The 57,671-nt window shown below is 69.0% G+C and carries 45 protein-coding genes (1 of these 45 running past the window's edge); 22 read left to right on the top strand and 23 right to left on the bottom strand.

The annotated features are described in order from the left end of the window. From ACSVC7_RS21905 to ACSVC7_RS21880, 6 genes are all read right to left on the bottom strand, one after another. A protein-coding gene (locus tag ACSVC7_RS21905) for an ABC transporter ATP-binding protein (RefSeq protein ID WP_448206692.1) crosses the window boundary here: on the bottom strand, positions 1 to 179 show its beginning. It extends 652 nt beyond the left edge of the window; only the first 179 of its 831 coding nucleotides appear in the window; it begins with the start codon at positions 177 to 179; the stop codon falls past the left edge of the window. A gap of 21 nt (positions 180 to 200) precedes the next feature. Then, the gene (locus ACSVC7_RS21900; protein ID WP_448206693.1) at positions 201 to 1,211 is read right to left on the bottom strand and encodes an ABC transporter substrate-binding protein; all 1,011 of its coding nucleotides are present in this window, start codon (positions 1,209 to 1,211) and stop codon (positions 201 to 203) included. Between the two features lie 40 nt (positions 1,212 to 1,251). After that, a complete protein-coding gene (locus ACSVC7_RS21895) occupies positions 1,252 to 2,085 on the bottom strand; it encodes an ABC transporter permease (protein ID WP_448206694.1) in 834 nt (277 codons plus the stop codon). A gap of 249 nt (positions 2,086 to 2,334) precedes the next feature. After that, the gene (locus ACSVC7_RS21890) at positions 2,335 to 3,006 is read right to left on the bottom strand and encodes a TetR/AcrR family transcriptional regulator (RefSeq protein ID WP_448206695.1); all 672 of its coding nucleotides are present in this window, start codon (positions 3,004 to 3,006) and stop codon (positions 2,335 to 2,337) included. 165 nt (positions 3,007 to 3,171) lie between these two features. Then, complete coding sequence (locus ACSVC7_RS21885; RefSeq protein ID WP_448206696.1) at positions 3,172 to 3,768, bottom strand: hypothetical protein; 597 nt, start codon at positions 3,766 to 3,768, stop codon at positions 3,172 to 3,174. 117 nt (positions 3,769 to 3,885) lie between these two features. After that, a complete protein-coding gene (locus ACSVC7_RS21880; RefSeq protein ID WP_448206697.1) occupies positions 3,886 to 4,194 on the bottom strand; it encodes a hypothetical protein in 309 nt (102 codons plus the stop codon). 359 nt (positions 4,195 to 4,553) lie between these two features. On the opposite strand from ACSVC7_RS21880, the gene ACSVC7_RS21875 reads away from it, so the two are divergent. The 3 genes from ACSVC7_RS21875 to ACSVC7_RS21865 all read left to right on the top strand — a co-directional run bounded on the left by ACSVC7_RS21875 (position 4,554) and on the right by ACSVC7_RS21865 (position 7,442). Further along, positions 4,554 to 5,066, top strand: a complete 513-nt coding sequence (locus ACSVC7_RS21875) for a hypothetical protein (RefSeq protein WP_448206698.1) — start codon at positions 4,554 to 4,556, stop codon at positions 5,064 to 5,066. 39 nt (positions 5,067 to 5,105) lie between these two features. Continuing rightward, a complete protein-coding gene (locus tag ACSVC7_RS21870; RefSeq protein ID WP_448206699.1) occupies positions 5,106 to 6,803 on the top strand; it encodes a pyrroloquinoline quinone-dependent dehydrogenase in 1,698 nt (565 codons plus the stop codon). Positions 6,804 to 6,890: 87 nt separating this feature from the next. After that, positions 6,891 to 7,442: a sulfocyanin-like copper-binding protein gene (locus tag ACSVC7_RS21865; protein ID WP_448206700.1), complete on the top strand. Its 552-nt coding sequence runs from the start codon at positions 6,891 to 6,893 to the stop codon at positions 7,440 to 7,442. 128 nt (positions 7,443 to 7,570) lie between these two features. Here the strand turns inward: ACSVC7_RS21865 and ACSVC7_RS21860 are convergent, their stop codons facing one another. Both ACSVC7_RS21860 and ACSVC7_RS21855 read right to left on the bottom strand, forming a co-directional pair. Then, positions 7,571 to 9,829, bottom strand: a complete 2,259-nt coding sequence (locus ACSVC7_RS21860; protein WP_448206701.1) for an SH3 domain-containing protein — start codon at positions 9,827 to 9,829, stop codon at positions 7,571 to 7,573. Between the two features lie 274 nt (positions 9,830 to 10,103). Next, a complete protein-coding gene (locus ACSVC7_RS21855) occupies positions 10,104 to 12,884 on the bottom strand; it encodes an SUMF1/EgtB/PvdO family nonheme iron enzyme (RefSeq protein ID WP_483508621.1) in 2,781 nt (926 codons plus the stop codon). A 365-nt stretch (positions 12,885 to 13,249) separates the two neighbouring features. On the opposite strand from ACSVC7_RS21855, the gene ACSVC7_RS21850 reads away from it, so the two are divergent. After that, positions 13,250 to 13,510, top strand: a complete 261-nt coding sequence (locus tag ACSVC7_RS21850) for a DUF3126 family protein (protein ID WP_448206703.1) — start codon at positions 13,250 to 13,252, stop codon at positions 13,508 to 13,510. Here the strand turns inward: ACSVC7_RS21850 and ACSVC7_RS21845 are convergent. Next, entirely contained in the window at positions 13,464 to 14,159 is a 696-nt protein-coding gene (locus ACSVC7_RS21845; protein WP_448206704.1) for a hypothetical protein, read from the bottom strand. The two genes, ACSVC7_RS21850 and ACSVC7_RS21845, sit on opposite strands and share 47 nt — an antisense overlap. 235 nt (positions 14,160 to 14,394) lie before the next feature. On the opposite strand from ACSVC7_RS21845, the gene ACSVC7_RS21840 reads away from it, so the two are divergent. From ACSVC7_RS21840 to ACSVC7_RS21820, 5 genes are all read left to right on the top strand, one after another. After that, positions 14,395 to 14,967: a hypothetical protein gene (locus tag ACSVC7_RS21840; protein ID WP_448206705.1), complete on the top strand. Its 573-nt coding sequence runs from the start codon at positions 14,395 to 14,397 to the stop codon at positions 14,965 to 14,967. 393 nt (positions 14,968 to 15,360) lie between these two features. After that, the gene (locus ACSVC7_RS21835; RefSeq protein ID WP_448206706.1) at positions 15,361 to 20,733 is read left to right on the top strand and encodes an AMP-binding protein; all 5,373 of its coding nucleotides are present in this window, start codon (positions 15,361 to 15,363) and stop codon (positions 20,731 to 20,733) included. Next, on the top strand, positions 20,730 to 21,503 hold the full coding sequence (locus ACSVC7_RS21830; RefSeq protein WP_448206707.1) for an ABC transporter ATP-binding protein: 774 nt from the start codon (positions 20,730 to 20,732) through the stop codon (positions 21,501 to 21,503). Before ACSVC7_RS21835 ends, ACSVC7_RS21830 begins: the two co-directional genes overlap by 4 nt. Beyond that, entirely contained in the window at positions 21,496 to 22,320 is an 825-nt protein-coding gene (locus ACSVC7_RS21825; protein WP_448206708.1) for an ABC transporter permease, read from the top strand. The genes ACSVC7_RS21830 and ACSVC7_RS21825 overlap by 8 nt, the downstream gene beginning before the upstream one ends. 237 nt (positions 22,321 to 22,557) lie before the next feature. Next, a complete protein-coding gene (locus ACSVC7_RS21820) occupies positions 22,558 to 23,532 on the top strand; it encodes an ABC transporter substrate-binding protein (protein ID WP_448206709.1) in 975 nt (324 codons plus the stop codon). A gap of 7 nt (positions 23,533 to 23,539) precedes the next feature. On the opposite strand, the gene ACSVC7_RS21815 is transcribed toward ACSVC7_RS21820, so the two are convergent. Beyond that, on the bottom strand, positions 23,540 to 23,845 hold the full coding sequence (locus ACSVC7_RS21815) for a peptidoglycan-binding domain-containing protein (protein ID WP_448206710.1): 306 nt from the start codon (positions 23,843 to 23,845) through the stop codon (positions 23,540 to 23,542). A 248-nt stretch (positions 23,846 to 24,093) separates the two neighbouring features. Continuing rightward, positions 24,094 to 25,216, bottom strand: a protein-coding gene (gene prfB, locus ACSVC7_RS21810) for a peptide chain release factor 2 (protein ID WP_448206711.1) whose coding sequence is annotated in 2 segments (ribosomal slippage) — positions 24,094 to 25,146 and positions 25,148 to 25,216 — 1,122 coding nt in all. Because the reading frame shifts where the segments join, the coding sequence is not laid out codon by codon here. 357 nt (positions 25,217 to 25,573) lie between these two features. On the opposite strand from prfB, the gene ACSVC7_RS21805 reads away from it, so the two are divergent. Both ACSVC7_RS21805 and ACSVC7_RS21800 read left to right on the top strand, forming a co-directional pair. Beyond that, entirely contained in the window at positions 25,574 to 27,013 is a 1,440-nt protein-coding gene (locus ACSVC7_RS21805; RefSeq protein ID WP_448206712.1) for an MBOAT family O-acyltransferase, read from the top strand. Between the two features lie 13 nt (positions 27,014 to 27,026). Continuing rightward, a complete protein-coding gene (locus ACSVC7_RS21800) occupies positions 27,027 to 27,956 on the top strand; it encodes an SGNH/GDSL hydrolase family protein (protein WP_448206713.1) in 930 nt (309 codons plus the stop codon). Positions 27,957 to 28,004: 48 nt separating this feature from the next. Here ACSVC7_RS21800 and ACSVC7_RS21795 read toward each other — a convergent pair whose 3' ends face one another. The 5 genes from ACSVC7_RS21795 to ACSVC7_RS21775 form a co-directional block, all read right to left on the bottom strand. Beyond that, positions 28,005 to 29,234, bottom strand: a complete 1,230-nt coding sequence (locus tag ACSVC7_RS21795) for a YsnF/AvaK domain-containing protein (protein ID WP_448206714.1) — start codon at positions 29,232 to 29,234, stop codon at positions 28,005 to 28,007. 329 nt (positions 29,235 to 29,563) lie between these two features. Further along, positions 29,564 to 32,080: a penicillin-binding protein 1A gene (locus ACSVC7_RS21790; protein WP_448206715.1), complete on the bottom strand. Its 2,517-nt coding sequence runs from the start codon at positions 32,078 to 32,080 to the stop codon at positions 29,564 to 29,566. A gap of 183 nt (positions 32,081 to 32,263) precedes the next feature. After that, positions 32,264 to 32,656 carry a HEPN domain-containing protein gene (locus ACSVC7_RS21785; protein WP_448206716.1) on the bottom strand — a complete coding sequence of 131 codons (393 nt, stop codon included), beginning with the start codon at positions 32,654 to 32,656 and terminating at the stop codon, positions 32,264 to 32,266. After that, complete coding sequence (locus tag ACSVC7_RS21780; RefSeq protein WP_448206717.1) at positions 32,653 to 33,000, bottom strand: nucleotidyltransferase domain-containing protein; 348 nt, start codon at positions 32,998 to 33,000, stop codon at positions 32,653 to 32,655. The genes ACSVC7_RS21785 and ACSVC7_RS21780 overlap by 4 nt, the downstream gene beginning before the upstream one ends. A 75-nt stretch (positions 33,001 to 33,075) precedes the next feature. Further along, positions 33,076 to 34,503 (bottom strand): N-acetylmuramoyl-L-alanine amidase family protein, encoded by a 1,428-nt coding sequence (locus ACSVC7_RS21775; RefSeq protein WP_448206718.1) that lies wholly within the window; start codon positions 34,501 to 34,503, stop codon positions 33,076 to 33,078. 627 nt (positions 34,504 to 35,130) lie between these two features. On the opposite strand from ACSVC7_RS21775, the gene ACSVC7_RS21770 reads away from it, so the two are divergent. Both ACSVC7_RS21770 and greB read left to right on the top strand, forming a co-directional pair. Then, the gene (locus ACSVC7_RS21770) at positions 35,131 to 38,172 is read left to right on the top strand and encodes an Rne/Rng family ribonuclease (protein WP_448206719.1); all 3,042 of its coding nucleotides are present in this window, start codon (positions 35,131 to 35,133) and stop codon (positions 38,170 to 38,172) included. A 192-nt stretch (positions 38,173 to 38,364) separates the two neighbouring features. After that, a complete protein-coding gene (greB, locus tag ACSVC7_RS21765) occupies positions 38,365 to 38,931 on the top strand; it encodes a transcription elongation factor GreB (RefSeq protein WP_448206720.1) in 567 nt (188 codons plus the stop codon). A gap of 130 nt (positions 38,932 to 39,061) precedes the next feature. Here greB and ACSVC7_RS21760 read toward each other — a convergent pair whose 3' ends face one another. From ACSVC7_RS21760 to ACSVC7_RS21750, 3 genes are all read right to left on the bottom strand, one after another. Beyond that, positions 39,062 to 39,688, bottom strand: coding sequence for an HAD family hydrolase (locus ACSVC7_RS21760; protein WP_448206721.1), 627 nt, complete (start codon positions 39,686 to 39,688; stop codon positions 39,062 to 39,064). A gap of 2 nt (positions 39,689 to 39,690) precedes the next feature. Beyond that, complete coding sequence (locus tag ACSVC7_RS21755) at positions 39,691 to 40,452, bottom strand: DsbA family protein (RefSeq protein WP_448206722.1); 762 nt, start codon at positions 40,450 to 40,452, stop codon at positions 39,691 to 39,693. A gap of 72 nt (positions 40,453 to 40,524) precedes the next feature. After that, positions 40,525 to 41,883 carry a M48 family metalloprotease gene (locus ACSVC7_RS21750; RefSeq protein WP_448206723.1) on the bottom strand — a complete coding sequence of 453 codons (1,359 nt, stop codon included), beginning with the start codon at positions 41,881 to 41,883 and terminating at the stop codon, positions 40,525 to 40,527. Here ACSVC7_RS21750 and ACSVC7_RS21745 point away from each other — a divergent pair. Both ACSVC7_RS21745 and ACSVC7_RS21740 read left to right on the top strand, forming a co-directional pair. Beyond that, complete coding sequence (locus ACSVC7_RS21745; protein WP_483508615.1) at positions 41,852 to 43,219, top strand: gamma-glutamyltransferase; 1,368 nt, start codon at positions 41,852 to 41,854, stop codon at positions 43,217 to 43,219. The two genes, ACSVC7_RS21750 and ACSVC7_RS21745, sit on opposite strands and share 32 nt — an antisense overlap. A gap of 156 nt (positions 43,220 to 43,375) precedes the next feature. Continuing rightward, on the top strand, positions 43,376 to 44,530 hold the full coding sequence (locus ACSVC7_RS21740) for a pyridoxal phosphate-dependent aminotransferase (protein WP_448206725.1): 1,155 nt from the start codon (positions 43,376 to 43,378) through the stop codon (positions 44,528 to 44,530). Between the two features lie 847 nt (positions 44,531 to 45,377). Here ACSVC7_RS21740 and ACSVC7_RS21735 read toward each other — a convergent pair. The 3 genes from ACSVC7_RS21735 to ACSVC7_RS21725 are packed head-to-tail and all read right to left on the bottom strand — an operon-like array spanning position 45,378 to position 48,548. Continuing rightward, positions 45,378 to 46,373 carry a DUF4424 family protein gene (locus ACSVC7_RS21735; protein WP_448206726.1) on the bottom strand — a complete coding sequence of 332 codons (996 nt, stop codon included), beginning with the start codon at positions 46,371 to 46,373 and terminating at the stop codon, positions 45,378 to 45,380. Further along, entirely contained in the window at positions 46,373 to 47,737 is a 1,365-nt protein-coding gene (locus ACSVC7_RS21730; RefSeq protein ID WP_448206727.1) for a glutamate--cysteine ligase, read from the bottom strand. Before ACSVC7_RS21730 ends, ACSVC7_RS21735 begins: the two co-directional genes overlap by 1 nt. A 22-nt stretch (positions 47,738 to 47,759) precedes the next feature. After that, positions 47,760 to 48,548 (bottom strand): 16S rRNA (uracil(1498)-N(3))-methyltransferase, encoded by a 789-nt coding sequence (locus ACSVC7_RS21725; protein WP_448206728.1) that lies wholly within the window; start codon positions 48,546 to 48,548, stop codon positions 47,760 to 47,762. Positions 48,549 to 48,673: 125 nt separating this feature from the next. On the opposite strand from ACSVC7_RS21725, the gene ubiA reads away from it, so the two are divergent. Then, positions 48,674 to 49,615 carry a 4-hydroxybenzoate octaprenyltransferase gene (gene ubiA, locus ACSVC7_RS21720; RefSeq protein WP_448206729.1) on the top strand — a complete coding sequence of 314 codons (942 nt, stop codon included), beginning with the start codon at positions 48,674 to 48,676 and terminating at the stop codon, positions 49,613 to 49,615. 116 nt (positions 49,616 to 49,731) lie between these two features. Here ubiA and ACSVC7_RS21715 read toward each other — a convergent pair whose 3' ends face one another. After that, positions 49,732 to 50,532: a CHAP domain-containing protein gene (locus tag ACSVC7_RS21715; RefSeq protein ID WP_448206730.1), complete on the bottom strand. Its 801-nt coding sequence runs from the start codon at positions 50,530 to 50,532 to the stop codon at positions 49,732 to 49,734. 173 nt (positions 50,533 to 50,705) lie between these two features. Here ACSVC7_RS21715 and ACSVC7_RS21710 point away from each other — a divergent pair, with 173 nt between their 5' ends. The 6 genes from ACSVC7_RS21710 (at position 50,706) to ACSVC7_RS21685 (ending at position 57,229) form a co-directional block, all read left to right on the top strand. After that, entirely contained in the window at positions 50,706 to 51,365 is a 660-nt protein-coding gene (locus tag ACSVC7_RS21710) for a class I SAM-dependent methyltransferase (RefSeq protein WP_448206731.1), read from the top strand. A gap of 3 nt (positions 51,366 to 51,368) precedes the next feature. After that, complete coding sequence (locus tag ACSVC7_RS21705; RefSeq protein ID WP_448206732.1) at positions 51,369 to 52,154, top strand: HEAT repeat domain-containing protein; 786 nt, start codon at positions 51,369 to 51,371, stop codon at positions 52,152 to 52,154. 335 nt (positions 52,155 to 52,489) lie between these two features. Further along, positions 52,490 to 54,001: a UbiD family decarboxylase gene (locus tag ACSVC7_RS21700; protein ID WP_448206733.1), complete on the top strand. Its 1,512-nt coding sequence runs from the start codon at positions 52,490 to 52,492 to the stop codon at positions 53,999 to 54,001. A 23-nt stretch (positions 54,002 to 54,024) separates the two neighbouring features. Beyond that, positions 54,025 to 55,146 carry a DUF3616 domain-containing protein gene (locus ACSVC7_RS21695; protein ID WP_448206734.1) on the top strand — a complete coding sequence of 374 codons (1,122 nt, stop codon included), beginning with the start codon at positions 54,025 to 54,027 and terminating at the stop codon, positions 55,144 to 55,146. 132 nt (positions 55,147 to 55,278) lie between these two features. Further along, complete coding sequence (locus ACSVC7_RS21690; RefSeq protein ID WP_448206735.1) at positions 55,279 to 55,722, top strand: DoxX family protein; 444 nt, start codon at positions 55,279 to 55,281, stop codon at positions 55,720 to 55,722. A 151-nt stretch (positions 55,723 to 55,873) separates the two neighbouring features. Beyond that, positions 55,874 to 57,229 carry a TldD/PmbA family protein gene (locus tag ACSVC7_RS21685; RefSeq protein ID WP_483508614.1) on the top strand — a complete coding sequence of 452 codons (1,356 nt, stop codon included), beginning with the start codon at positions 55,874 to 55,876 and terminating at the stop codon, positions 57,227 to 57,229. Positions 57,230 to 57,671 lie beyond the last annotated feature (442 nt).

The following is a 57,671-nucleotide window of genomic DNA, read 5'->3' as shown; positions in this document are numbered from 1 at the left end:
ACGACGACCAGGAACTCCCCGTCCCGCACGTCGAAGGTGATGGGACGCAGGGACGGCACCTCCCCGTCGCGGGTGCGGTAGGTCTTCGTCACGCCGTCGATCTGGATCAGGGTCTTCTGCGACAGGCGCGCCGTTTCCGCCTCGGCCGACCCGACGACTTTCAAATGAGGCTGTGCCATCCCGGCTCTCCCGCTTTGCGCTTACTGGCTGCTGCCGGTCAACGCCGGGGTGGCGTCGGGCAGGAAGTCGCGGGTGTAGAAGGCCTTCGGGCCCTTTTTGGCCGAGGCGTCCACGCCGCCATACTCGACCAGCAGGTTGACCGTTTCGGTCATGTTTTCATCCGTCACGCGGAAGGGCCGCTGGTCGCGCGTCTCCGCCGTGCGGTAGAGCGGCGTGGTCAGCTCGAAGCCCTCCAGCAGGGTGGCTTCCTGGCCGGCCTTGGGGTTGGCCTTCAGGATGGCGGCGACGGCCTCCTTCGGGGCCTTCTCCGCCCCCTCGACCGCCTTGGTGGTGGCGGCCATGAAGCGCTTCACGAGGTCGGGGTTGTCCTTCAGCGTGTCCTTGTGGGCGATGATGCCGCTGGAGACCATGTTGACGCCGTAGTCGGCGAAGCGGATCGGCGTCACCGACTTGCCGGTGGCGTCCTTGATCTTCATGCTCTGGTCCATGACGTAGCCGAGCAGCAGGTCCGCCTGCCCGTTGATCACGGCGTTCAGCTTGGTCTGCGCGTCGCCGGACACGACGCGGAAGTCGCTGTCCTTCAGCCCGGTCTTCTTCAGGAACAGCGGCCAGATCTGGGACATGCTGTCGCCCGGCGTCATGGCGACGGTCTTGCCCTTGATGTCCTCCGGCTTGCGGATGTTCTTCTCGGAAAAGCCCATGGCCGACATCGGGTTGACCTGCAGCAGCACGCCCGGCGAGGTCACCGGCGCGCCCTTCACGGCGGCCTTGATCATGGTCGGCACGTCGACATAGCCGAAGGTCGCCGTCTTCGCGGCCACGGCCTGGGTCGTCACGGCGGAGCCGCGGCCTTCCTGGATCTCCAGGTCGATGCCCTCGGCCTCGTACAGGCCCTTGTCCTTGCCGTAGTAGAAGGGCGCGTGCTCCCCATAGACGTACCAGTTCAGCATCAGCGTGACCTTGTCGGCGGCCTGCGCCGGCAGCGTCGCGGACGTCAGCGCGCACAGCGCCGCGAAGAGCGTCTTCCTCATGTCGTCTCGTCTCCTCCCGTTGATTCCGGCTTTTTTGCCGCTACGAGGTCGCCGTGAAGTTGTGGCGCTGGCTCGCGTGCCAGGGGATGGCGAGCCGCTCGATCACGTCGATGATCCAGAAAAGCACCACCCCGATCAGCGCCAGCACGACCAGCGCGGCGAACATCAGGGGAAGCTCGAAATTGCCGATGGAGCGTTGCAGGACGAAGCCGATGCCGGAGTTCGCACCCACGAACTCGCCCACCACCGCGCCGACGACGGCCAGCGTGATGGAGACCTTCAGCCCGGCGAAGATGGCCGGCATCGCGTGCGGCAGGCTGACCATGCGGAAGGTCTGAAGGCGCGAGGCCTTCATCGACTTCGCCAGATCCATCATGTCGTGGTCCACCGACTTGAAGCCCTGCACCGCCGACACGACGACGGGGAAGAAGGCCAGCAGGAAGGCGGAGATCACCTTGGGCACGAGCCCGAAGCCGAACCACACCACGAACAGCGGCGCGATGGCCACCTTCGGGATCGACTGCGAGAAGACCAGCAGCGGGTAGACGTAGGCCTCCACCGTCCGCGAACCGGCGATCAGCATCGCGACCGGGATGCCGAACAGCACCGACAGGGCGAAGCCGCCCAGCGTCGCCAGCGTGGTCGGCACCGAGGCCGCCAGCAACTGGTCCCAATCGGCGATCAGCGCCAGGGCCACGTCGCCCGGCTTGGGGATCAGATAGGCGGGGATCGCGAAGATCCGCACCGACAGGTCCCACAGGACCGTCAGCACCACCAGGAACAGGAACGGCCGGAACCAGCCGGAATTCGCAAGGCGCACCAGCGCATGCACCGGGGCACCCGCACCGTTTTCACGGGCCATTGCACGAGCCATCGCACTCCCTCCCGCCGGCCTCTCCGGCGCCATCGCGAGCGCTCTTTTAACCGGCTGGTTAAAAGTACGACCGGGCGCGGGAATAGGTCAACCACGCCAAAGGGGGATGCTGATGGTCAGATGTACGGAAGGTTGCGCGTGCAATTGCTTTCGTAGGTTGGGTTGAGCGCAAGCGAAACCCAACACGCCCGGCACGGCGACGATGTTGGGTTTCGCACGCTCAACCCAACCTACGGATATCCCGAAATCTCACGCCCGCAACGAGGACAGCACCAGTTCCACCATGTGGTTGAGGCGGGCGGCCTTCGCGTCTTCCGCCAACAGGTCGCGGCCGAAGACGACGGACAGGGTGTGCACGTTGGACAGGTAGAAGTACGCCAGCCCGGCGATGGAGATGTAGAGCTGTACCGGGTCCACCCCCGGCCGGAACACGCCCGTCGCCACCCCGCGCTTCAGCACGTCGGCGATCATCTGCACGAAAGGCGAATGCATCGCGTGGATCTTCTGCGAGGTCTTCAGGAGATCCGCCTTGTGCAGGTTCTCGATGTTCAGCAGGGCCATGAACTCGGGATGGTCGAGGAAATACTGCCAGGTGAAGCCGATCAGCCGCGCGATGGCCTCCGGCGGGGCGAGCGTTTCCAGGCTCAGGGTCCGTTCGGCGACGCGGATGCGTTCGTAGGCGCCCTCCAGCACGGCCAGATACAGGCTCTCCTTGTTGCCGACATGGTAGTAGAGCATCCGCTTGTTGGTGCCGGCGACCTCGGCGATGCGCTCCACCCGGGCGCCGCCCAGACCATGGCGCGCGAACTCCTCCGTCGCGGCGGCGAGGATGCGCGCCCGCGTCCCCTCCGGATCGCGCGTCGCCTTCGGCACGTCGGCCTTCCCCGCCCGCGCCTTCTTCCGGTCGATCAGCGTGTCCATCCAGGCCCGTCCTCGCTCAAGGGTCCCCCAGCAATTTCAATGTGGAACAAATCGACGACGCCTGGAAGACACGAAGACGAGAAGGCACAACGATGGGAACGCACGACGAAAGGCCGCGGCGCCCCTCCCCGCCGCGGCCCGACCCTGTGCTGGCGTGAAACCCCGCTACTTCGTCGTGGTGGGCGCTGACGTGGTGCCCGACGGCGTGCCCGTGGAGCCGCCCGGTCCGGTGCCGGTGGTGGCACCGCCCGCCGAACCGCCCCCTTGGCCGGTCGCGTTCGAGCCGCCCATCATGGACCCCATATTACCGCCCATATTACCGCCCATGTTGCCGCCCATGCCTCCGCCCATCATGCCGCCGTTCATCATACTGCCGCCGGACATGCTGCTGCCGGACGCGGTGGAGCCGGAGCTGTCGATCATCATCGTCACGGTTTCGCCGTTGGCGCCCCGCGCCTGGACCAGGTAGGCGGAGTCTAGGACGCGGACGTTGGTGAAGCCCGCCTGCTCCAGCGATTTGCGGATCTGCTCCTGGCTCGCCGTGTTGCCCATCATGCCGCCGGGCGGGCTGGCCGGGTTGGCCTGATGCATACGGCTGCCGACCGTGCCGGCGCTGTTCTGGTCCATCGGCCCCGGTGCCGTGACGGAGCCCGTGTTGCCCGCGCTGGACCCGGCAGAGGGGGGCGTTGTGGTCGATTGCGCCATCGCGCCGACGGGCAGGGCCAGCGCCAGGGCGGTCGCGGATGCCACGAGAACTCGCATGACTCATCCTCCCAATCATGGGTCCGTGCGATCCGGACCCTATACCGGAAGAACAGCCCACCGACCCGCTCGTCCCCTTCAACGGCGCCTCACGGATGCCCCGTCACTGGCGCCCCGTCACTGGCGCACATCGAACAGCTTGCCGTTCCGGAACACGCAGGTCCCCTGGATCAGCCGTCCCTCGCCGGAGGTCAGCGACAGCTTCACCCGCACCGTGGTCTCGTTCGGCCGCTCCATCTCGGTCGAGGTGACGGTCATCGCATGCCCCCCGCCCTGCCGTTCGCCCAGCTCGTGCGCGCAAGCATCGACCAGCGCCTTGTCGGCCTCCGCCGCCGGCTGCTGCGCCAAGGCCGGCGATGCCGCCATTCCAAGACCCAGCAGGCCAAGCAGCAGGACCAGGGCGACACGCGGACGGTGCTGACTCATGAACGCTCCTCCTTGCGCGGCGGGCGCACCAGTTCTGGTTAGCCCTATTGGACAATATACTGATTGTTTGACTTCCTAACATATCAGTTACATCATGAACATGACGGTAAAGTCCACAGCGGCGAAATCCCAGCCGATGCCGGACCACCAAGTCGAAAGCAAGAAGACCGGCCCACAGGACCGGCGGTTCAGGGAGTGAAACGACCATGCCAGACATGCGAACTGGCCGCTCCGATGGGGGAGCGGCCAGAGGGATGGGCTTTGCTCTATTCCTCACCCTGCTGCCTCCCACCCTGCTGTCTCCGCTGGCCGCACAAGCGGCAGAACCCTTAAAAGACTGGCCTTGCCGCGAACCTCTGGTGGAAACGCTGACGGCCGCCATGGTGTGGCCCGACCGGCACCCGGAGATCCTCTCTGCCCTGCCCGCCGACCGCGCGTGGGAGGCGAACGCCGAGGTCCGCGATCTGGTCGAATTCGTCGCAAACCCGGAAAACCCGCCCGCCCTCGGCGCCGAGGCCATCGCCCGCTTCGCCGCCCGGCATGCCGCCTGGCATCCCGATGACCGTCAGGCCACCCTGACGCTGGCGTTCTCCGGCGTGGTGGACCTGACCAACCGGCTGCGCGGCATCATGGTGGACGGCATCGGCCTGAACGTCGTCCGCTCCCGCATCATCGCGGAGGAGGTGAACGCCAACAACGCGGCGCTCACCAAGGCCAGCGCGAACGGCGCCGACATTCGGCAGGCGCGCTTCTGGAACCTGCGCCGGCTCGACAAGACGGAAGACGACGCGGCGATGATCTGCCGCAAGCTGGCCTACACCGAACGCAAGCTGCGCGCGCTCGCCCAGGCGGTCTCGCAAGCGATGGACTGAACGACATTCGAACGGCACCAAATACGGGGGGAGGCAACCATGCGTGTGAGGTTGGCGACCGCAACGGCCGTCCTGCTGCTCGGCACCGGAGCGGCCATCGGCACCGGCGTCCAGGCGGCGACCTGGGATGAACTCGTCGCCGCCGGTCAGCAGAGCAAGAACTGGCTGAACTACGGCGGCGACCTCGGCCAGCTGCGCTACTGGCCCAGCAAGGCCATCACCCCCGACACGGTGAAGAACCTCAAGGTCAAGTACATCTTCCAGACCAGCGTGGTCGGCTCCTTCCAGACGACGCCCATCGTCGAGAACGGGATCATGTACCTGACCACGCCCTACAACCACGTCTTCGCCATCGAGGCGGCGACCGGCAAGGAGCTGTGGCACTTCCAGCACAAGCTGGCGACCAACTATCTCTGCTGCGGCCCGAACAACCGCGGCGTCGCCGTGCTGGGCGACCTTGTGTTCATGGGCACGCTGGACGCCCACCTGATCGCGCTGAACAAGAAGACCGGCGAGAAGGAATGGGACGTCGAGGTGGCCGACAGCGAGATGGGCTATTCCGAAACCCACGCGCCGGTCATCTACAAGGACAAGGTCATCATCGGCATTTCCGGCGCCGAATACGGCATCCGGGGCTTCATCAGCGCCTACAACGCGAAGGACGGCTCGCTGGCGTGGCGCTGGCACACCATCCCCGGCCCCGACGAAGCCGGCCCCGACGGCATCAAGGGCTGGGAAGGCGCCTATGTGGAGAAGGCCGACGGCCAGAACACGCTGAACCGCGACATCGCGGGCGAGAAGGCCGCGGCCCAGTCCGGCAAGTTCAACGATGCGTGGCGGCGCGGCGGCGGGTCGAACTGGATGACCAGCTCCATCGACGTGCAGCGCGGCATGGTCTTCGCCACCACCGGCAACCCGTCGCCGGACCTCGACGGCTCCGGCCGGCCGGGCGACAACCGCTGGTCCGACAGCCTCGTGGCGCTGGACGCGGAGACGGGCAAGGTCAAATGGGCCTACCAGTATCTGCCGCACGACGTGTGGGACCTGGATTCCACCTCGCCGCCGGTGCTGGCCGACGTGCGCGACGACAGCGGCAAGATGGTCCCGGCGGTGCTGCACGGCGGCAAGACCGGCTGGGTCTACGCCAACGACCGCGAGACCGGAAAGCTGATCCGCCGGTCGGAGCCGATGATCCCGCACGAGAACCTGTTCGCGCTGCCGACCCCCGGCCAGGGCACGCGCATGCTGCCCGGCGCCAACGGTGGCGTGGAGTGGAGCCCCTGCGCCTTCAGCCCCGACACGCGGCTGTTCTACTGCGTGAACCTGCACCAGCCCATGCACTACATCGTCAAGAACGAGCCGTGGGAGAAGGGCAAGCTGTGGCTGGGCGGCGCCTTCGTCGCCATCCCCGGCGAGAAGCAGTGGGGCAACGTCGCGGCCGTCAGCCCCGACACCGGCAAGATGATGTGGGAGGCCCGCACCGAGCAGCCGATGATCGGCGGCACCCTGACGACGGCCGGCGGCGTGGTCTTCGCGGGCGAGGCGAACGGCGCCTTCAACGCCTATGACGCCAAGACGGGCGCCAAGGTCTGGACCTTCCAGGCGGGCGCCGGCGTGAACTCCGCCCCCATGGCCTTCGAGGTGGACGGCAAGCCCTACGTCGCGGTGGCGGCGGGCGGCAACTTCCAGATCAACGCGAAATACGGCGACGCCCTGGTGGTCTTCGGCGTCGAGTGAGTCGGCGAACTGCGCCGATGGTCCTGGCGAAGGGCGCCGCCCCCAACCCGGCGCCCTTTCTTTTTTGTCGTGAAGGAAGGAAGCTGCATGACACGATTGGTGGCGGCGCTGGCGTTCGCCGGGACGCTGACGGCGGTGTTCTCGGGCGTGGTCGCCGACGAGAAGCTGACGCCAAGCTGGATCACGGCCAATCCCGACCGCAAGCAGGTCCGCATGGACGTGGTCGCCGGCTGGAACCCCAACAACGGCGCACTGAACTTCAACGGCTACTACAAGGGCGGCATGACGGTGGTGGTGCCGGTCGGCTGGACCGTCTCCATCAAGTTCACCAACCACGACGGCATGCTGCCGCACAGCCTGCTGGTCACCAAGGCCTACGCCCCGAACGAGATGCCGGACGTCGCCGGCGTCAATCAGGTCGCCATCCCGCGCGCCTACACCAACAGCCCCGAACAGGGCCTGCCGCCCAACGGCGGCGACACGCTGGACTTCAAGACCAGCACGGCCGGCGACTTCGACTTTATCTGCGGCGTCGCCGCCCACGCCACCGGCGGCATGTGGACCAAGTTCCGCGTCGACGATCAGGCGACCGAGCCCTACATGATCATCGCCTCGGGCGTGGAGGAAGGGCGGAAGTAGCAACCGGTGCCCCCTCCCCAACCCTCCCCCGCTTTCGCGGGAGAGGGGGTCTGTGCAAAGCGGCGGCAGTCCCCTCTCCCGCGCGAGCGGGGGAGGGTTAGGGTGGGGGCAAACGCCGCTTGTCGCCACTACTCCCGCAACAGCGTCGCCCCCCGCCACACGCCCGGCCTCAACGCGCCGCCTTCGGTCACCGCCGTGCCCGGCCCGTCCTGGATGCCGTCCCGGAACAGCCCGACGTGACGGCCGCCGCCGCGCATGATCAGCTCGCCGTGGCCGCTCGGCTGGCGGTCCACCACCATGCCGACGTAGCGGTCGCCGTTGGTGAAGGCCAGTTCGCCGTGGCCCTCCACCCGCCCCTGCCGGACCTCGCCCGTGTAGACGTCGCCGTTGGCGAAGCGGTAGACGCCCGGCCCGTTCGGCATGTTGTTGAAGAAGCTGCCCACATAGCGGTCACCGGACGGGAAGGTCAGCACCCCGACGCCGGACATGGCGTCGCCCTTCCACTCGCCCTCGTAAAGCTGCCCGTTGGCGAAATGGTAGACGCCCACCCCCTCCTTGTTCGCCTGGCCCTGGATCGGCAGGATCCCGGCGCCGCGCGCCCAGCTGCCCTCATAGAGGTCGCCGTTGGGGAAGCGGTAGGTGGTCGACCCGGCGCGGGCCTTTTCCGCCGCCTGGCGCGCGCCGGCCTGGGCCTGGAGCGCCCGCCCTTCCGCGGCTCGGGCCGCACCGGCGGCGCTGGCGGCGCGGGAGGCGGCATTGCGCCCGGCCTCGAAGGAGTCGCGGTAGGGCGCGGCCAGCCCCAGCGCCGCCGGCTCCCGCACGGAGAGGGACCGCCCCGTCGGCTCCCCGGCGGGCAGCGCGGCGATCTCGGCCGAGCCGGAGTTCCCGGACAGCGTGCCGGCCAGCGGATCGACATCGCCGCGCGTGACGGTCGCCGGGCGGGAAGCGCTCGGCGGAGGCGCGGCGGCCGTCTCGCCCCCGCGCCCCGACAGGGCGGCGACGGAGACGTAGCCCTCCTGCCCCTCGCGGTCGCGCACCCGGACCCAGTTCGAGTCCGGCACCGATTCGACCAGCGTCACCGGCTGCCCCGGCTCCAGCTCGCTCAGGCTGCGCGCGCCCAGCGTGGGCCGCGTGAACAGGTTGGTGGCGCGCAGCACCGTGTAGACGCCCGGTGCCAGCGCCGTCGCGCCCGAAGCCGTCGCCGGACCTGACGGCGCCTCCGCAACCACCGGGGCCTGCGGCGCGGCCTCGTCGGGCTTCGTCAGGTTGGCGGCGTAGGCGTAGCCGGACTTGCCCTCATGCTCGATGCGCAGCCAGCCGGCGTTGCGCTTCGGCCGGCCGGTCACCTTGACCTCGCTGTCGTGGCGCAGACCCCCGATCACGGCAGACCGGTTGTCCGGGCCGGCGCGCAGCTTGGTGTCGCGGGTGACGACGCGCTTTTCGTCGAGCGGATCGACCTCCACCTCCGCGACCGCTGCCGGCTTCGCCTCATGCGGCGGCTCGGGCTTCGCGGGGGCGTTGGGGGGGGCGTTGGCGGGCGGCAGCGCGGCCACCTTGGCGGACCCGCCGGGCACCAGCACCAGATCGCCGCCCAGCCGGTCCTGAAGCCAGGGATGCTGCGCCCCGCGCGTGCGCCCGACGACGGTCCGCGCGACCTCCGCCAGGGCGTCGCGCAGCGGCACGCCGGGCTTGATCATCTCCTGGGCCAGCGCCAGCGTGAAGGCGCTGGGGCCGGCGCTGGGGAACGGGGCCGGCGCGGTGCCCGGCCGGTGTGCGTAGACCACGAACAGGTTGTCGAGCGCGGAGGGTGCCGCCAGCACCGGCTTTACGGACTTCCCGGCCTCGCCCATGGACGCCGCCAGCGTGTCGGCCAGCGGGTGGGCGGGCACCGGGTCGAACACGGCCACCGCCTTGCGCCCGGCGCGCTGGATTTCCTTCAGCGCGTAGTCCAGTTCGATGGTGTCGAAGATCACGTCGTATTCGGAGGCGAGCCGGGCGTCCACCGGCACCAGGAACCCCTTGGCCGACAGGCTCAGCGCCACGCCGGAATAGTAGAAGAAGCCCAGGTCGGCCTCGCCCAGCGCTTCCCCGAAGCGGGTCAGCGCCGCGACCATGCCCCGGTGGTCCAGGTTGTCGGCCATGGTGACCGCGAAGCCGGCGCGGCGCAGGGCGTCGGCGATGGTCCCGGCGTTGGCCGCCACGCCCGGCGCGGCGCCGCCGCTGTGGTACTGCGCGTTGCCCACCACCAGCGCGACGCGCTTCTCCGGACCATCAGCGGAGGCGTCGGCGGCTTCGGCGGTGACGGCGCCCGCCACCAGGATCAGCGCAACGCCCACGGCAACGCGCGTGGTGGTCTTGCGGCACCAGCCAAGCAGCTTTCCCAACACGCCCATACCCTCCACAAGAAGTACCATCCGATAACACTTCCGGATATCGCCGAGATTCAATTGTCTTAAAAACTCAGACCGAATTGGCCGTTGGCCGACGACCTTTCGAACAGGGATATTACCGCACCCATTCCGGGGCTATTCTTGCAATTTCGGAGCATTCCCGTCGCTTTCGCGGTCGCGTGGCGGAACGACAACACCGTCACGACGGACGAGGCGGCTCATTCTTTGTGATATCTTTTCGCGCCGCTGTGACCCGCTTCACAAGAGCGGGTCAATTCATGTCCCGCGCCACGCGGAATCCGTCCGCCGGATAGCGCACGTCGGCGTCGTAGCCGATGCGGGCGGTCACGGTGATCGCGTCCGGCTCGTCCCGCCAGGAGCCGCCGCGCAGCACCCGCTTGTGGCAGTCGCCGGCGGTCCAGGCGCTGCCGTCGGCGGGGGCGCCCTTGTAGCCGGTGTTCCAGCAGTCGGCGACCCACTCCGCCACGCCGCCGCTGGTGTCGTAGAGTCCAAAGGCGTTCGGCTGGAAGCTGCCGACCGAGGCCGGCCGCATCCGGTCGAAGGACCCGCCGCAGTCGCGGCAGTTCGCCAAATGCGCGCCCGGCGTCAGGCTGTCGCCCCACGGGAAGCGGCCGGTGCCGCCGCCGCGCGCGGCGTATTCCCATTCCGCCTCCGACGGCAGGCGGTAGCGCTGGCCGGTCTTGCGGCTGAGCCACGCCACGTAGGCTTGCGCGTCGTCGATGTTGATGTTGTAAACCGGCGTGTCGTCGGACACGTTGCTCATGCGCGGCATAGACGGACAGCCGCCCCCCTCCATGCAGGCGCGCCACTGGCCGACGGTGACCTCGTAGACGCCGATAGCGAAGGGCCGTGCGAAGGTGACGCGGTGGGCCGGACGCTGGCTGGGGTCGCCCTTGTCGTTGCCCATGCTGAAGCTGCCGGCGGGGATGCGCACCATCGGCGGGCATTCCGGGCAATCCTGGAAGCTGTTGCCGTTCCCCTGCGCCCGGCCCTGGGATTGGCCTTGGGGCTGGCCCTGTGAGGACGGCTCGGCCTGCGCCGGGGCGGCCATGGCGAGCCGCTGGCGGTCCTCCGGCCCGGCGGGGCGCAGCGAGGGGCCGGCGACGAAGCCCTGCGCCCCGTCGTCCAGCGCCACGCGGTACCAGTCGGCGTCGGCCACCCGGCCAAGCACCCGGACATAGCCGCCCTTCGCCACCCCGCCGACCGGTTCGGAGCGCGTGTCCGGCCCCGCCCGCAGCACGGAGTCGGACACCGCCACATACATCCCCTCGCCCGCCGGCTCGACCCGCAGTTCCGCCGGGGCCGGAGCCTTGTCGGGAGTCGTCCGGTCAGCCGGCGGGGGCGCTGCTGCCGCCTTCGGCCGCGCGCCGCCCCCAGATCCACTGCCCGAAGACCCGCTGCCAGCCGCCGACGCGCCCCCGCTCGTCCCCGCCGCCGCGACCCGCGCGCCCTCCGCCCGCAGGACGTTCAGCCGCTCGCGCGCCGGGCCGGTGAAGGGGCCGTTGTCGAACAGGCGTAGGAAGGTCTCGACGTCCGCCGGGTTGCGGCTGTCGCGCACGCGGCGCCACAGCGCCTCCTCCAGGTCTGCGGCGGGTGGGGAGGCGCCGGCCTCCTCCACCTCCAGCACGGCGCTCAGCGTGGTCCGGCCGCCGCGCCCGTCCTCGACCAGCACGCTGAACACGCCGGCCCGGCCGGCGGGGGCGCGTTCAGGGTCGTAGTTCAGGGAGGTCAGCTGCTCCGCGCTCAGCCGGTCGCCGGGCTTCAGCGCGGTCGTGCCGTCGCGGACCTTGCCGCGCTCCGGCACGGCGCTGACGATGAAGCTCAGCGGGTCGCCGTCGGGGTCGGTCGGCAGGTCCAGGCGCAGCGCGTTCGCCACCGTGCGGATGGTGCGCTCGGCCACCGCGACGGGCGGCCGGTTGCTCGGCTTGACAAGGATCGGCACGGTCCCGCGCGCCACGCCGCCGCGCCCGTCCATCACCGCGAACTCGAAGGTGCCGGCCTCGCCCAGATGCGTGGCGTCCGGCTTGAAGGTCGTGGCGGCCAGCTGCTCCACCGTCAGATAGTCGCCGATCAGCACCACCCGGTCGCCGATGCGCACGCTGCCGCCGCGCGGCAGGCCGGTCACCTGGGCGAACAGCTGGTCGTTGTCGGGATCGGTCGGCCGCCCGATGCCCAACGGCTCCGCCCCGCCGCGGTCGAAGACCTCCAGCGGCTTTATCTCGGCCAGCTTCGGCGGGCGGTTCTCCGGCAGCGGGTTGAAGTAGAAGGGTGCGGCCCCCAGCGAGCCATAGAGGAACGGTTCCTGCCTCCCCTGGGTCAGCTGCATCACGTCGTCGCGCACGCGGCGGAAGAACAGGCTCAGCTCCAGCCCCGGCACCTCGAAGTTCTTCAGCAGCGACATGGTGTAGGGGCTGTGGTCGCCCTGCCCGTCCTCGGCCACGGCGTCGGCGCGGGTGGCCATGGCGACCAGCGTGTCGGTCGGCGTGTCGTCCACGCGGGCGAAGCCCGAATGCACCTCGGTCTTCTTCGTCCCCGACCGGACCAGCCGGTCGGCGAAGGGGTTGTTGCGGCAGGCGTCCAGGATCAGGATGCCCAGCTTGCGGGCCTGCGCCAGCTCGCCCATCGGCAGGTTCAGCGGCAGTGCTTCGTAGACGAGGTCGCGCTCGCGCTCCAGCCGGGCGTCGGCGGGGATCAGGAAATTGGTGCCGGCCACCTGCATGCCGTGCCCGGCGAAATACAGCAGCGCCACGTCCGCCTGCCCGGCCTTGATGCCGAATCCGCGCAACGCCTCGGCCAGCCCGCGGTTGTCGAGGTCGTATTTCTCCTCCACCGTGAAGCCCAGCTTGCGCAGGGCGCCGGCCATGGCGCGGGCGTCGTTGCGCGGGTTGGGCAGTTCCGGCGCGTGCAGATAGGCGCCGATCCCGACGACCAGCGCGATGCGCTGCTCCGCCGCCGCCCAAGCGCCCGCCGGGGACGCCACGGCCAGCAGCACGGCGGCCGCCATCGCCAGAAAGAGACGATACAGGCGCAAGCCCATCGTGACTCCTTCGCCTTTGCGCGGAACGTGGTAATCCCCGCTCCTGATCGTTCAGTAGTGGCCCGCGCCCCTCGGAACAAGCTGGCAAATCAGGGTAACGCGTCTCACCAGCGTGGTTCATACCCACCCGCACTAACGACTTGGCCTCGACTACCCCCTCTTTGGGGTATTCCTGGCCGATTCCTTGCGCCGCCGCGCGGGCCGGGGCCTCCTTCGCGGCGGGTCTTTACCCATTCGTGCCGAAATCCGCTGTGAAGCGCGCAACACGAAGGGGCCGCGCGCCATTCATGGCGAGGTAGTGCTTTCCCTTTGCCCGAAAGCTTTCTATATGACCCCTTCGACAACACAGGGAAACCGCCATGCCGCCCGCAAAGCCGACCGCCGCGAAGATGACCGAAACCGAAATCGCCCGCGTGCAGGCCTACCTGCGCAAGACGCTCGGCAACGACAAGATCGTCATCGAGCCGCCCGAGAAGGCCGGGCAGTCCGCGGAAGTCATGCTGGGCGACGAGTTCGTCGGCACGCTGCACCGCGACGTGGACGAGGGCGAGGTCTCCTACGCCCTGCACGTCGTCATCCTTGAGGAGGACCTGCCTCCGGCGCCGACGGCGCGGCGGTAGCCTCGTCCTGCTTCAAGAGCGCTGCCGGGGGCGGCGGCGTCGGGCTGTGCTTGCGCAGTTCCGCCGCCAGCCCCGCGAACAGCGTTTCTCCGCCCGACAGCGTCAGCCCGTGCACCAGGATCACGGGCGGGCGCTGGCCGTGCCGGTGCAGGACCAGCCGGAAGCCGTGCAGGTTGCGCTGGCTTCGGCTGCGCTTGCCGCCCGCCCCCTCGACCGCGACGTTGCCGGTCACCAGATCCAGCTCCGCCTGATGCTGGCGTGAGTTGGCGCGGTCGATTCGCGACACGAACAGCGGACGCCGCTGCCCCGGCGGATAGAGGGCGATGTCGCGGATGGTCTTGTGCGGGTAGATGTGCCCGTAGGCGCGCAGCCCCTCGGGCTCCACGGTCAGCCGCACCGCCCCGCGCCGCGCCGCGCGCAGCAGCGACACCAGCCACAGCAGGATCAGCGGAACCGCGCACAGGAACGCCAGCCAGCGCAGCATGGTCCCGGCCGGCTCCATCATCAGCTCCGACACCCCGATCAGGCCGGCTTCCAGCAGGGCCGCATACATCAGAGGCAGATAGCGCATCGGCGGCGTGGTGGACGGGAACGCCTCGAACACCGTGACCTGACCGACATCCTCTCGGGAAACCTCAACCTCGGGCATCGCGTCCGCCTCTCCACTCCTGGCCCGTCGCGCTATAGCGCCGCAATCGCCAAAGCGCCATGCGGGCGAATCGCGCACCGCCCGCTCCTTGGGCAGGGCGCCGGGAACCAAGCCTCCCGAAAATCCAGAAAACCCGCCGTTTTCAACCACGAACCGTCAAGCGGGAAACTGGTGCCATTGTTGCCACGGTGATAGCGTAGCCGGTCGATACCCAACGCCCATCCCCGCCGAGTCCATGCCCGCAGAGCCGCCCACAAACCCGCCCACAAACCCAAATGCGCCGACCCCAAATGCTCCGACCGGCGACCAGTACCGCACCTCCCTGCGCACGGCGGCCGACTGGGGCCTCGTGGCGCTGGCCGTCATCGCGGTGGCCGCGCTTACCCAGCCGCTGGGCAGCCGCGACGGCATGGCCCTGACCTGGACCGGGGAGCCGCTGGCCTTCATGTTCCTGCTGGGCTCGGCGCTTGCCGTGGTCGCCGGGCGCACCGCGCCGTCGCGCGTCAAGGGCGCTTGGGCGGAGTTGGGCGGGGCCGCGCTGGCGTGGCTGCTGCCATTTCACCTGCTGAGCAGCGGGGCCGACCTGTCGCAGGGCTGGGGCCTGTGGCTCTACCTGCTCGCCGCGGCGCTGATGCAGTGGCGGGTGCTGCGGATCCTGGCGGGAGTCCCCGGCACGCTCCGCCGCGTCGTCGTGCCCGGCCTGTCCGTCCTCGGCCTTCTGCTGGGGTGGGAGGTTCTGGTGCGCGGCTTCGGCGTGCCCTCCACCCTGTTGCCACCGCCCAGCGCCATCGCGGCGTCGCTCTTATAGAGCCCCCTCCCTAACCCTCCCCCGCTTCGCGGGAGAGGGGAGAATTTGCAATGCGGCGGCAGTCCCCTCTCCCGCGACAGCGGGGGAGGGTTAGGGAGGGGGCAACCGTCCGCCCCGCCGGTCACCTGTCCGGATCCCCGGACACCGCCGCACCCCTCCCCCTTCTCCCGAACGTCGCAAAGCTGCCGTTTGCGTCACCAACTTTCACTGGCACGGCGATTGCTACTATAGCCGCGAACCGTCCCATGACCGCGTCGTTCCCTGCGGCCTTGGTGTACGATTCCTCCAAAGCATCTCGCCGGCCGCCTCGCGCGGCCGGTCTTTTTTGTATAGTGCTCAACGCCGCGCAACGACGCGGCCACGAACCAAGACAGCTTCCTGGGGAGGAAGACCATGGACAAGGCCGTCGCCGGGTCCGCGTTCCAGCCGCCGTTGCCGCGGGACGTGACCGTCAACCCGATCCGGTCCGCCGCCGACTGGCAGGCCCAGCGCACCGCTTGCGAGGCCGACCCCGGCGCCTTCCACGGCGCCATCGCGGCGGAGACGATCCACTGGTTCGACGGCGCCAACTGGCTGACCCGCGAAGCGGACGGAGTCTGGCGCGGCTGGAACGCCGCGACGGGCGAGCCCGCGAGCCGTCCCGGCTGGACTCCCTGGACGACCGCCTTCGACGCCTCCGACGCGCCCTTCTACCGCTGGTTCGCCGGCGGCCTGACCAACGCCGCCTTCAACGAGGTGGACCGCCACGTCCTCTCCGGCCATGGCTCCGAAGTCGCCTACTGGTACGAGGGCGACCGCTGGGACGCTGCGGCCAACAATGGGCGCGGCGGCCCCGTCCACCACGTCACGCTGACCCGCCGCGAACTGCTGATCCGCTCGGCCCTGGCCGCCCAGGCGCTGCGCGACCTCGGCCTGCGCAGGGGCGACCGCATCGCATTGAACATGCCCAACATCCTCGACCAGATCGTCTGGACCGAGGGGGCGAAGCGGCTGGGCATCATCTACACCGCCGTGTTCGGCGGATTCTCCGACAAGACGCTGTCCGACCGCATCGAGAACGCCGGCGCCCGCGTCGTCATCACCGCCGACGGCGCCAGCCGCAACGCCGAGGTCGCCGCCTTCAAGGAGGCCTACACCGACCCGGCGCTCGACCGCTTCGTCGCCCTGCCCGCAGCACTCCGCATCACCGAGGACGTGCTGCGCGCCAAGCTCGGCGACACCGCCCTGATGGGACCCGTCCGCCAGGGCCTGGAGGGCGAAATCACCGTCGCCCCCGCCGACGTGATGCGCGAACTGGGCAAGGCGCTGGACCGCGCCGGCACCCTCGACGCCGCGACCGTCGCCGACCTGCGCGCCAGCGTGGCGGAGGCGCTGACCGCCGCCCCGCCGCGCGTGCAAACGGTGATCGTCGTCCGCCACGTCGGCCTGCCCGACATCGCCTGGACGCCGGGCCGCGACGTCTGGGCGCACGACCTGCTGGCGAAGGCCGAACAGGCCCTCTGCCGCGCCGCCGGTGTCCCCGACATGGCGGCCTTGCGCGCGCTGGACGACCGCGCGCTCTACGCCGCCATCGCCAGGGCCGTCCCCTGCGTTCCCGTGGACGCCGACTACCCCCTCTTCATCATCTACACCTCGGGCTCGACCGGGAAGCCGAAGGGCGTGGTGCATGTCCATGGCGGCTATGTCGCCGGCCTCGCCCACACCATGAAGGTCAGTTTCGACGCGCTGCCCGGCCGCGACGTGATCTATGTGGTCGCCGATCCCGGCTGGATCACCGGCCAGAGCTACCTGATCACCGCCAGCCTCGCCGCCCGCATCCCCGGCATCGTGACGGAGGGCGCGCCCGTCTTCCCCAACGCCGGCCGTTTCGCCTCGATCATCGAGCGGCACCGGGTCACCATCTTCAAGGCGGGCGTGACCTTCCTGAAGACGGTCATGACCCACCCGGAGAACCGCGCGGACGTGGAGCGCTACGACCGCTCCAGCTTGCGCGTCGCCACCTTCTGCGCGGAGCCGACCAGCCCCGCCGTGCAGGCCTTCGGCATGGAGGTGATGACCCCGCAATACATCAACTCCTACTGGGCGACGGAGCACGGCGGCATCGTCTGGACCCACCCCTACGGCAACCCCGACCAGCCCTTGCGCGCCGACGCCCACACCTACCCGCTGCCCTGGGTTCTGGGCGACGTGTGGGTGCCGGAAGCCGGGCCCGACGCCACCGGCCGCGTCCCCTACCGCCCCGCCGAGCCGGAGGAAAAGGGCGAGATCGTCGTCACCGCCCCCTACCCCTACCTGACCCGCACCATCTGGGGCGACGCCGACAACGTCGGCCAGCCCGGCTGGAAAGGCGACATCGACCGCTTCACCAAAACCTACTTCGGCCGCTTCCGCGACGGCGCCGGGAACCCCGTCTGGGCCTACCTGCAAGGCGACTTCGCGCGCAAATACGCCGACGGCAGCTTCAGCCTGCACGGCCGTTCCGACGACGTGATCAACGTCTCCGGCCACCGCATGGGGACGGAGGAGATCGAGGGCGCCATCCTCCGCGACAAGCAGATCAACCCCGACAGCCCCGTCGGCAACGTGATCGTCGTCGGCGCCCCCCACCGCGAAAAGGGCCTGACCCCGGTCGCCTTCGTCCTGCCCGCCAAAGGCCGCGACCTGACGGCTGACGACGAGCGCCGCCTGAAGGACCTCGTCCGGCAGGAGAAGGGCACGGTCGCCGTCCCCTCCGACATCCTCGTCGTCCCCGCCTTCCCCGAGACCCGCTCCGGCAAATACATGCGCCGCTTCCTGACGGCCATGATGAACGACGAGCCGCTGGGCGACACCTCCACCCTGCGCAATCCGGAGTGCCTGACCGACCTCGCCGCCCGCATCGCCGCCTGGAAGCGCGGCCAGCAGCGCGCCGAGGAGCAGACGCTGATCGAGCGCCAGCGTTTCCTGTCCGTCCAGTACGACCGCCTTGCGGACGGCATCCGTATGGCGACCATCGCCATCGACAACCCGCCCGTCAACGCGCTGTCCGACCGCCTCCTGGACGAGCTGGACACGACCGTCGCCCACCTCGCCCGCCGTCCGGACGTGCGCGCGGTGGTCATCACCGGCACGGGCCGCAACTTCGTGGCCGGCGCCGACATCCGCCAGCTTCTCGACGAGGTGCAGGACGAGGACGAGGCCCGCGCCCTCCCCGCCAAGGCCCACGCCGTCTTCCGCGCCATCGAGACCATGGACAAGCCGGTGATCGCCGCCATTCGCGGCGTCGCGCTCGGCGGCGGCTGCGAGCTGGCGATGGCCTGCCACACGCGCATCGCCGACCCGCGCGCCCGCCTCGGCCAGCCCGAAATCAACCTGTTCCTGCCCCCCGGCTACGGCGGCACCCAACGCCTGCCCCGCCTGCTGATGCGCAAGGACGCGGAGCGCGGCTACGAACGCGCCCTGGACATCCTCCTGTCCGGCCGTCAGGTGGACGCGGAAACCGCGCTGGAGATCGGCCTCGTCGACGTGGTGGCGCGCGGCGCGGATGATGCGCTGACTTTGGCGAAGGCGATGGCGCGTTCCCACGCACTCAAAACCCTCTCCCCTCTGGGGAGAGGGGAGGGTGAGGGGGTTGCGCTTTCGCCGAACGCACCACAACGCGCAACCCCCTCACCCCAACCCTCTCCCCAGAGGGGAGAGGGAGTGAACCGCCTCCTCTCCCAAGCCCATTCCGTCGGCCGCGGCCCCGTCGCGGACACCATCGTCACCCTCGTGGACACCGGCCTGCGCGACGGCTTCGACGCCGGTTCCGCCGCCGAGATCGACGCCTTCGCGCGCTACCTGCTCGACCCCGACCACGGCGCCAAGAAGGGCATCGCCCTGTTCCTGGAGAAGAAGTCCCCGCCCCTCCCCGCGCGCCCGCGCCGGGAGTCCCGCGACGGCGTGCTGCCCATCGGCAGCCCCTTCGTCCCCGGCGCCACGCCCCTGCCCCAATGGCAGTTGGCGCAGGCCGTCGTCCGCGACCTGCAAACCGGCGCCGCCTCCCACGGCGATCCCGCCGACGCCGAAACCGAGGTCGTCGTCCCGGTCCCCGAGCCCGCCCCCAACCAGGCGCTTGTCTACGTCCTCGCCTCCGAAGTGAACTACAACGACGTCTGGGCGCTGACTGGCATTCCCATTTCCCTGTTCGACGAGCATGACGAGGACGTTCACATCACCGGCTCCGGCGGCGTCGGCATGGTGGTGCGCCTCGGCGAGGCGCTTCAGGCACAGGGGCGGCTCTCCGTCGGCGACCTCGTCGCCATCTACTCCGGCGTCTCCGACATCCTGGACCCGGAGGCCGGGGCCGACCCTATGTTCACCGACTTCCACATCCAGGGCTACCAGTCGCCGGACGGCAGCCACCAGCAGTTCATGCTGGCCGATGGCCCGCAGCTCTTCCACCTGCCGCCCGACCTCGCGCTGGAGGAGGCCGGCAGCTACATGCTCGCCGCCGGCACCGCCTACCGCGCGCTGTTCACCGCACTGGACGTGCAGCCCGGCAAGCGCCTGCTGGTGGAGGGTGCGGCCGGCGGCACCGGCGCCTGGACGGTGGAGCTGGCGCTCGCCCGCCGCATGAAGGTGACCGGCATGGTCTCCTCCCAACGTCGCGCCGCCGCCATCCGCGCCCGTGGTGCCGAGGCCGTGGACCGCTCCGTCGCCGAAAGCGCCTTCACCCGCATCCCCGCCGACCCCGCCCGATGGGCGGCGTGGGAGCAGGCCGGCCAGCCCTTCATCGACGCCCTGCGCGCGGCCAACGGCGGCAACCTGATGGACTACGCCGTCAGCCACGCCGGCGAGACCACCTTCCCGCGCACTTTCCAGTCGCTCGCCCCCGGCGGCGCGCTGACCTTCTTCGGCGCCTCGTCGGGCTATCACATGACCTTCCTCGGCAAGCCCGGCGCGGCGCCACCGGCCGAGATGCTGCGCCGCGCCCGCCTGCGCCCCGGCGAGGCGGTTCTGGTCTTCTACGGCGCCGGGGCGGTGGGCCTGCGCGACGACATGGCCCTATCCGCCATCGAAGCCGCCCGCGAGTCCGGCGCCCGCGTCTGCGTCGTCACCGACCAGGACTCCGAACGCGACTTCGTGCTCTCCCTCGGTTACGGCGAAGCCCTGGCCGGCGCCGTCTCCCTCGCCGAGATCAAGCGCCGCGTGCCGCATTTCGTGTGGCCCGACACCATGCCGGACCTGCCCGACCCGCAGCGCGAGACCGAAGCCTTCAAGGAGGCCGTGCGCCTCTTCACGGAGGAAACCTTCAAGCCGCTGGGCCAGGCGGTGGGCCGCATCCTGCGCTCCGCCGACAACCCGCGCGGCATGCCGGACGTGGTGGTGGAGCGCGCGCGGCGCGACACGCTGGCTGTTTCCACCATGCTCGTGAAGCCGCACACCGGCCGCGTCGTCTTCTGCGGCGACATGAACGGCAGGCGCTACAGCTTTTACGCGCCGCAGGTGTGGATGCGCCAGCGCCGCATCCTGATGCCGACGGCGGCGATCATCGGCACGCACCTGTCCAACGCGGCGGAAATCGCAGGGCTGAACCGCATCATCGCCTCTGGCGCCGTGCGCGTGCCCGCGACATACCTGGGCGCCTGGGACAAGCTGCCGACGCTCCACCAAGCCATGTGGGAGAACCGCCTGCCCGAAGCGACGGGCGGAGCCGCCAAGGCAGTGGTCAACCACGCGCTGCCGGAGCCCGGCCTGAAGTCCCGCGACGACCTCCTCATCGCCTGGGCCGGTAAACGTACATGAGGCTTCTCATCAAGGATCTGTGCCACCGCTACGACGACCTGACCGTCCTGGAGGACATCACCCTGACCGTCCAGGAGGGGGAGGTTCTGGCCGTCATCGGCCCGTCCGGCTGCGGCAAGTCCACCCTGCTCGGCATCGCCGGAGGCATCGTCGCCCCCACCTCCGGCACGGTCGCGGTCGCGGGCGAGCCTCCGGACGGCTGCCTCAACCCGATCACCTTCATTTTCCAGGACTTCGCCCTGCTCCCCTGGCGCAGCGTGGAGGACAACGTCGCGCTCGTCCTCGAACATCACCCGCTCTCCGCCGCCGAGCGCCGCGACCGCATCGAAGCGGGCCTGCGCCGCATGGGCCTGTGGGACTTCCGCGCCGCCCTGCCCAAGCAGCTCTCCGGCGGCATGCGCCAGCGCGTCGGCATCGCCCGCGCGCTTGCCGTCCGCCCGGCCATCCTCCTCCTCGACGAACCCCTGTCCGCCCTCGACGCCCAGACGCGCGAGCTGCTGATGGAGGACTTCCTGGCCCTCTGGCAGCGGGAGCGCACGACCGCCGTCTACGTCACCCACAATCTGGACGAGGCCCTTCGCCTCGCCGACCGCGTGGCGGTGCTGAGCCGCCGCCCCGGCCGCCTGCGCGAGATCGTCACCATCGATGAGCCGCGCGACCAGCGCCTGAACCCCTCCGCCCAGCTCCACCTCGCGGAGGTGCGCGACCGGCTCTGGCACCTGATCCGGGCGGAGGCGCAATTGGCCGACCGGGAGATCGCCGATGCCTGACACCGGCCTCCCCGTCTCTCCCACACCCATCGCCCCCACCCAGCCCGTCCGCTTCCGCGGCGGCGGCTTCAGCGTCCGCACCCACCGCTGGGCCGCCCTGCTGGCCTTCGCCGTCCTGATTGCGCTGTGGGAGTCCACCAACCGCTTCGGCCTCGTCAGCGCCCTGTTCCTTCCACCGCCCAGCGCCGTCGCCAAGGCGCTGGCCGCCATGGTCCAGGACGGCAGCCTGTGGCAGCACCTGAAGGCATCGCTGATGCGCATCGGGCTCGGCTGGGCCATGGGCACGGCGGCCGGCATGGTGGTGGGCTTCGCCATGGGCATCGGCTCGGTCGCGCGGGCCATCGGCGTGCCGCTGGTGTCCGCCTTCTTCCCGATCCCGAAGATCGCTCTGCTGCCGCTGTTCATCCTGTGGTTCGGCATCGGCGAGCCGTCGAAGTTCGCCACCATCGGCTTCGGCGTCTTCTTCCCCACCGTGATCGCGACCTACAGCGCCATCGACTCCGTCCCGCGCAACCTGATCCGCATGGCGCAGAGCTTCGGCCTGCCCTGGGCGTCGATCCTGCGCAAGATCGTGCTGCCCGGCGCCCTGCCCGGTATCCTGGCGGGCTTCCGCATCACCGCCTCCATCGCGCTGATCCTGGTCGTGGCGGCGGAGATGATCGGGGCCGAGTACGGCATCGGCGCCTTCGTCCTGACCGCCGGCAACCTGATGCTGACCGACCAGCTCCTTGCCGGCGTGCTGGTGCTGTCGCTGCTCGGCCTCACCATCGGCACTGTGCTGTCCATCCTGGAACGCCGCCTGCTGAAATGGCGCTGAGCACATCGCTTTTCTTCCCCTCGCCCGCCTCCGGCGGGAGAGGGGGGGACCCACGCCCTCGGCGTGGGAGGGTGAGGGCAAGGATTCTCGGGATGACCTTGCCCTCACCCTCCCACCGCTCGCGCGGCGGGCCCCTCCCTCTCCCATCGGGGATGGGAGAGGGTATTTACGGAACAGGGAGGAATCTAAATAATGAAGCTCACGCATTGGACCCGCCGGGCCGTTTTGGGAGTTGCCTTGGGCGCCACGGCCGCCATGACCGCCATGCCCGCCCTCGCCCAAGGCCTGGAGAAGACCTCCATCGGCGTGCTGGCGCTGGCGTCCTCCGGGCCGGTGTTCATCGCCAAGTCCAAGGGCTATTTCGAGAAGGAAGGGCTGGACGTCGACCTGAAGATGTTCACCTCGGCCCAGCAGGTGCCGGTGGCCGTGGCCTCGGGCGACGTGGACTTTGGGGTCACCGGCCTGACGGCTGGCTTCTACAACCTCGCCTCCAAGGGGGCCATCACCATGATCGCGGCGCAGAGCCGCGACGAGCCGGGCTTCCAGCTCTCCGCCTATGTCGCGACCAACGCCGCCTATGAGGCCGGGCTGACGAAGCCCGCCGACCTGAAGGGCAAGCGCATCGCCATCACCACGGTGGGCTCGACCTTCCATTACATGATCGGGCTGCTCGGCCAGAAATACGGCTTCACGGTCAAGGACGTGACCATGGTGCCGTTGCAGGACGTGCCGAAGATGACCGCCGCCTTCAAGGGCGGTCAGGTGGACGCCATCCTCGCCCCCGTCACGGTCGCCCGTCAGGTGGTCGCCGACGGCGCCGGCCGGATCATCGGCTGGGCCGGCGACGAGACGCCCTGGCAGCTCGGCGCGCTCTTCACCGGCCCGAAGACGGTCGCCCAACGCCGCCCGATGGTGGAGAAGTTCGTCCGCGCCTACCAGACCGCCACGGCCGAGTACCACGCCGCCTTCAACACCAAGGACGCTTCCGGCGCCATCGTCAAAGGCCCCGGCTATGACGAGCTGCTGACCATCATCGCCGACGCCACCAAGCAGAAGCCGGAGATCGTCGCCGCCGGCCTGCCCTACGTCGATCCCAAGGGCCAACTGCTGGTGGACGACGTGGTCAACCAGGTGAAGTTCTGGCAGTCGGAGGGTCAGGTGGACAAGACGCTGGACGCCCGCTCCATCATGGACCTCAGTTTCGTGAAGTGAGCGTGCGTTACCGCTTCCCCGGCGCGTAGACCTTCGGCTGGGCGAAGTTCAGGTGGTCCAGAAGCTCCTTGGTGACGCAGCCGTCGACCGGGAGCTTCGCCGCCTTCTGATAGGCGCGCACGGCGGTCCGCGTGTTCGGACCCATCTTGCCGTCGGCCTTGCCGGCCCGGAAGCCGTGCTCGTTCAACGCCGACTGGGCGCCCTCCACATAAGCCTGCCGCATGTCCGGCGGCATGCTCTCGTCCGGGCAGGCGGCAGACGCTGCGGAGGCGGACAGGAGGAGAAAGGCGGCGGCGATCAGGGTGCGGGTCATGCTGGTCTCCGGTTTTGACGCGGAGAACAACGCGGGGGGAGGTTAGGTTTCGCATGAGCGAGGTTTTGCCCCCTCCCTAACCCTCCCCCGCTCTCGGCGGACCGAAGGTCCGCCTGCCGCGTCAGCGCAAACCGAAGGTTTGCGCGAGAGCTCGCGCGGTGGAGGGAATCTCGCCCTCTCCCGCGAAGCGGGGGAGGGAGGGACCCACGCGCCAGCGTGGGAGGGAGGGGGCAATCGGCAGCCGCAGCTTACGCCGCCGCCTCGTCCCCCTGCCCCTTCAGCCGCGACGCCAGCGCCGCTTCCAGGAACATGTCGATGTCGCCGTCCAGCACCGACTGGCTCTGCGACGTCTCCACCTCGGTCCGCAGGTCCTTCACCATCTGGTACGGGTGCAGGACGTAGGAGCGGATCTGGTGGCCCCAGCCGATGTCGCTTTTGGTCGCCTCGAGCGCGGCGGCGGCATCCTCGCGGATCTTCAGCTCCCGCTCATACAGGCGGGCGCGCAGCATGTCCCACGCCTTGGCGCGGTTCTTGTGCTGCGAGCGTTCCTGCTGGCAGGCCACCACGATGCCGGTCGGCAGGTGGGTGATGCGGATGGCCGAGTCCGTCTTGTTGACGTGCTGACCACCGGCGCCCGACGCGCGGAAGGTGTCGATGCGGCAGTCCTTTTCGTTGATCTCGATGTTGATCTTGTCGTCGATCACCGGGGACACCGAAACGGCGGAGAAGCTGGTCTGGCGGCGCGCCTGGCTGTCGAAGGGGCTGATGCGCACCAGACGGTGCACGCCGGCCTCGGTCTTCAACCAGCCATAGGCGTTGTGGCCGCTGATCTGCACCGTGGCGGACTTGATGCCCGCCTCTTCGCCGGGGCTTTCTTCCAGCCACTGGGTCTTGTAGCCGTGCTGCTCGGCCCAGCGCATGTACATGCGCATCAGCATCAGCGCCCAGTCCTGGGCCTCCGTGCCGCCGGCGCCGGCGTTGACCTCGATGAAGCAGTCGTTGGCGTCCGCCTCGCCCGACAGCAGGCTTTCGATCTGCAACTTGGCGGCGCGGTCGCGCAGCGCATAGAGCTGGGCCTCGGCATCGGCGACCACGGTCGCGTCGCCCTCGGCCTCGCCCATCTCGATCAACTCAAGGCTGTCGGACAGGTCGCGCTCCAGCGCGCGGTAGCCGTTCACCGAAGTTTCGAGCTGGGTGCGCTCGCGCATGATGGTCTGCGCGCGCGTGGGGTCATCCCAGAGCTTGGGGTCCTCAGCGAAGGCGTTCAGTTCGTCGAGACGACGCAGCGCGTTATCCCAGTCAAAGATGCCTCCTCAGCAGCGCCAGCGATTCTCTGATCTCGCCGGCGGCCGCTTCGATCTCGGCCCGCATAGCGGTACCTCCTCGTTAGCCAGAGTTGCACGGATGTCTCGGCCTCTATGTAGCGAGTTATGGCGGCCGTTGCACCCCTTAATCCTTGTGGGCCACCGTCCGGCGAATCGCCCCTGGTCGAACCGCCTAATCACGCCGAATAGGCGGCGCGCCGTCCTGATGAGTACATCCATTGCCGCAAGGAAAGGCCCCGTTCGCGGCACAGTTGCCCTACGCCGACTGTGCTAGCGTCTCACGCGTTCTGTGCCTCTATTCGGATGTATCCACGCATCGGGCAACTCCGCCACCAAGCCATTTCCAGTCCCCCGCAAGACATTCGCCCGAAACGCCCATCAACAACGACGCGCGTGCCCAACGATGAACTTCACGAGCCTTGGATTCCTTCTGTTCATCACGGCCTTCACGGCAGCCTTCATGGCGTTGGCGCGCACGCGCTTCTTCACGCCGCTGCTACTGGTGTCCAGCTACGTCTTCTACGGCTATTGGGATTACCGGTTCTGCGGCCTGCTGGCGCTGACGACGCTGATCGACTTCTACTGCGGCCTGCGGATCGCCGACGCGCCGAACTGCCCCACCGCCCGGCTCTTCATGCATCTGAGCCTGGGGTCGAACCTCGCGATTCTGTTCTTCTTCAAATACTGCAACTTCTTCATCGACAGCGCGCAGGTGGCCTTGTCCGGCCTGGGCATCGACATCGGTCCGCGCACGCTGTCCATCATCCTGCCCGTCGGCATTTCCTTCTACACCTTCCAGAACCTCAGCTACGCGCTCGACCTCTACCTCGGCCATCTGGAGAAGCCGGAGCGGTCGCTGCTGCGCTACGCGACCTTCGTGGCCTTCTTCCCGCAGCTGGTGGCCGGCCCCATCGTCCGGGCGCGCGACCTGCTGCCGCAAATCCAGGACGGTCCGCGCCACGAGGTGCCCTTCGCGGTCCGCTTCGCCGGGCTGGAAAAGGTGGTCTGGGGCTATGTCCTGAAGCTGGGGCTGGCCGACAATGCCGCCGTGGTGGTGGACGCGCGCTTCGCCCAGCCGGAGTTCTTCAACGCCCTGAACCACGTCATCGGGCTGGTCTGCTTCTCCCTGCAAATTTACGGCGACTTCGCGGGCTATTCGCTGATCGCCATCGGCCTGTCGCAGATCTTCGGCTACACGCTGTGCGAAAATTTCGCCCGCCCCTACTTCGCACGGGGGCTGCGCGACTTCTGGCGGCGCTGGCACATCTCGCTGTCCACATGGTTCCGCGATTACGTCTACATCCCCATGGGCGGCGGGCGCACGCAGTGGCTGCGCATCCGCAACCTGACCGTGGTGATGCTCGTGTCCGGCCTGTGGCACGGCGCAAGTTGGACCTTCGTGCTGTGGGGTGCCCTGCACGCCGCCCTGATGGCGGCGGAGGACGCGGTGCGCTGGCTGGGCCGCAAGGTCCCGCTGCGCCTGACCGGCCTGCCGCTGGCCGCCGGGAGGCTGGTAACCGTCGGCCTCGTCTTCCTTCTGGTCACCCTCGCCTGGCTGCCCTTCCGCGCCGACAACCTGCACACGGTCGGGACCATCCTGGGCATCATCGCGGACGGCGACTTCAGCCTGCCGCGCGGCATGCAGCAGATGAGCTACCTGTTCCGCGTCGCCGTCTTCGCCGGCCTCGTCCTGATGGTCGACGCGCTGGTCGAGCTGGGCGTCCACCGGCGCTACGCCAGGGTGAACGTGCTGGCGCGTTCCGCCGGCTGCTCGACCCTCGTGCTGCTGCTTCTGCTGTTCGGCAATTTCGCCAACCGATCCTTCATCTACTTCCAGTTCTGAGGGGGCCTTCTCCATGATCCGCCTGTTGGCCGTCGTCGGCTTGATCCTGGGCATGGTGGTCGGGATGGACCGCCTGCTCGCGTCCTGGATGGGCGAGACGCTGCGGAACTCGTCGGACCGCTTCATGACCGTGTACCGGGACGGCCCGCCCGCCGATGTGGTGATCCTCGGCAACTCGCGCGCCGACAACCACTTTCCGGTGGCCGACATCCAGCGGCTGACCTGCTGGAGCGCGCTGAACCTGGGCATGGGCGGCGGGCCGACCACCGTCGCCGACCTGCTGTGGCACGACTATGTGGAGCGCCACGGCGCCCCGCGCCTGCTGCTGCTGGAGCCGACGAGCGTGGTGGACGATCCCAACGCGCTGGCCGACGTGCCACTGCTCGCCCACTATTCCGACCGCGTGGACCAGTTCATCCACAAGGTCGATCCCACCATGTGGGCGTCGAACAGGCTGTTCAACACGCTGGTCTTCAACAACAACCAGACGATCCGGCTGGCCTTGAGCCGCGCTCAGGCCGATGACCGCAAGTTGAGCGGCAGCATGGCCCCGGCCCTGAAGGCGCAGATCGAGCGCATGCCCGCCGAGGTGATGGAAGGCTTCCCGCCCAATTGGGAGGCGATGGACCGCATCATCGCCACCGCGCGCTCGCACGGCACGAAAGTGGCGGTGGTCATCGCCCCCTATTTCCCGGCCTACATCGGCAAGGTGACCAATTTCGACGCCTTCTTCGAGGAGTTGAAGCGCCGTCTCCCCGCCGATGTCCCGGTGATCGACGCCCGCCGCGCCGTGCGGGAGGAGGACCGCTTCGTCGACGCGCTGCACATCAACGGCGAAGGCGTGCAGGCCATGCTGGCGAGCATGGAACCGGACCTCCGCCCCCTCGGCGGCTGCACCGGCGACGCCGTGGCCCAACTGGGCACCGCCGGTGCGAGGCCATAAGGGAGGTAAACTTTCCCTCTCCCGGGACGGGAGAGGGGATGGAGCACCCTACCGCTTGCCGCGCCCGCCCTTGTCCTGCGAACCCCTGTCCTGCGAACCCCTGTCCTGCGATCCCTTGTCCTGTTGTCCACCCATCCGCTCGACATCCACCTCGGTCTTGCGGGCGGTTTCGTGGACGGTTTCCTGCCGTTCGTTGGTGGTCTTGGTCAGTTCGACCTCGCCGATCAGCCGGGCGGCCTTGCGGACCTGGGCTTCCTCGGTGGTCTCGGTCATCTCGATGCTGGCTTCCTTGAAGGCATCCTCGGCCTCGTCCGGGCTCAACTCGCGGTCGGCCTCGCGGTGCCGCACGCGGACCTTCTCTTCCTCCAGGTTCAGCTTCCGCTCGACCGGCCGTTCGGTCACATGGGTGGTGGCGCGCACGCCGCCGCGGACGACCCGGCGCTTGCCGATCTGGACCCGTTCCTCGACCTCGCGCAGGGTCTGGCGTTCCCGCTGCTGCTGCTCCTGCTTCTCGTCCTCGTAGACGTCCACGGCGCGGGCGTCGCAACGCTCCAGCACGGTGCGGATGTCGTCGGCCCGGTCGTCCTCGACCTCCACGGCGACCACCGCGGCCCCCCTGGCGACCGCGCCGGAGAAGGCCTTGCCGTCCTCCTCGTCGATGCCGAGGTCGGCCAGCTTGCGGACCATGTCGCTCTGTTCCTTGTCAAAAATCTGGATGCTGTCCTCCGCGCATCCGGCCTTGGTCAAGTCGCGTTGGGCACGGCGCGCGGGTTCGGGCGTCTGGTAGAGTCCGATCACGGTGATCATGCGTGCTCTCCTGCGTTCCTGCTGTTCGTTGTCGTGTTGTTCGCTGTGGTGGCGATGGAGCGGTTCGTCGTAGCGGACGTCCTCATCCAGGGCGTCCTCCCGCTTCACCGCGACGTCGGTTCGGCGGACGGTCACGCGGTCGCGGTAGCGGTGGGTGACGCGACGGCGCGTCACATGCACCTCCTCGACGAGGCGCAGGCGCTTCACGATCACCGGCACCTCCTCGATCACGGGGATGATCGTGGTGTCGCCCTCCTGCCGCTCGCCCACGGGCGTGTCGAGCCACCGGCCGACGGGGACGCGCTCCACCACCACCTCGACGGATTCCAGCGGCTCGTCGATTCGCTCGGTTTCCTCGTGCACGCGCCGGTGCACATGCACGATCCCGGTCGGACGGACGTGCTTCTCGATTTCAACGGTTTCCTGGACGACGGGTATAACGACGCGCTTCGGCTCGGCGTCCGTGGTCATGACGGAGTCCTCGTGGATGGGGAATGCCGGAATTCGTTCGCGCTGTGCAGCGCCAACCGCGTGCATCCCCGTCAACAGGAGGACATCGGCTCCGTTCCGCACCTGCGAAGGCCAATATGGGCGATGCAGACGCCGTTCTTTCGGAGATGTCTTTTAAGGCGTGTTCCGCCGTATTTCTTCTGGGGCACGGAGCCCCGCCCCGCCCGCGCACAGCGCATTGGCGTGTTCACTCTTGCCGCAGCGCAGTTCCACTTCTCTTCCGAACCGGGGGCCGTCGCAAATCGGGCCGCGCCCGCGCGCGGCCCAACCCATGCGGAATCAATCGGGGATCAGTACAGCCCGCCGGTGCCGACCGTCGCCGCGGAGGGCGGAGCGACCGGAGCGGCCCCATAGCTGCCCACCGGAGCCGGCTCGCCGTAGCCCACGGCCGGAACCGCGCCGCCCAGGCCGGCCTCGCCGCCCGACCGGGCCGAACCGTCGAGCACGACCTGCGGCTGGTCGGGATTCGGTTCCGTGCCAGGGATGAAGGCCTCCCAGATCGCCCGGCGGTCGCCGGGCTGGGCGAGGCGCCCGTTCTCCGGGTTGACGCGGACGAGGCGCAGGCCGCGCGGCACGCGGAACGGCGTGGCCGGCTTGTCCTTCAGCGCCACCTCCAGCACGTCCTTGACCACCGGCACGGCGGCCGAACCGCCCGTCTCCTTCCCGCCCAACGAGCGCGGCTGGTCGAAGCCGATGTAGGTGCCGACGACGAGGTCCGGGGAGAAGCCCATGAACCACGCGTCGTTGCTGTCGTTGGTGGTGCCCGTCTTGCCGGCCAGCGGCTTGCCGAGCGACAGCAGCTTCGTCGCCGTGCCGCGCTGCACGACACCTTCGAGGATGGAGACCATCTGGTAGACCGTGCGCGGGTCGTCGATCTGCTCCCGCGTGTCGGGCACCGACGGAACGGCCACGCCGTCGCGCCAGGCGACATGGTTGCAGCCCTCGCAGGGGCGGTTGTCGTGGCGGAAGATGGTCTTGCCGTTGCGGTCCTGCACCCGGTCGATGAAGGTCGGGGTAAGCCGCTTGCCGCCGTTGGCCAGCATGGCGTAGGCGGTGGCCATGCGCAGCACCGTCGTCTCGCCGGCGCCCAGCGCCATCGGCAGGTAGGGCTGCAGGTTGTCGACGATGCCGAACTTCTCGGCGGTGGCCTTGACTTTGTCCATGCCGATGGCCTGGGCGAGGCGGACGGTCATGACGTTGCGCGACTTCTCGATGCCGACGCGCAGCGGGGTCGGGCCGTAGAACTCGTGGCTGTAGTTCTCCGGCCGCCACACCGGCTGTCCGTGGCCGGGGTCATAGGCGAAGGGCGCGTCCATCACCAGCGACGACGGGGTGAAGCCCTGGTCCAGCGCCGTCAGATACACGAACGGCTTGAAGGAGGAGCCCGGCTGCCGCATCGCCTGGGTGGCGCGGTTGAAGGCGCTCATGTGCGGGGAGAAGCCGCCGACCATGGCCAGCACGCGGCCCGTGTGCGGGTCCAGCGCGACGAGGCCGCCCTGCACCGCCGGCACCTGCCGCAGGCCGTAGCTGCCCGGCGGGTGGTCCTTGCCCTTCTCGTCCTTCGCGACCGCCTCGACCAGGATCAGGTCGCCCAGCTTCGCCACGTCGGACGGGCGGCGGATTTCGGGGCCGAGCCGCTCCTCCTCCTTCCAGGCGCGCGCCCAGCGGAGTTCGGCCAGCGGAACGCGCCCGCGTGAGCCGTCGGGCAGGCCGATGTCCAGCGCGTCGGCCGCGTCGTCCTTCAGCACGACGGCGAGGCGCCAGCCCTCCGACCCGGCGGGCGGCGCGGTGGCGGCCAGCTTCTTCGCCCAATTGTCGAAATTGTCCATCTTGCCGACCGGGCCGCGGTAGCCGTGGCGACGGTCGTACTGGATCAGCCCGGCGCGCAGAGCCCGGGTCGCCGCGTTCTGCAGGACCGGGTCCATGGAGGCGCGCACCGACAGCCCGCCCTCGTACAGCGCCTGCTCGCCGTACAGCTTCACCAGCTCGCGCCGGATCTCCTCGGCGAAATATTCGGAGGTCACATACTCCTGCTCGTCGCGCTTGCGCACGGTCAGCGGCTTGGCCTGGGCGGCCTTCGCCTCCTCCGGGGTGATGTGCCCATCCTCGGCCATGCGGCCGATGACCCAGTTGCGCCGGGCGATGGCGGCGTCGTACTGCCGCTCGGGGTTGTAGTTGCTGGGCGCCTTGGGCAGCGCCGCCAGATAGGCGGCCTCCTCGATCTCCAGCTCGTCCAGCGCCTTGTTGAAGTAGTTCAGCGCCGCCGCCGCCACGCCGTAGGAGCGGTAGCCGAGAAAGATCTCGTTCAGGTACAGCTCCAGGATGCGGTCCTTGCTGAAGGCGCGCTCGATGCGCACGGCCAGAATCGCTTCCTTGATCTTGCGGGTGAAGGACACCTCGTTCGTCAGCAGCATGTTCTTGGCGACCTGCTGCGTGATGGTCGAGGCACCCATGGGCCGGCGGTCGCGGCCCATGTTTTCCACGTTGGTCAGGATGGCGCGGGCGATGCCGACGGGGTCCACGCCCTTGTGCTCGTAGAAGTTTTTGTCCTCGGCGGCCAGGAAGGCGTTGGTCACCCGCTTGGGCATCGCGTCGATGGGAACGAACACGCGCTTTTCCGACGCGAACTCCGCCAGCAGGCGCCCGTCGCCGGCGTGGACGCGGGTGGTCACCGGCGGCTGGTAGTTGGCGAGCTTGGTGTAGTCCGGCAGGTCGCGGTCGTAATAGTCCAGCACATAGACGAGCCCCCCGGCACCAGCCAGGACGAGCAGCAGAAGGGCCATCAGAACGGACAGGATCAGGCGCATGACAGTTCCCAAACAAACATGACGGCGGCTCCGCCATCTTCCCCAGGGAAGCGGCCCAAGGGAAGCGACGGAACCGTCCGGTGAGCGGCATCCTACACCGCGAAGGCCGGCACGCCGACTCCCTCGCAGGCATGTCAGGAAAATGTGACGCCCACAAGGCGCATGCAAGAAAGTGGTAGCGAGCTAGCCCGAATACCCGCCCACGACTTCCTGCACGGCTGCGAGGAACGCCTCGGCGTCGTCGAAGAGGCGCGTCAGCCGATCTACATCCGGCGAAAGCATCGCGTAGTCGGACACCCGCCTCATCTCCAGCGCCACATTCAGCGCCCGCCCCAGTTCGCGAGGAATGACCCCGGATTCCACGAACTGCCGCCCGAATTCGCCAACCAACTGGTGGTGTGTCTTGATGGTTCTCTGCCGGGTCGCAAAAGCGGCCGTCGCCGCATGGAACATCGCGTAATAGAGGCGACTCGCCGCCCCATCGACATCGCCGTCGTCGAACAGCAGCCTTGCGGAGCGAAGGTCGCGAAACGCAGCCTGCATCCAATAGACATGGCTTGCCACGTCGCCGCTCACACCCGCACCCCGTCGCGCAGGACCGCCCGTGTCAGATGCGCGGCCGGGAAACGGTCGGGATTTCCGATGGCCCCCGCCGGGAACGTCCAAGGCTGGATGTACAGCCCACGTTCCAGCAGCAGATCGTAGCTGTCCTCGATGACATCATAGCGCTGATCGAAGGTTCCGGCACGGTCGTCGTCCAGAAACACGGCCACGTCCGTGTCGCTGTCGGGGCGGTGGTCGCCGCGGGCGCGGCTGCCGAACAGATAGACGGCGACCAGCCGGTCGCCGAAGCGCCGTTTCAGCCGTTCCTTGAGGTCGCGCACGACCTCCACCGCCACGGGATCCGGAGCCTGGGCCATCGCCGCCCGCCTCGCCATTGCCGAAAAACCCGCAAGAAACGTAAGCTCTGCGCCCACTCCGGTCAACCGGACGCGTCAGCTCTTCTGCGCGCCGCCCAGCCACTTGAAGTAGGCGTCGATGGAGCGGACCAGGGCGCGGCCCAGCTTCTCCCGGTGGGTGGAGGTGTTCAGCAGGCTGGCGTCCTGCGGGTTGGACAGGTAGCCCATCTCCACCAGCGCCGACGGCATGTCGGGCGCGGTCAGCACGGCGAAACCGGCTTGGCGGTGCGGCTTGCTGGAGATCAGCTTCACGTCGCGGCCGACATTGTCCAGCGTCAGCTTGGCGAAGCGCTTGGAGTGGTTCATCGTGTCGCGCTGCGCCAGATCGATCAGGATGCTCGCCACCAGATCGTTCTCGGCCGACAAATCCAGCCCGGCCAGCGCGTCGGCGCGGTTTTCCTTGGCGGCCAGCATTTCCGCCTCGCGGTCGGACGCCTTGTCGGACAGGGTGTAGATCGACAGGCCGCGCAGGCTGTTGTTGGCGATGATGTCGGCGTGCAGCGACAGGAACAGGTCGGCGTCGGCCTCGCGGGCGATGGCGACGCGGTCGCGCAGGCGGATGAACACGTCCTTGTCGCGGGTCAGCTGGACCCGGTAACGTCCGGAAGACTCCAACTGCCGCTTCAGCTCGCGCGCCATGGCGAGCGTGATGTCCTTTTCGTAAATCCCGCCGACGCCGATGGCGCCCGGATCGACGCCGCCGTGGCCGGGATCGACAACCACCAGGGGCTTTTCCGTCAGCGGGCGCTCGGGCATCGGCGCTGCCGCGCGCGGCGGAATCGACGGAGTCACGGTCACCGACGCCGGAACGATGGGCGCGGGCTGCGCCGCCGGCGGCTGGTAGGGAGCGGGCTGCAACACCGCCGGTTGGGTTGCCGGCTGGACCGCGGGCGGAGCCGCCGGCTGAACCCGAGCCGGCGCGGAAACCGGCGGGGCCGGCGCAGGGGCCGCGGCGATCCGGACGGCCTCAGCGGCGCTGGCCTTTCCGATGTCCAGCACGAAACGCGGCGGCAGGCCTTCCTTGGACGGAAGCGTGAAGGCTTCGTGCACCTTCACCGGACCGGTCGTCTCCACCACGAGTCGGGAGCCGCCGTCGCGCCCCTCCAGGCGGTAGTGCGCGATCAGCCCCTTCCCTGCGGCGGTGCCGCCCCCGCCCCGCCAGGACAGCTCCGGCAGGTTGACCACCACCCGGTGCGGGTCGGTGTGCACCGACACGGAGAAAGCCACCGATTCGGTCAGTTCCAGCACAAGGCGGGTCTTGTCGGGGTGCAGGCCGAGCCGGGCGTTCAGCACCTCCGCCCGCGCCTGGGCCGGCGGGGGAAAGGGCAGCGCGGCGGTGGCCTGTGCGACCATTTGCGTTTGAGGCGGCTGGGCCTGACCTGCCAGGGCCGGCGCGTGCGGAAGGGCGGACGCCCCAAGGAGAGCGCCCAGCACGGCGACGACCATCGCGAGCCTTCGGGCCATCCGTTCCACCAAATCCGACCAGGGCTACGCCAGCGCGTACCTATAGCTTTACGGAATCACCATCTTCAACGAAAACGGAGAGAGCCCGGCCGAAATCGGGCGCAGGGTGCCGTTCCTGCAACACTGCCCGAACACTGCCCGTCCGCCGGGCAATGCCGCCGAATCGGGCAGCCAAGCCTCCGCCGACCCGCACCGATCGCTGCCGCAGGGCCATTCCGCCGAAATCCACCCCACCAAAATCCACCGTTGTGCAAATTTTCGTGCTTGTCTATGGTAGCTCTGCGACATACCGCGACCCACCAGCCCACTCCCGCGAGAGCTGCCCCACCAGGGAAGCCTTCATGGAAGAACTGTGGCGTCGCCCGCGGACCTTCCCGGCCGACTTAGATCATCGGCCACGGTCTGGGGCGTGACGCTTTTGGGTCGCCGGTGATTGGGACGAAACCTCGAAGCTGGCGCCGTCCGCAAGGCCGGCGCCCGGAGGCCGAAGTCCGTCTCGTCCTGGCTGCTTCACCAGCGCTGTTCGACGAGGTTGGGGCCGGTTCCGCACGCTTCGCTCACAACGATGACGCGTCCTGGCGGCCTGTCCGTCGCACGGGCGGCCCGGAAGCGTCATGGGGATCTTGTATGGCCAAGCGCATGCTGGTGGACGCCACGCACCCGGAGGAAACCCGGGTTGCCGTGGTCAATGGGAACAGACTCGAAGACCTCGACTTCGAAATCGCGACCCGGAAGCAACTCAAGGGCAACATCTACCTTGCCAAGGTGACCCGGGTCGAGCCGTCGCTCCAGGCGGCCTTCGTGGAATATGGCGGGAACCGGCACGGCTTCCTGGCCTTCTCGGAAATTCATCCCGACTATTACCGCATCCCGGTCGCCGACCGCGAAGCCCTGCTGGCCGAAGAGCGCCGGCTGGAGGAGCAGGCGGAAGCCCGCGCCGAGGCCGCGGCCGACGGCGCCGTGATGGCGGAGCCGATCCGGCCCGAGCAGGTGGTCGAGGAATTCTCGCCCATGCCCGCCCCCTACGGCGACGCTGCCGACGGCGATGACGAGGCCGACGCCGAAGCCGCCCAGGGTGACGAGAACGACGGGGAAGGCGACACCGACGGCGAGGCCCACGCCGAGGCCGCCACGGACGAACGCCCCGACGTGATCGGCGGCGACGAGGTCGAGGACGCGCACCGCCGCCGTACCCGCCCGCTGCGCAGCTACAAGATCCAGGAAGTGATCAAGCGCCGGCAGGTCATGCTGGTCCAGGTCACCAAGGAGGAGCGCGGCAACAAGGGTGCGGCGCTGACCACCTACCTGTCGCTGCCGGGCCGCTACTGCGTGCTGATGCCCAACACCGGGCGCGGCGGCGGGATTTCCCGCAAGATCACCAACCCGGCCGACCGCAAGCGCCTGAAGGACATCCTGTCCGACCTGGACGTGCCGGAAGGCATGGCGGTCATCCTGCGCACGGCGGGGCTGGAACGCTCCAAGCAGGAAATCAAGCGCGACCTGGAGTATTTGCTGCGCCTGTGGGACGACATCCGCGTCCAGACGCTGAAGTCCTCCGCGCCCTGCCTCATCTATGAAGAGGCGAACCTCATCAAGCGCTCGATCCGCGATCTCTACACCGACGACATCGACGAGATCTGGGTGGAAGGCGACGCCGGCTTCAACACCGCGCGCGACTTCATGCGCATGATGATGCCCAGCCACACCAAGCGCGTGATGCAATACCGGGACGAGACGATCCCGCTGTTCCACCGCTATCAGGTGGAAACGCAGATCGACGCGATCCACAGCCCGGTCGTGCAGCTGCGCTCCGGCGGCTACATCGTCATCAACCCGACCGAGGCGCTGGTCTCCATCGACGTCAACTCGGGCAAGTCGACGCGCGAGCGCAACATCGAGGAAACGGCCTACAAGACCAACCTCGAAGCCGCCGAGGAGGTGGCGCGCCAGCTCCGCCTGCGCGACCTCGCGGGCCTCATCGTGATCGACTTCATCGACATGGAGGAGCCCCGCAACAACGCCGCGGTGGAGCGCCGCCTGAAGGAGGCGATGAAGAACGACCGGGCGCGCATCCAGCTCGGCCGCATCTCCGCCTTCGGCCTGCTGGAGCTGTCGCGCCAGCGCCTGCGCCCGTCGCTGCTGGAGACCAACTTCGAACGCTGCCCGCACTGCTCCGGCACCGGCGTGATCCGCTCGGTCGAATCCGCCGCCCTGCATGTGCTGCGCGCCATCGAGGAAGAGGGCATCCGCAAGCGCTCGGCGGAGATCACCGTCTTCGTGCCGACCCGCATCGCGCTCTACATTCTCAACCAGAAGCGCGGCGAGCTGACCAAGATCGAGGAGCGCTACCGCTTCCGCGTCATGGTTCAGGCCGACGACGCGCTGATCGCGCCCGACCTGCGGCTTGAGCGCGTCAAGGCCCGCACGCCGGAGGACGACGCCCCGCTCGTCAGCGCCGAGCGCGTCCTGGCCGAGACCGACCGCATCCTCGCCGCCGAGGCCGAAGAGGCCGAGGAGGAGATCGTCGAGGAGGTCGCCGAGGCCGAGCCCGCCGAGCGTGCCGAAGCCGGTGCGGAGAGCGAGAACGACCGTCGCCGTCGCCGTCGCCGTCGTCGTGGCCGCAACCGTGAGCGCGAGGGGCAGGAAGGCCGTCCGGTTTCCGCCGAGTCCGGTGCGGAGGTTGAGGCGGACGCCGATGCGGCCGAAGCGGTCGATGCGGACGACATCCCGGTGGACGAGGAAGCCATCGAGGCCGCCCAGATCGACGCGCCCGAATTCGTCATCGCCGACGTGGACGTGCACGGCAACCCCGCCTTGGCCGACCAGGACGACGAAGGCGAGGAGGCCGACGAGGCCTTCGAATCGGCCGAGGCCAACGGCGACGCCAACGGCGAGCGCAAGAAGCGCCGTCGCGGCAAGCGCGGCGGCCGCCGCCGGTCGCGCCAGCGGGAGGGCATGGAGACGCTGGGCGCCGACGGCACCGAAGGCGAGGCCCCCGAAGGCCAGGCCGAGGGCGAAGCCGAGCCGGCCGCTCCGGTGCCGGTGCCGGCGGCTGACGTGGAGCCGGCCAATGTGGAGGCGATCGACTTCGACTGGATCCTGACCGCCGACGTCAACGCCCCCGCCCCCGCGGCGGCTGCGGAAGCTGCGCAGGCCGAGACCGTTTCGGAGGAGGCTCCGGTAACGGAACCCGCCGCCGAGCAGGCTCCGGCCAAGAAGCCGCGCAAGAGCCGCGCCAAGGCCCCGAAGGCCGAAGCCGCTCCGGTGGAGGCTCCCGCCGCTGCTCCCGCCAAGGAGAAGCCGGCCAAGGCCCCCGCCAAGGGCCGGGGCAAGGCCAAGGCCGCCGAAGCCCCCGCTCCGGAGCCGGTCGCCGAGGCTCAGCCGAAGCCCCAGACGGAGGCGAAGAAGAGCCCGTCGCGCAAGCGCAAGACCGCCGCCGACACGCCGGCCGAGGCCGCGCCCGCGGTTGCGGCTCCGGTCGAGGCTCCGGTTGCCGAAGAGGCCGCTCCGGCCAAGAAGCGTCCGGCGGCGCGCAAGCGCAAGACGCCGGCCGAAGCTCCGGCCGAGGCGGCCCCCGCCCCGGTGATCAGCGAGCCGGCGCCGGAGCCGGCAACCGCATCCGCCCCCGAGCCGGAAGCCAAGCCCCGGCGCGGTTGGTGGAGCCGCTGACGGCTCAAAGCGGATTTCAATCCGCTTTGGACCGCGACTGCGGTCCCGGACGCCCATGCGTCCGAAGCCCGGCCGGCGAATGAGGCCATTTAAGGCTAAAGCGAATGGCAATTCGCTTTAGCACCGACGACAGACTGGAAAAGGCGCCTCACGGCGCCTTTTCCTTTTCATCAAACCGTCAGGGTCGCGACGATGAGCAAAGCATTCACCCGCGAGAACGACTCCGCCGCCAACAACGCCGACGACGAGGCCGACGATCTTCCGCCCCTGCCCAAGGGGACGAAGAACTACATGACCCCCGCCGGCTTCCAGCGCATGCAGGAGGAATTGCGCCACCTGCTGCGGGTGGAGCGTCCCAAGGTGGTGGAGGTCGTGTCCTGGGCCGCCGGCAACGGCGACCGGTCGGAGAATGGCGACTACATCTACGGCAAGAAGCGCCTGCGCGAGATCGACCGGCGCATCCGCTTCCTGAACAAACGCCTGGAATCGGCGGAGGTGGTGGACGCTTCCCAGCAGAAGAACCGTGACCGCGTCTTCTTCGGCGCCACCGTCACCTACGCCCGCGAGGACGGTGCGGAGAACACCATCACCATCGTCGGCGCCGACGAGGTCGACCTCGACCGCGGCCACGTCAGCTGGATTTCCCCCATCGCCCGCGCTTTGCTGAAGGCCCAGGAGGGCGATGTGGTCGACCTGCGCACCCCCGCGGGCGTGGAGCAGATTGAGGTGATTGAGGTTCGGTATCCGGAAGCAGGGTAGGAATTGGGGTGCGGTTTGCCCCCTCCCCAACCCTCCCCCGCTGCGCGGGAGAGGGGGCACACTTTCCCTCTACCGCGCAGCGGGGGAGGGAGGGACCCGCGAAGCGGGAGGGAGGGGGGCTCGGCCGCCCTTACAACAACCCCAACCCCTCCAACTCCACCCGCAGCCGGTCCGCGCCCGTGAAGTGGTGCGCCACCATGCCCACATCGCGCGCCGCTTCGACGTTCGCCACGTTGTCGTCGATGAAGAAGCAGTCCGACGCCCTCAGCCGGTAGCGCTTCAGCAGCAGGTGGAAGATCGCCGGGTCCGGCTTGATCAGCTTCTCGTCGCCCGACACCACGATCCCGTCGAACATGTCGAGGAAGTCGAAGCGCCGCCGCGTCAGGGCGAACTTCTCCGTCGAGAAGTTGGTGATCGAAAAAAGCGGCGTCTTGCGCCGCTTCAGCTCCAGCAGGATTTCGGACGTGCCCGGAACCGGGCCGGGCACCATCTCCTCCCAGCGCTCGTGGTAGGCGCGGATCAGCTCGGCGCAGTCCGGGAACTCGGCGCTCAGGACCGCCACCGCCTCGTCCCAGGGACGACCGCGGTCCTGCTCCAGGTTCCAGGCCAGGGTGCAAACGTTGTCGAGGAAATGCTCCATCAGGTCTTCGTACCCGTCGAAGATCTCGCGGTAGAGGTGCCGCGGATCCCATTCGATGAGGACCTGCCCGATGTCGAAGACAACCGTGGTCGGCGCCGCCGTGGTCAACCCTTCCATGCTCAGCCCTTGCGCGCGGCGTCGACCAGACGCTTCATCTCGTCCAGCTTGATGGCGCCCGGCACCAGCGCGTCGCCGATGACGAAGCCCGGCGTGCCGCGGATGCCCAGCTGCTCGGCCAGCGCCTGGTTGGCGGCGATCACCTTCAGCACGTCGGGGCTGTCCATGTCCTTCTTCAGCCGGTCGGCGTCGAGCCCGACCGACTTCGCGATGCGCATGATCGTCTCTTCGTCCAGCTGGCCGCGCTGGGCCATCAGGGCGTTGTGGAATTCCAGGTACTTGCCCTGACCGCGCGAGGCCAGCGCCGCCTTGGACGCGACCAGCGACGCCGGGCCGAGAATCGGGAACTCCTTGAAGACGAAGCGCAGCTTGCCGTCGTCCTTGATCAGCCGCTGCGTGTCGGCCTGCACGGACTTGCAGTAGCCGCACTGGTAATCGAAGAACTCCACCACCGTGACGTCGCCCTTGGCGTTGCCGGCGACGGGATCGGCGGGGCTCTCGAACAGGGCCTTCTTGTTCTCCGTCAGGGCCTTGCGCGCCTTTTCCTCCTCGGCGACCTTCTGGCGCTGCTGCAGCGACTCCACGGCCTCCAGGATGATTTCCGGGTTCTTCATCAGATAGTCGCGCACCACCCCTTCGATGGCCTTGCGCTGCGCGTCGTCCATGGCGGACTGCGCCTGGACGGCGACGGGGGAAAGCGCCACAAGCGCGCCGATCAGTGACCCCGTGAACAGGGCGAGAGCGGCGGGGCGGATGCGGGTCATGTCGGAAAACCTCCGGGTGCGGAACTGGGCGTTACTGTGTACGGGCAATGCCGTCAAGGCAAGCGCGGGCGGTCATTTCCCGCCCGCCTGCCCGCGAATGTCCTGGGCGCGCAGCCATCCGGGGGAGCCGGCGGGCAGCATCTTCTCCGCCCGCTCCGCCTGGGCGCGGGCCATCGGGCGGTCGCCGCGCGCGAAGGCCTCCTCGGCGGTGGCGTAGGCGACCATGCCGTTGTTGCCCTTCAGGCTCCAGGCGCGGGCCATCAGCCGCCACAGGAAGGCCGACTGCCCCTGCTGGGTCTTCGACGCGACCTGAAGGTTCTTCAGCGCCTCGTCCGCCAGCCGCGGGTCGTCCTGCTCCAGCAGGGCGTGGGCCAGCGACACGCGGATGGAGCTGGCGTCGGGCTGCAATTCGATGGCCTTGCGGTAGGGTGCTGCGGCATCGGGGGCGCGGCCGGTCTGCAGCATCAGGTCGCCCTTCATCTCGTGCAGGAAGGCGTTCTTCGGCTCCTGCGCGATCAGCCCGTCCACCAGCGGCAGCGCCTGCCGGACCTCCCCGCGCCGGAAATAGGCGTAGGCCCGGCCGTAGCGCCCCACGAAGGACGCATCGTCCGCCCGATAGCGCCGCAGCGCCCCATCGGGGTCGAGGTAGGCGTACAGCTTGGCCTGAAGCCGGTGGAACTCCTCGTTCCACCGCACCGGCACCGGCTTGTTGCCGTTCTTCTGGTGGTCGACGAAGTTGCGCACCGACTCCAGCCGCTCGCGGGTCAGCGGGTGGGTGCGGCGGTATCCGGCGTCGCGGTCGCTGTTCAGCAGCGGATCGTCCTGCGCGCCCAGCTTTTCCAGGAAGGTGACCATGCCGCGCGCCGACATGCCGGACTGCTCCATGTAGGACAGGCCCGCCTGATCGGCCGAGGATTCCTGGCTGCGCGAGAAGGACAGGAAGTTCCGCTCCGCCAGATGCTGGCCCAGCATCAGGCCCGCGGCACCCGCCCCGGCGTTCTTCGCCGCGATGCCGCCGATCACGCCGATGCCCATGCCGATCAGCGACGACAGGAAGGCGTTGTCCATCGCATCGGCCCCGCGCACCAGATGGCCGCCGGCGATGTGGCCGGTTTCGTGCGCGATCACGCCCAGCAGCTGGCCGGCGTCCTCCACGCTCAGCAGCAGGCCGGTGTGGATGAAGATGTTCTGCCCGCCCGCCACGAAGGCGTTGATGGTGTTGTCGTTGACCAGGATGATGTTGACCGCTTCCGGCTCGATTCCGGCGGCCTGGAAGATTGGCCGGGCCATGTCGCGGATGATATGTTCGGTCTCGGCGTCGCTGAGGAGTTGAATCTCCTGGCGCCGTTGCGCGCCCGCGGGCGGCGTCCACGACAGAACCATCACGGCGACCATGGCGATGACCGAAACCAGCCTGCTGGGCTTGCGCACCGTTACGACCTCCGAAAGCCGGGCCACCGGGCATCACGACCGGCGCTCCTATTCCACACGCCGAATCTGGCAAGGATTGGGCGCGATTGCCATAACGGCAGCACTGCTTCCCGGCTGCGTCAACACCAAGTACAAGACGAACGCCCCGGTGCAGAGCCATGTGGTCGCGGACGAGCCGCGCGCCGCCTCGATCGGGCGCGACATCATCCTGCAGGGCGGGCGGGCCGGCGACGCGGCGGCGGCCATGGCGCTGGCGATGACCACCACCCTGCCCTCCCGCGTCGGTCTGGCCGGCGGCGGCGTCTGCGTGGTCTTCAACGCCGCGAAGAAGGAAGCCCGCACCATCGACTTCCTGCCCCGCGCCGCCACCCCCGGCGGAGTCGCGGTTCCCGGCTTCCTGCGCGGCGTCTACGCGCTCCAGGCCTCGGCCGGCGTGATGCGGTGGGAGCAGGTGGTGGTCCCCGCCGAACAGCTCGCCGGCACAAGCCCCGGCGTCAGCCGCGCGCTGGCCCAGGACCTCGCCGCCGACGGCGCCCGCCTCGCCGCGGACCCGGAGGCCAAGCGCGTCTTCCTGCCCGCCGGCGCCCCGCTGGCCGAGGGCGCGCCGCTCCGCCAGCCGGACCTCGCCAACACCCTGTCGCAGATCCGCCGCAACGGCGTCGCCGCGATGCACAACGGCCCGCTGGCCGCCACCGTGGCCCAGTCCCTGGCGCTCGACCCGGCGATCCCGCTGGGCATCGTCTCCATGCATTTCGCCCAGCTGCCGGAGCCCGAGTCGGGCGCCGCCCTGACCGCCGCCTGGAACGCCGCCGCCGACCTGCCCCCGGCCCAGCGCGCCCAGCGGGTCGCCCAGGCCCTCGGCGCCACCGGCAGCGGCGCGACCGCCCCCGGCGCCGGCTTCGCCGTGATCGACCCGGAGGAGAACAGCGCCGCCTGCACCTTCACCATGGGCGCGCCCTTCGGCACCGGCCGCATGGTGCCGGGCACCGGCCTGCTGGCCGCGCGCGGCGTGGACCGCGCCGGCTTCGGCGCGCCGGCCCTGCTCGCCAACGCCATCGTCGGGCGCACCCAGTTCGCCGGCACCGGCACGGCCAACGGCAACGACGGCCCCGCCGCCGGCCCGGCCGCCCTGCTGTCCGCCGCCCTGCCCGCCGCGCTCGACAAGCAGCCCGGCACTGCCATCCAGGCCAGCCGCCCGGCCAACGCCCCCGGCCGCGTGAGCTTCGTCGCCTGCCAGACCTCGATGGAGACCGGCTGGAAGGAATGCCAGCTCGCCCCCGACCCGCGCGCGCACGCCCTTGGCCTGCTGGTCGAAACGCTGCGCGAGAATGATTAACACCGTGTCCGAAAAGTTCTTACTTTTCGGACACGGTGTCGGCCGCGACGGCGGCCGCGGCCCGCGAGGGCCGAAGCCTGCGTGGCGTGTGAACGCAGCGGTCCGAATTTTTCGGACCGCGTATGAATCCTATTTTTCGACTGTTTGTCCGGGATCATGAGCAAACACTGCAAAGTCTCCAAGCGGGGCGCCATTCCGCCCTTCTTCGTCATGGAAGTGATGCGCGCCGCCGCCGAGCGCGAGGCCGCCGGGCTGGAGGTCCTGCACATGGAGGTCGGGCAGCCCTCCACCGGCGCGCCGAAGGGCGTGCTGGAGGCGGCCCACCGCATGCTGGACGCCGACGTGCTGGGCTACACCGGCGCGCTGGGCATCCCGGCGTTGCGCGCGGCCATCGCGCGCTGGTACCGCGACCGTTACAAGGTCGATGTGCCGGAGCGGCGCGTGGTGGTCACCACCGGCTCCTCCGGCGCGTTCCAGCTGGGGTTCCTCGCGGCCTTCGATCCGGGCGACCGGGTCGCCATGGCCTCGCCCAGCTACCCGGCCTACCGCCACACGCTGACCGCCATCGGCGTGGAGCCGGTGGAGCTGCCGACCGGGCCGGAGCACCGCTTCCAGCCGACCATCGCGCTGCTGGAACAGCTCGACAAGCCCATCCAGGGCCTGATCGTGGCGAGCCCCGCCAACCCGACCGGCACCATGCTGAGCCGTGAGGAGCTGACCGAGATCGCCGCGTGGTGCGACGCCCACGGCGTGCGCCTCGTGTCGGACGAGATCTACCACGGCCTGACCTACGGGCCGGAGGCCGTCACCGCCGCCGAGGTCAGCGAAAGCGCGCTGGTGGTGAACAGCTTCTCCAAATACTTCTCGATGACCGGCTGGCGGCTCGGCTGGATGATCGTGCCGGACGACCTGATCCGCTCGGTCGAATGTCTGGCGCAGAATTTGTTCATCTCCGCCCCCAGCCTGTCGCAGGCGGCCGCCGTCGCCGCCTTCGACTGCGCGGAAGAGCTGGACGGCCACGTCGCCCGCTACGCCCGCAACCGCAAGATCCTGCTGGAGGAGCTGCCCAAGGCCGGCTTCGGCAAGATGGCGCCGGCGGACGGGGCCTTCTACGTCTACGCCGACGTGTCGGACATGACCGACGACAGCGAGGCCTTCTGCAAGCGCATCCTGGATGAGACGGGCATCGCCTGCACGCCGGGCATCGACTTCGACCCGGCCCGCGGCCACCATTTCGTGCGCTTCAGCTTCGCCGGATCGGAAGCGACCATCGCCGAAGCCGCGCGGCGCCTGATCGCCTGGAAGAAGTAAGGGCGGACATGGCGGTTGCCTTGGCACGAACGTCGGTGTATAGGATCTTTTTCCTTCATCGGCAAAAGGCTCCGCCATCACCGTCGCCCTGGGTTTCCGCCGCGGCAAGCACTGCATCCCCCGCGACCGCACGCAGGGCTTGGCGGCGCTCGGTTTCTCCGGCGCCGTCCTGGTGGACGCGTGGGACCGCTGTGACCCCGCCGCCCTGCGCAGTTCCCTCGTTCATCATGCACGCGACGGCCGGGCTCCCACCGAAGGGCCCGACGCCTTGCCCGGCCCGCCGCCCCCGGAGTGCGAGGAGGGCCGCCTCGTCCCGCGCTCCCCACTGCCCGACGAGACCTGGGCCGCGCTGGCCCGCCTGATCGCCGCCGGCTACTCCCCGACCGAGGCCGGCGCCAAGCTCGGCGTGCACCGCACGACCATCTGGGGCGCGTGGCAGGAGCACCGCGATTTCCGCATCCGCACCTATTGGGAATACAGCAGCCTGATCCGCGAGGCGCGGGCAAAGTTGAGGAAACTCAACGCCCTGCTCGCCCCGTCATGGAGCTTGCCGCCGGATGATGAGGGGCGGTTGGATAAGTTGTTCATTGGAAACGAATGCCCCCTCCCCAACCCTCCCCCGCTACGCGGGAGAGGGAGCTTGGGCGAAGCGGCGGCAGTCCCCTCCACCGCGCAGCGGGGGAGGGTTAGGGAGGGGGCAAAAACCCCTTCGCACACGAACCCTTGTGCACCCGATGCACAACGTTCGTACACGGCAGATTCACCGCAACCCCCTGTCCCCAAACCAAAAAACCCCGAAACCGCCCATTGTGCATCCCATGCACCCTGCACAATCCGCCCAACGCCGTCACTCCGGCAGGCAGGCCCCATTCTTCGGGCAGCGGCTGTACAGGAACAAAATGTTCAAATCCTGTGTGGGCCGGTAGTCGCGGGCGGACGCGGTGAAGCTGTTCCCCTGCCGGACCAGCGACAGCCCCGGAATGGGGCATGTGGAGATCAGGCTCGCATCCTCCTTATCCACCACCAGGGTGAAGGTGCCGATCGGCCCCGACCAGTTGGCGCCGGTCTTCAGCACATACTCGACCCAATGCCCCTCGACATAGGCGAGGTCGTCATTCTTCGTTTCCCTGGCGTGCGTCTCGTTGAAGCGCGGCATCTTCCGGAAGGCGCGCAGGAACGCCTCGTCCCCGCACCAGTTGGCCGTCATGGAGGCCGAGATGAACCCACTGCCGTGGGCCGGCCGGTAGCTGTGCCGGATCCGGGTTTCGCGACCGGCCGGGAAGGTCTGCGTCCAATGAAAGGTGACGTCGGTCACCCAGGTGGCAAAGGGGTCGTCGTCGCCCTGGTCGGCGACCGCCCCCATCTCAAGCAACCGCTTTTTCGTGTCGCCCGTACCGATGTCGCCCGCCACGGGCGACAGCTTCAGTTCCTTGAGAAGGGCCGTGATCTCCCGCCCGTCCTCCAGGTAGGACCGCGCCTCCACCGACGGCACGACCTCCTTCCCGTCGACCCAGGTGTGGAAGTCGAGGAAATTCAGCTCCTTGTCCCGGGGCAGGTTGTGCGGGGAATTGTACAGCTCCGCCATGCTCAGGCGCGGCATCGGGAAGGCCACGACCGTCGTGACGTCCGCCCCGCTGACGTTCTGGAACACATAGTCCACGGTGATCCGCGTGGGCGAGATGCTCAGCACCTCCGACGCCATGCGGACCGTGTCGATCTTCTGGAAGGAAAGCCCGCCCGCCGCGAAGGCCGCCGCCGAATCGTTGGCGACGGCCCGCGACCCGGAACCCGACAGGGCACCGAACGCGAGCGCCGCCAACAGCACGACCGCGGTCGCGCGCATCAGTACGCGTATTCCCGGAAGACCGGATCGACGCTGCCGCCCCACGGGCCGTTGAACTTCGCCAACAGCTCGTCCGCCGGGGTCTCGCCGCTTTCCGCGATGCTGACCAGCGTGTCGATGAAATGGCTTTCGTCGTCGCCCCAGTTGTCGTTGCGGGCGCGGCGAACGAGGCCGCCGCGGGCGATCGCCAGGACCTCCAGCGCCACCTCGCGCACCGTGCGGTCGCGGAAGGTGGTGCGCAGCGCGTGGCGCGGCACATCGGCGCGCAGGTGGGCGCGCTCCTCGGTCGTCCAGTCCTTCACCAGATCCCAGGCCGCATCCAAAGCCTGCGTGTCGTACAGCAGGCCGACCCACAGGGCCGGCAGGGCGCACAGGCGGCGCCAGGGGCCGCCGTCGGCGCCGCGCATCTCCAGATACTTCTTCAGACGCACCTCGGGGAAGGAGGTGGTCATGTGATCGGCCCAGTCGGTGATCAGCGGCGTCTCGCCCGGCAGCGCCGGCAGCTTGCCCTGCATGAAATCACGGAAAGACTGGCCGGAGGCGTCGATGTACCGGCCGTCGCGGTAGACGAAGTACATCGGCACGTCGAGCAGATAGTCCACGTACCGGTCGAACCCGAACCCGTCCTCGAACACGAAGGGCAGGTCGCCGGTGCGGTCGGGGTCGGTGTCGGTCCAGATGTGGCTGCGGAAGCTCTGGAAGCCGTTCGGCTTGCCCTCCGTGAAGGGGGAGTTGGCAAACAGCGCCGTCGCGATGGGCTGAAGCGCGAGGCTGACCCGGAACTTCTTCACCATGTCGGCTTCCGACGCGAAGTCCAGGTTCACCTGCACGGTGCAGGTCCGCGTCATCATGTCGACGCCGAGGTTGCCGCGCTTGGGCATGTAGTCGCCCATGATCTTGTAGCGGCCCTTGGGCATCCAGGGGATCTCGTCGCGGCGCCACTTCGGCTGGAAGCCCAGGCCCATCATGGCGATGCCCAGCTCCGCCCCGACCTCCTTCACCTGCCGCAGATGGCGGTGCACCTCCGCGCAGGTCTGGTGCAGGTTTTCCACCGGGGCGCCGGACAGCTCCACCTGGCCGCCGGGCTCCAGCGTGATGTTGGCCATCCCCTGCGTCAGGGCGATGATGTTGCCGTTCTCCTCGACCGGGTCCCAGCCGAAGCGCTGGAGGCGCGTCAGCAGTTCCCCGATGCCGTCCGGCCCTTCGTAGGGCAGCGTGCGCAGGTCGGAGACGCGGTAGGCGAATTTCTCGTGCTCGGTCCCGATGCGCCAGTCTTCGGCCGGCTTGCTGCCGGACTCCAGGTAGGCCACCAGCTGGCGGCGGTCGGTGATCGGTTCGCCACGCGTCGTTGGAGGTGCGGACATGAATGCTCCCGCTTTCGAAAAATCACACCGCCGGATCAGCCGGCGAACGGAAGGGCGGCCGGGTGTCGCCACCTCCCGCCGTCCAGTCCCCCGAAAGGGCCTGCCAGCAGGCCAGCGCCGCGACCACCGCCGTGTCGGCCCGAAGGATGCGGGGCCCCAGGCCGACTGGGACAACAAAGGGTAGTTTACAAATTTCGTCAAGTTCCGACTGTGCAAAGCCGCCCTCCGGCCCGATCAGGAACGCGGCGGGACCGCGCTCCCTCCCGCGTACGGCCTCGGCGATGGGGCGTACGTTCCCGGCCTCCGCGCACAGGTACAGCGTACGCTCCGCCGGCCAGCCGGCCAGCGCCTTGTCCAGTTGCAGCGGCTCCGACATCTCCGGCACGGTCAGGCGCTCGGACTGCTCGGCCGCCTCGATGGCGTTGGCGCGCAGGCGGTCGGTGTTGACGCGGTTCGGGTCGGTGCGGCGGGTGAAGACCGGCCACAGGCGCGACACGCCCAGCTCCGTCGCCTTCTCCGCCACGAAGTCGATGCGCCCGCGCTTGATCGGCGCGAACAGCAGCCACAGGTCGGGGCCGTCAGCCTGCGTGCGCCGCTGCGCCGTCACCGTCAGCGAGCACCAGCCCTTCCCGAACCCGTCGATAGCCGCCAGCCATTCCCCGTCCCGCCCGTTGAAGACCGCCACCACGTCGCCCTTGTCGAGCCGCAGCACATGCCGCAGGAAATGGGCGCGTTCGTGGTCGAGCCCCACGGCCTGCCCCTCGGCCAGGGGGCTGTCCACATACAGGCGGGTCTTCGGCTGCTCAGACATGATGCTCGTCTCCGGTTGGGCGTGGATTATAGCGGGAAGCCCATGGCCATCGCGAGCCTCCCGGCCTTGCGGCGCCCGGAATCGGTGGCTACCTTGCCCGCGCACCGATCACACCTGGGAATGCCATGACCAGCCCCGCTTTTCCCGCCCCCGGCCCCGCCGGCAACGGCGAATTCACCGACATCCGGCGCGGCGACTGGATCGACCGCTTCGCCCCGGCCGCGACGCGCCCCTATCTGCGGCTGGCCCGGCTGGACCGGCCGATCGGGACGTGGCTGCTGCTGTTCCCCGGCTGGTGGAGCATCGCGCTGGCCGGCCCCAGCTGGCTGCCGGATCTCTGGCTGATGGCACTGTTCGCCGTTGGCTCCGTGGTCATGCGCGGGGCCGGCTGCACGGTGAACGACATCCTGGACCGCGACTTCGACGCGATGGTGGAGCGCACCCGCGCCCGCCCCATCCCGTCCGGGCAGGTGTCGGTGAAGCAGGCGGTCGCCTTTCTGGCGCTGCAACTTCTGATCGGGCTGGCGATTCTGGTACAGTTCAACCGGGGCACCATCGGGCTGGGCGTGCTGTCGCTTCTGCTGGTCTTCACCTACCCGCTGATGAAGCGCATCACCTGGTGGCCGCAGGCCTTCCTGGGGCTGACCTTCAACTGGGGCGCCCTGATGGGGTGGAGCGCGGTGCGCGGCGACCTCGACTGGCCGGCGCTGGCGCTCTACGCGGCAGGGATTGTCTGGACGCTGGGCTACGACACCATCTACGCCCACCAGGACAAGGAGGACGACGCCCGCATCGGCGTGAAGTCCACCGCCCTGCGGTTGGGCGACCAGAGCAAGATCTGGATCTACGGCTTCTACACCCAGACCTTTGTGGGGATCGGGCTGGCCGGGCGTCTGGCGGGGCTGGGCGGCCTGTACCTGCCGGCCCTGACGCTGGCGGCGCTGCACCTGTCCTGGCAGGTGGCGACCTGGAATCCCGACGACCAGCAGGACTGCCTGGACAAGTTCAAGTCCAACCGCTGGTTCGGCTGGCTGGTCCTGGCCGCGATCGTGATCGGGAAGATGTGAGCGGGAATTCCGTAGGTTGGGTTGAGCGCAAGCGAAACCCAACACCCGCCTTCAATGCCGACTGTGTTGGGTTTCGCCTGCGGCTCAACCCAACCTACGGCACCTATCCTTGGAAATTACTCCGCCGACAGTTCGGCGACGGCGCTGGAGCCGGGCTTGCGGCCGGGCATCGGGGCCAGAAGGCCGTCCACGGAAGCCACCTCGGTCTTCACCGACGCCGGGACGGCCGGCTTGCGGCGCGGCAGCACGGCGACGACCGTCTCGTCCGCCGCGCCGACGCTGGACTTGGCCGGGGCCGGGGTGAGGGAGGCGTTCAGGATCTGCGGCTTGCGGCCCGGCATGGCGACCGCGCGGCCCTTCAGCGAGGCCTCCATCAGGCGCGCCTTGCCGAGGGCGGGCCCGGGGGCGGGCTTGACCGCGCCGCGGCCGTGCGGGGTGACCGTGAAGCCGGTGTCGATGCCCGAGTCGTTGGCGTCCATCATGCGGCCGTTCGCGTGCTCGCCTTCCGGCAGGATGAAGCCGTAGGTGGTGTAGACGCGCAGGCCGAGCTGGTCCGACGGCTCGTGCCAGACGCGGACGGCCGACCAGTCGTTGTTGCGCGACACGTCCACGACGCGCATGTTGCGGCGCAGCCCGCGGCCGTCGAGCCAGGAGTGATCCACCTCGATGGTGCGGCGGTCGATGACGTGGCTGACCAGCGAGACGTGGCCGCGGTTCAGCCGGCCGGAACGCTTGAAGACCAGCACCGAGCCCGCGGCCGGGCGCTTGTCGCGCTCGTACTGGCCGACGGCGCGGTCCCACCATTTCCAGGCGTCGCCCTGGAGCGTGAAGTCGGAGATCGCGCGGACGGTGCGGACGCAGTCCTCCGCGGCGGCAGGGGCTATGGCGAAGGGGCTGAGCGCGAGGAACGCTGCCAACGAAAGGCTGATGGCTACTCCCTTCGACCGCATATCGACCCCTTGCTTTTTGTTTGTCACTGTTGCCTGGGTAACACGGTCTTGCTGGTGAGTCTACTCCGTTTGAATTATGTAACCAAAACCGGCTGTGGACAAATCGTCCGCACCCGCGCCGAATCGCCGGGAATCCTCGCATGAACAGCCCCTCGCCGAACGACTTCGTCCGGTCCAACACCACGGTCGCGACGCCCCCGTTGCTGCCGGAAATCCGCCTGCATCTGGCCACAGAGGTCACGCCGCTCTGGGAGGCGACGGAGGAAACCTTGCGGGAGTCGAACGTGCCCCCGCCCTACTGGGCCTTTGCTTGGCCCGGCGGGCAGGCGGTCGCGCGCCTCGTGCTCGACCGGCCGGATCTGGTGGCCGGCAAGTCGGTGCTTGACTTCGCCGCCGGCACCGGCCTGATCGGCGTCGCCGCGGCAAAGGCGGGGGCCGCGCGGGTGCAGTCCTGCGACATCGACCGCTTCTCCCTGGCCGCCATCACCCTGAACGCGGAGCTGAACGGAGTCGCGGTGAAGGCCGTCAGCGCCGATCTCGTCGGCCGCGACCTGCCGGGCATCGACGTCGTGCTGGCCGGCGACGTCTGCTACGAGAAGCCGATGGCGGAGCGCGTCGTCGCCTGGCTGCGCGGAATCGCCGCGACCGGCACGTTGGTGCTGCTGGGCGACCCTGGCCGCGCCTACGTCCCGACCAGCGGGATCGAGCGCGTGGGCCACTACACCGTCCCGACCTCGCTGGAGCTGGAGGACCGCGACCAGCGGGACACCACCATCTGGCGCCTGCTGCCGGACGCCTGACCCATGGCCGCCGACACCCCCGCTCCCACGGTTGCGAAGCCCCGCAAGGGCGCCACGCGCATGGCCGACATCCCGCCCGACGTCCTGGCCGACCTGAACGCCGGCCGGCGCGAGACCGCGACCCTGGCCGAGGGGCTCGCCATCGACTTTGCCACCCTGCTGGCGGCGGCGGTGCCCGAGGCGGCGGGAAAGGCCCGATTCGATCCGACGGACGGCGTCACCAAACGCATGGCGCTGGCCGGCGCCACGTCCCTGGACGCCCTCGGCCCCGGCGCGGTGGAACGGCTGGCCGCCCACCCCTCCGACACGGTGCGCGGCTGGGCCTGCTACGCCCTGGCCGCCCTCCCTGACCTAACTCTCGCGGAACGGCTCGACCGCATCCGCCCGCTGGCCGACGACCCGCATTTCGGCGTGCGCGAATGGGCGTGGCTGGCGTTGCGCCCACACATCGCGGAGCGGATCGATGAGGCCATCGCCCTGCTCACCCCCTGGACGGCCTCCCCCTCCGAGCGCCTGCGCCGCTTCGCCAGCGAAGCCACCCGCCCGCGCGGCGTCTGGTGCGCCCACATCGGCCTGCTGAAGAACGAGCCGGAGCGCGGCTTGGCCATCCTCGATCCGCTGCGCGCGGACGGCGCCCGCTACGTCCAGGACTCCGTCGCCAACTGGCTGAACGACGCGGCGAAGTCGCACCCCGACTGGGTCCGCGACCTCTGCGCCCGCTGGGACTCGGACAGCCCGGCGACCCGATACATCATCCGGCGCGCCCTGCGCAGCGTCACGAAGGCTTGACGCCGTGAACGTCCCGCTGATGTTAGGACGCCTTACGGCCAATCACAAAGCCCTTCTCCCCTTGGCCTCACGCGCAAACGAAGTTTGCGCTGACGGCGACAGGCGGCCTGTGGCCGCCGAAAGCGGGGAGAAGGGTTGGGATGAGGGGTCGTTGCCGCTCGAAGAGCGGGAAGAGACCGGCCGGCTTCGCCAACGCCACCCTCACCCCAACCACGCTTGCCTGCGAACGCCTTCGGCGTCCTCCGGCGGCGCGCCCCTCAAGGGAGAGGGGCTTTACGCTACTTCGCAAAATTCTATAAGCGCCCCTCCACCCCCCTGCACGGACACGCCGCCAAATGCCTTACACCTCGTTGCGTGACTTCATCGACCGGCTGGAGAAGGCCGGGCGGCTGGTGGTCGTCAAGGAACCGGTGTCGACCGTCCTGGAGATGACCGAGATCCAGACCCGCCTTCTGGCCGAGGGCGGCCCGGCGGTGCTGTTCGAGAATGTCATCAAGGCCGACGGCACGCGGTCTGAAATGCCGGTGCTGATCAACCTGTTCGGCACGGTGGAGCGAGTCGCCTGGGGCATGGACCGCGAGCCGCATGAGCTGCGCGCGGTGGGCGAGACCCTGGCTTTCCTGAAGCAGCCGGAACCGCCCGGCGGCTTCCGCGAGGCGCTGGAACTGATCCCGCTCGCCAAGACGGTCCTGTCCATGAAGCCGAAGACCGTCGGCTCCGCCCCCTGTCAGGAGGTGGTGCTGACCGGCGACCAGATCGACCTCGGCCGCCTGCCGGTGCAGAGCTGCTGGCCGGGCGAGCCGGCGCCGCTGATCACCTGGCCCCTCGTCGTGACCAAGGGGCCGACCGGCAAGCGGGAGGACGATTTCAATCTCGGCATCTACCGCATGCAGGTGCTGGGGAAGAACAAGACCATCATGCGCTGGCTGAAGCACCGCGGCGGCGCGCAGCACCACCACCGCTGGGCCGCGAGTGGGAAGCGCGAACCGCTGCCCTGCGCGGTCGTGCTGGGCGCCGACCCCGGCACCATCCTCGCCGCCGTCACGCCGGTTCCCGACACGCTGTCCGAATACCAGTTCGCCGGCCTGCTGCGCGGCAAGAAGGTGGAACTGGTGGACTGCAAGACCGTGCCGCTGAAGGTGCCGGCCCAGGCCGAAATCGTCCTGGAAGGCCACGTCAGCCTGGACGAATACGCCGACGAGGGGCCGTACGGCGACCACACCGGCTATTACAACTCGGTTGAGCCCTTCCCGGTCTTCACCGTCACGGCGATGACCATGCGGCGCAACCCGATTTACCTCTCCACCTTCACCGGCCGCCCGCCGGACGAGCCCTCTGTTTTGGGCGAGGCGCTGAACGAGGTCTTCATCCCCCTGCTGACCCAGCAGTTCCCGGAAATCGTGGACTTCTGGCTGCCGCCGGAGGGCTGCTCCTACCGCATCGCGGTGGTCAGCATGAAGAAGGCCTATCCCGGCCACGCCAAGCGCGTGATGATGGGCGTCTGGTCCTTCCTGCGGCAGTTCATGTACACGAAGTGGGTGATCGTCGTGGACGACGACATCGACGCGCGGAACTGGAAGGACGTGATGTGGGCGATGAGCACCCGCATGGACCCGGCGCGCGACATCACGGTGATCGAGGGCACGCCCATCGACTATCTGGACTTCGCCAGCCCCGACTCAGGACTGGGCGGCAAGGTCGGGCTGGACGCCACCAACAAGTGGCCGCCGGAGACCAAGCGCGAATGGGGCCAGAAGATCCGCATGGACCAAACCGTCGTGGACGAGGTTTCCCGCAAGTGGGACTCCTACGGCCTGCCGGGCAGCGGGACGCCCATCTGGAAATAGCCCCTGCCCCCGGAGGTCAGCCGATGCCCCGCGATATCGCCCAGCCGCTGAACACCGTCCGCCTGACCTTCCGCCCCGGCAGCCGCACCGCAGAGGATCTGTCGGTCGTGGAGCGCGTCGGCCCCAGCCTGTTCGTTGCCGCGGACGAGGGGGCGGAGGTCGTGCGGCTCACCACGGCCGACGGCGGCAACAGCTACGCCGAGGACGCGGCCTTCCCGCTGTCAGAATTCTTCGCCCTGCCGGCCGCGGATGGGGACTCGGATGAGGCGGACATCGAAGGCATGGCGGTGGACGGCGGCTGGCTGTGGCTCGTGGGTTCGCACAGCCTCGCCCGCTCCAAGCCCAAAAGGCACGAGGACGAGGCGGCGGCCCTGGCGCGCTTGACCGCCGTGCGCCGCGACCCCAACCGCTTCCTGCTCGGCCGCATCCCCCTGCGGACGGAGGTGGAGGGCCTGGCCGTTCCGGTGCGCGAAGACGGCGGACGCTCGGCCCGCAGCCTCGCCTTCAAAAACGGCGGCAAGAACGGTGGCAACGCCCTGACCAAAGCCTTGAAGCACGACGAGCATCTTGGCCGCTTCCTGGGCATTCCCGCCAAGGAGAACGGCTTCGACGTCGAAGGGCTGGCCGCCCGTGGCGACCGCCTGTTCCTCGGCCTGCGCGGCCCGGTGCTGCGCGGCTGGGCCTGCATCCTGGAGCTTGTGGTCAAGGAGCACCCCCACCATCCCGGCCGCCTGAAGCTGCGCCGCATCGGCCAGGCCGGCGAGCGCTACCGTAAGCATTTCCTGGACCTGGACGGGCTGGGCATCCGCGAACTGACCCTCGACGGCGAGGATCTGGTGATCCTGGCCGGTCCGACCATGGATCTCGACGGCCCGGTCGCCCTGTGGCGCTGGACCGGCGCGCTCGGCTCCGCCCAACAGCGCGTGATCCCGCGCGACCAACTTGTCCATCTGCTCGACCTGCCCCACGGAGAGGGCACCGACCATGCCGAGGGCATTTGCCGCATTCCCCGCGCCGGCGCCGCCCCGGCCCTTCTGGTCGTCTACGACAGCCCCGGCCAGCCGCGCCGACACGGCGACGGAGTGGACGCCGACCTGTTCGCCCTGCCATCGCGCTACGACCCGGCGAACGCGTTCCTGGCGTGACTCATCCGTTGCATAATCAGCAACAATCAATATACGACAACACGGATTATCCCAATCACCGACACGGCTATTCTTGTCCCCAGACGACACGGGCTCCCCGACCGGAGCCCCCCGGGACAAGGAGACAGAGCCATGATCGACAACCGCACCGCCCCCTACGCCGCCTTCCTTCTGCGCGTCAGCCTGGGCCTTCTGTTCATCGCCCACGGGCTGGTGCTGAAAGTCCTCACCTTCGGGATCGCCGGCACGGTCGGCTATTTCGAGAGCATCGGCTATCCGGGCTTCTTCGCCTACCTCGTGATCCTCGGCGAGATCGGCGGCGGCCTGCTGCTGGTCGCCGGCCTCTACACCCGCTGGATCGCGCTGGCGCTGCTGCCGCTCATGATCGGTGCCACGATGCAGCACATCGGCAACGGCTGGGTCTTCTCGTCACAGGGCGGCGGCTGGGAGTTCCCGGTGTTCTGGACCGTACTGCTTCCCATCCAGGCCCTGCTGGGCGACGGCGCCTTCGCCGTGAAGCTTCCGGCCCTGAAAGTCCCGAAGGCGGAGCACCCGGTGCAGGATCGCCTCGCCTGACCACCCGCATCGGCATCACGGCGCGCGGACGGGCCTTGCCCTCCGCGCGCCGTCGCGTTCACGCTTGGGCGTACCCGAGGCAATATGCCCCTTCCTCTTCAGCCCGGCGCTCCCATTTGCTAGACAAGCCGGAGACCAAGCGGAGACCGTGATGCCCGTTTCGACCACCTCTCACCCCGATGTGCTGAATCTGCTGGACGACCTGATCCGCAAGGCGAAGGGCGCCGGGGCCGATGCCGCCGACGCGGTGCTGTTCGACAGCGCCTCCCTGTCGCTGAGCCAGCGATTCGGCAAAACGGAGAAGCTGGAGCGGTCCGAATCGGGCGACCTTGGCCTGCGCGTCTTCATCGGCAAGCGGCAGGCCATCGTCTCCTCCACCGACCGCAGCGCCAAGGCGCTGGACGAGCTGGTGGAGCGCGCGGTCGCCATGGCCCGCGTGGTGCCGGAAGATCCCTTCACCGGCCTTGCCGACCCCGACCAACTGGCCCGCAGCATCCCCGACCTCGACGTGCTCGACCCGGCCGAACCCTCCGCCGAGACTCTGATCGAGCGCGCCCGCATCGCCGAGGAAGCCGCCCTTGCCGTGGAGGGCGTCACCAATTCCGAAGGCGCCGACGCGGGCTGGAGCCGGTCCACCATCGCCATCGCCGCCTCCAACGGTTTCGCCGGGAGCTATGGCGTATCGCGCCAGTCGCTGTCGGCCTCCGTGCTCGCCGGGACAGGCACGGGGATGGAGCGCGACTACGACTATGACAGCAAGGTCTACGGCGCCGACCTGCGCGCGCCCGCCGAGATCGGCCGCGAGGCAGGCCAGCGCGCCGTGCGCCGCCTGAACCCGCGCCGGGTGAAGAGCTGCAAGGTGCCGGTGGTGTTCGACCCGCGCGTCTCCCGCGGGTTGCTGGGCCATCTGCTGGGCGCCATCAGCGGGCCGAGCATCGCGCGCGGCACCAGCTTCCTGAAGGACAAGATGGGCCAGCAAATCTTCCCGGCGGGCGTCACCATCGTGGACGACCCGCACGTGAAGCGCGGCCTGCGCTCCCGCCCCTTCGACGCGGAGGGCATCGAGACCACCCGCCGCAACGTCATCGAGGAAGGCCGCCTGACCACGTGGCTGCTCGACCTGCGCTCCGCGCGGCAGCTCGGCCTGACGACCACCGGACACGCCGCGCGCGGCACCTCCGGCCCGCCGGGTCCGGCCCCGGCCAACGTCTACATGGCCCCCGGCACGCGCAGCCGCGAGGACCTGCTGGCCGAGATCAAGGACGGCTTCTATGTGACCGAGCTGATGGGCACCGGCGTCAACGGTGTGACTGGCGACTACAGCCGGGGTGCTGCCGGCTATTGGATCGAGAACGGCCAGATCGCCTACCCGGTCACCGAACTGACCGTCGCCGGCAACCTGAAGGACATGTTCCTGAACCTGGAGCCGGCGAGCGACCTGGAATTGCGCTTCGGCATGGACGCGCCGACCATCCGCGTGGACGGCCTGACCATCGCCGGCATGTGAGGGTTCAAGAATGGGCGCCTTCGGGCGCCCAAACGCCCCGGCCGCTCCGCATGCGGCAAAAAATCGCACACGCCTGTATGGATTGTGTGCCGTCCCGGCGATGCCCAAAATTGCGGCGCGGACGGGGTAGCGGGTTGGCCACTACCCCCGCCGCTCAACGGAGGGTGCGAGGATGAGAGAACTCCTCACTCTCCTGATCCTTGTCCTGGACGTGATCAAGCGGCTGCTTGATCTCCTGGGCTAAGATCGGGCCTGGAAGGCGGGGGGTGCCTCCCTCGCCTTCCTTGCCAGATTGTGGGATCGGCGCCCGCCCCTGTCAATCGTCCGGTACGCCAATGGCAGGGCCATTCAAAGAAAGCCGTTCTTGACGGTTGCAATGGTGGCACAGCGATCTTCGGCGCAGGCCATGCGGACGGCGGGGAGTGGGGCGCCGAAGAGATTG

This window comes from Azospirillum mesophilum (assembly GCF_053470405.2).
Note: the sequence above shows the minus strand (reverse complement) of the source record. Positions and strands in the feature narration are given on the sequence as shown.

Bases quoted from the DNA above. Each gene is read 5' to 3' on its own strand.
- ACSVC7_RS21775 (WP_448206718.1), bottom strand. From the start codon at position 34,503: ATGGCCCGAAGGCTCGCGATGGTCGTCGCCGTGCTGGGCGCTCTCCTT.
- ACSVC7_RS21890 (WP_448206695.1), bottom strand. From the start codon at position 3,006: ATGGACACGCTGATCGACCGGAAGAAGGCGCGGGCGGGGAAGGCCGAC.
- ACSVC7_RS21735 (WP_448206726.1), bottom strand. From the start codon at position 46,373: ATGCGCGCGACCGCGGTCGTGCTGTTGGCGGCGCTCGCGTTCGGTGCC.
- ACSVC7_RS21740 (WP_448206725.1), top strand. From the start codon at position 43,376: ATGAGCAAACACTGCAAAGTCTCCAAGCGGGGCGCCATTCCGCCCTTC.
- ACSVC7_RS21755 (WP_448206722.1), bottom strand. From the start codon at position 40,452: ATGACCCGCATCCGCCCCGCCGCTCTCGCCCTGTTCACGGGGTCACTG.
- ACSVC7_RS21850 (WP_448206703.1), top strand. From the start codon at position 13,250: ATGCCGCCCGCAAAGCCGACCGCCGCGAAGATGACCGAAACCGAAATC.
- ACSVC7_RS21825 (WP_448206708.1), top strand. From the start codon at position 21,496: ATGCCTGACACCGGCCTCCCCGTCTCTCCCACACCCATCGCCCCCACC.
- ubiA (WP_448206729.1), top strand. From the start codon at position 48,674: ATGACCAGCCCCGCTTTTCCCGCCCCCGGCCCCGCCGGCAACGGCGAA.
- ACSVC7_RS21840 (WP_448206705.1), top strand. From the start codon at position 14,395: ATGCCCGCAGAGCCGCCCACAAACCCGCCCACAAACCCAAATGCGCCG.
- ACSVC7_RS21700 (WP_448206733.1), top strand. From the start codon at position 52,490: ATGCCTTACACCTCGTTGCGTGACTTCATCGACCGGCTGGAGAAGGCC.
- ACSVC7_RS21900 (WP_448206693.1), bottom strand. From the start codon at position 1,211: ATGAGGAAGACGCTCTTCGCGGCGCTGTGCGCGCTGACGTCCGCGACG.
- ACSVC7_RS21725 (WP_448206728.1), bottom strand. From the start codon at position 48,548: ATGTCTGAGCAGCCGAAGACCCGCCTGTATGTGGACAGCCCCCTGGCC.
- ACSVC7_RS21730 (WP_448206727.1), bottom strand. From the start codon at position 47,737: ATGTCCGCACCTCCAACGACGCGTGGCGAACCGATCACCGACCGCCGC.
- ACSVC7_RS21805 (WP_448206712.1), top strand. From the start codon at position 25,574: ATGAACTTCACGAGCCTTGGATTCCTTCTGTTCATCACGGCCTTCACG.
- ACSVC7_RS21895 (WP_448206694.1), bottom strand. From the start codon at position 2,085: ATGGCTCGTGCAATGGCCCGTGAAAACGGTGCGGGTGCCCCGGTGCAT.
- ACSVC7_RS21880 (WP_448206697.1), bottom strand. From the start codon at position 4,194: ATGAGTCAGCACCGTCCGCGTGTCGCCCTGGTCCTGCTGCTTGGCCTG.
- ACSVC7_RS21870 (WP_448206699.1), top strand. From the start codon at position 5,106: ATGCGTGTGAGGTTGGCGACCGCAACGGCCGTCCTGCTGCTCGGCACC.
- ACSVC7_RS21795 (WP_448206714.1), bottom strand. From the start codon at position 29,234: ATGACCACGGACGCCGAGCCGAAGCGCGTCGTTATACCCGTCGTCCAG.
- ACSVC7_RS21770 (WP_448206719.1), top strand. From the start codon at position 35,131: ATGGCCAAGCGCATGCTGGTGGACGCCACGCACCCGGAGGAAACCCGG.
- ACSVC7_RS21845 (WP_448206704.1), bottom strand. From the start codon at position 14,159: ATGCCCGAGGTTGAGGTTTCCCGAGAGGATGTCGGTCAGGTCACGGTG.
- ACSVC7_RS21695 (WP_448206734.1), top strand. From the start codon at position 54,025: ATGCCCCGCGATATCGCCCAGCCGCTGAACACCGTCCGCCTGACCTTC.
- ACSVC7_RS21690 (WP_448206735.1), top strand. From the start codon at position 55,279: ATGATCGACAACCGCACCGCCCCCTACGCCGCCTTCCTTCTGCGCGTC.
- ACSVC7_RS21865 (WP_448206700.1), top strand. From the start codon at position 6,891: ATGACACGATTGGTGGCGGCGCTGGCGTTCGCCGGGACGCTGACGGCG.
- ACSVC7_RS21835 (WP_448206706.1), top strand. From the start codon at position 15,361: ATGGACAAGGCCGTCGCCGGGTCCGCGTTCCAGCCGCCGTTGCCGCGG.
- ACSVC7_RS21780 (WP_448206717.1), bottom strand. From the start codon at position 33,000: ATGGCCCAGGCTCCGGATCCCGTGGCGGTGGAGGTCGTGCGCGACCTC.
- ACSVC7_RS21885 (WP_448206696.1), bottom strand. From the start codon at position 3,768: ATGCGAGTTCTCGTGGCATCCGCGACCGCCCTGGCGCTGGCCCTGCCC.
- ACSVC7_RS21710 (WP_448206731.1), top strand. From the start codon at position 50,706: ATGAACAGCCCCTCGCCGAACGACTTCGTCCGGTCCAACACCACGGTC.
- ACSVC7_RS21745 (WP_483508615.1), top strand. From the start codon at position 41,852: ATGACCGAAACCAGCCTGCTGGGCTTGCGCACCGTTACGACCTCCGAA.
- ACSVC7_RS21800 (WP_448206713.1), top strand. From the start codon at position 27,027: ATGATCCGCCTGTTGGCCGTCGTCGGCTTGATCCTGGGCATGGTGGTC.
- ACSVC7_RS21790 (WP_448206715.1), bottom strand. From the start codon at position 32,080: ATGCGCCTGATCCTGTCCGTTCTGATGGCCCTTCTGCTGCTCGTCCTG.
- ACSVC7_RS21760 (WP_448206721.1), bottom strand. From the start codon at position 39,688: ATGGAAGGGTTGACCACGGCGGCGCCGACCACGGTTGTCTTCGACATC.
- ACSVC7_RS21705 (WP_448206732.1), top strand. From the start codon at position 51,369: ATGGCCGCCGACACCCCCGCTCCCACGGTTGCGAAGCCCCGCAAGGGC.
- ACSVC7_RS21815 (WP_448206710.1), bottom strand. From the start codon at position 23,845: ATGACCCGCACCCTGATCGCCGCCGCCTTTCTCCTCCTGTCCGCCTCC.
- ACSVC7_RS21685 (WP_483508614.1), top strand. From the start codon at position 55,874: ATGCCCGTTTCGACCACCTCTCACCCCGATGTGCTGAATCTGCTGGAC.
- ACSVC7_RS21830 (WP_448206707.1), top strand. From the start codon at position 20,730: ATGAGGCTTCTCATCAAGGATCTGTGCCACCGCTACGACGACCTGACC.
- greB (WP_448206720.1), top strand. From the start codon at position 38,365: ATGAGCAAAGCATTCACCCGCGAGAACGACTCCGCCGCCAACAACGCC.